At 49.3% G+C, this 57,671-nt stretch carries 49 protein-coding genes (1 of these 49 running past the window's edge); 22 read left to right on the top strand and 27 right to left on the bottom strand.

All coding sequences use genetic code 11. The annotated features are described in order from the left end of the window. From BUB30_RS29735 to BUB30_RS29745, 3 genes are all read left to right on the top strand, one after another. On the top strand, window positions 1–557 hold the 3' portion of the coding sequence (locus BUB30_RS29735) for an alpha/beta hydrolase (protein WP_073141917.1). It extends 280 nt beyond the left edge of the window; 557 of the gene's 837 nt are visible here — the last part of the coding sequence; the start codon falls outside the window, past its left edge; the stop codon is at window positions 555–557. A 106-nt stretch (window positions 558–663) separates the two neighbouring features. Beyond that, window positions 664–1,260 (top strand): Crp/Fnr family transcriptional regulator, encoded by a 597-nt coding sequence (locus tag BUB30_RS29740; protein ID WP_073141919.1) that lies wholly within the window; start codon window positions 664–666, stop codon window positions 1,258–1,260. A gap of 71 nt (window positions 1,261–1,331) precedes the next feature. Further along, the gene (locus BUB30_RS29745; protein ID WP_073141920.1) at window positions 1,332–1,829 is read left to right on the top strand and encodes a hypothetical protein; all 498 of its coding nucleotides are present in this window, start codon (window positions 1,332–1,334) and stop codon (window positions 1,827–1,829) included. On the opposite strand, the gene BUB30_RS29750 is transcribed toward BUB30_RS29745, so the two are convergent. Further along, window positions 1,830–2,171 carry a YciI family protein gene (locus tag BUB30_RS29750; RefSeq protein ID WP_073141922.1) on the bottom strand — a complete coding sequence of 114 codons (342 nt, stop codon included), beginning with the start codon at window positions 2,169–2,171 and terminating at the stop codon, window positions 1,830–1,832. Between the two features lie 72 nt (window positions 2,172–2,243). On the opposite strand from BUB30_RS29750, the gene BUB30_RS29755 reads away from it, so the two are divergent. Further along, on the top strand, window positions 2,244–2,873 hold the full coding sequence (locus BUB30_RS29755) for a MarR family winged helix-turn-helix transcriptional regulator (protein ID WP_073141924.1): 630 nt from the start codon (window positions 2,244–2,246) through the stop codon (window positions 2,871–2,873). A gap of 19 nt (window positions 2,874–2,892) precedes the next feature. On the opposite strand, the gene BUB30_RS29760 is transcribed toward BUB30_RS29755, so the two are convergent. The 5 genes from BUB30_RS29760 to BUB30_RS29775 form a co-directional block, all read right to left on the bottom strand. Then, window positions 2,893–5,277, bottom strand: a complete 2,385-nt coding sequence (locus BUB30_RS29760; RefSeq protein WP_073141926.1) for an ABC transporter permease — start codon at window positions 5,275–5,277, stop codon at window positions 2,893–2,895. Between the two features lie 194 nt (window positions 5,278–5,471). Beyond that, a complete protein-coding gene (locus BUB30_RS35340; protein WP_178377228.1) occupies window positions 5,472–5,633 on the bottom strand; it encodes a hypothetical protein in 162 nt (53 codons plus the stop codon). After that, entirely contained in the window at window positions 5,630–5,872 is a 243-nt protein-coding gene (locus BUB30_RS34960; RefSeq protein ID WP_143165139.1) for a hypothetical protein, read from the bottom strand. Before BUB30_RS34960 ends, BUB30_RS35340 begins: the two co-directional genes overlap by 4 nt. Window positions 5,873–5,966: 94 nt before the next feature. After that, on the bottom strand, window positions 5,967–6,416 hold the full coding sequence (locus BUB30_RS29770; RefSeq protein WP_073141929.1) for a DUF6934 family protein: 450 nt from the start codon (window positions 6,414–6,416) through the stop codon (window positions 5,967–5,969). Between the two features lie 141 nt (window positions 6,417–6,557). Then, window positions 6,558–7,850, bottom strand: a complete 1,293-nt coding sequence (locus tag BUB30_RS29775) for a hypothetical protein (protein WP_084138470.1) — start codon at window positions 7,848–7,850, stop codon at window positions 6,558–6,560. 127 nt (window positions 7,851–7,977) lie between these two features. Here BUB30_RS29775 and BUB30_RS29780 point away from each other — a divergent pair, with 127 nt between their 5' ends. Continuing rightward, window positions 7,978–8,820 carry a DoxX family protein gene (locus tag BUB30_RS29780; protein WP_073141931.1) on the top strand — a complete coding sequence of 281 codons (843 nt, stop codon included), beginning with the start codon at window positions 7,978–7,980 and terminating at the stop codon, window positions 8,818–8,820. Window positions 8,821–8,822: 2 nt separating this feature from the next. On the opposite strand, the gene BUB30_RS29785 is transcribed toward BUB30_RS29780, so the two are convergent. Next, complete coding sequence (locus BUB30_RS29785) at window positions 8,823–9,152, bottom strand: MoaF-related domain-containing protein (RefSeq protein ID WP_073141933.1); 330 nt, start codon at window positions 9,150–9,152, stop codon at window positions 8,823–8,825. Window positions 9,153–9,263: 111 nt separating this feature from the next. Between BUB30_RS29785 and BUB30_RS29790 the strand changes: the two genes are divergently transcribed. The 3 genes from BUB30_RS29790 (at window position 9,264) to BUB30_RS29800 (ending at window position 12,170) form a co-directional block, all read left to right on the top strand. Then, window positions 9,264–10,232 carry a GlxA family transcriptional regulator gene (locus BUB30_RS29790; RefSeq protein WP_073141934.1) on the top strand — a complete coding sequence of 323 codons (969 nt, stop codon included), beginning with the start codon at window positions 9,264–9,266 and terminating at the stop codon, window positions 10,230–10,232. A 91-nt stretch (window positions 10,233–10,323) separates the two neighbouring features. Continuing rightward, on the top strand, window positions 10,324–11,058 hold the full coding sequence (locus tag BUB30_RS29795; RefSeq protein WP_073141936.1) for a phosphodiester glycosidase family protein: 735 nt from the start codon (window positions 10,324–10,326) through the stop codon (window positions 11,056–11,058). 131 nt (window positions 11,059–11,189) lie between these two features. Beyond that, on the top strand, window positions 11,190–12,170 hold the full coding sequence (locus tag BUB30_RS29800; RefSeq protein ID WP_073142478.1) for an amidohydrolase family protein: 981 nt from the start codon (window positions 11,190–11,192) through the stop codon (window positions 12,168–12,170). 99 nt (window positions 12,171–12,269) lie between these two features. Here BUB30_RS29800 and BUB30_RS29805 read toward each other — a convergent pair whose 3' ends face one another. Both BUB30_RS29805 and BUB30_RS29810 read right to left on the bottom strand, forming a co-directional pair. Further along, window positions 12,270–13,670 (bottom strand): hypothetical protein, encoded by a 1,401-nt coding sequence (locus BUB30_RS29805; protein ID WP_073141938.1) that lies wholly within the window; start codon window positions 13,668–13,670, stop codon window positions 12,270–12,272. A 566-nt stretch (window positions 13,671–14,236) separates the two neighbouring features. Continuing rightward, window positions 14,237–14,623, bottom strand: coding sequence for a response regulator (locus BUB30_RS29810; RefSeq protein WP_073141939.1), 387 nt, complete (start codon window positions 14,621–14,623; stop codon window positions 14,237–14,239). Between the two features lie 142 nt (window positions 14,624–14,765). On the opposite strand from BUB30_RS29810, the gene BUB30_RS29815 reads away from it, so the two are divergent. Beyond that, window positions 14,766–15,008, top strand: coding sequence for a hypothetical protein (locus BUB30_RS29815; protein WP_143165141.1), 243 nt, complete (start codon window positions 14,766–14,768; stop codon window positions 15,006–15,008). On the opposite strand, the gene BUB30_RS29820 is transcribed toward BUB30_RS29815, so the two are convergent. The 7 genes from BUB30_RS29820 to BUB30_RS29845 all read right to left on the bottom strand — a co-directional run bounded on the left by BUB30_RS29820 (window position 14,965) and on the right by BUB30_RS29845 (window position 19,316). Continuing rightward, window positions 14,965–16,095, bottom strand: a complete 1,131-nt coding sequence (locus BUB30_RS29820; RefSeq protein ID WP_143165142.1) for a sensor histidine kinase — start codon at window positions 16,093–16,095, stop codon at window positions 14,965–14,967. The two genes, BUB30_RS29815 and BUB30_RS29820, sit on opposite strands and share 44 nt — an antisense overlap. Before the next feature lie 109 nt (window positions 16,096–16,204). Continuing rightward, a complete protein-coding gene (locus BUB30_RS29825; RefSeq protein ID WP_073141944.1) occupies window positions 16,205–16,393 on the bottom strand; it encodes a hypothetical protein in 189 nt (62 codons plus the stop codon). An 88-nt stretch (window positions 16,394–16,481) separates the two neighbouring features. Next, the gene (locus BUB30_RS29830) at window positions 16,482–16,679 is read right to left on the bottom strand and encodes a hypothetical protein (protein ID WP_073141946.1); all 198 of its coding nucleotides are present in this window, start codon (window positions 16,677–16,679) and stop codon (window positions 16,482–16,484) included. Window positions 16,680–16,808: 129 nt separating this feature from the next. Next, window positions 16,809–16,973 carry a hypothetical protein gene (locus tag BUB30_RS35345; RefSeq protein ID WP_178377229.1) on the bottom strand — a complete coding sequence of 55 codons (165 nt, stop codon included), beginning with the start codon at window positions 16,971–16,973 and terminating at the stop codon, window positions 16,809–16,811. A 437-nt stretch (window positions 16,974–17,410) separates the two neighbouring features. Further along, the gene (locus BUB30_RS29835) at window positions 17,411–18,319 is read right to left on the bottom strand and encodes a sterol desaturase family protein (protein ID WP_073141947.1); all 909 of its coding nucleotides are present in this window, start codon (window positions 18,317–18,319) and stop codon (window positions 17,411–17,413) included. Between the two features lie 113 nt (window positions 18,320–18,432). Next, window positions 18,433–18,873, bottom strand: a complete 441-nt coding sequence (locus BUB30_RS29840; protein WP_143165143.1) for a sll1863 family stress response protein — start codon at window positions 18,871–18,873, stop codon at window positions 18,433–18,435. A gap of 116 nt (window positions 18,874–18,989) precedes the next feature. Further along, the gene (locus BUB30_RS29845) at window positions 18,990–19,316 is read right to left on the bottom strand and encodes a hypothetical protein (protein WP_073141951.1); all 327 of its coding nucleotides are present in this window, start codon (window positions 19,314–19,316) and stop codon (window positions 18,990–18,992) included. Window positions 19,317–20,190: 874 nt separating this feature from the next. On the opposite strand from BUB30_RS29845, the gene BUB30_RS29850 reads away from it, so the two are divergent. The 4 genes from BUB30_RS29850 to BUB30_RS29865 all read left to right on the top strand — a co-directional run bounded on the left by BUB30_RS29850 (window position 20,191) and on the right by BUB30_RS29865 (window position 23,027). Next, the gene (locus tag BUB30_RS29850; RefSeq protein ID WP_073141953.1) at window positions 20,191–20,751 is read left to right on the top strand and encodes a helix-turn-helix domain-containing protein; all 561 of its coding nucleotides are present in this window, start codon (window positions 20,191–20,193) and stop codon (window positions 20,749–20,751) included. A gap of 335 nt (window positions 20,752–21,086) precedes the next feature. Continuing rightward, entirely contained in the window at window positions 21,087–21,869 is a 783-nt protein-coding gene (locus BUB30_RS29855; protein ID WP_073141955.1) for a porin family protein, read from the top strand. Window positions 21,870–21,990: 121 nt separating this feature from the next. Further along, entirely contained in the window at window positions 21,991–22,338 is a 348-nt protein-coding gene (locus tag BUB30_RS29860) for a cupin domain-containing protein (protein ID WP_073141957.1), read from the top strand. A gap of 92 nt (window positions 22,339–22,430) precedes the next feature. Beyond that, window positions 22,431–23,027, top strand: coding sequence for a cadmium resistance transporter (locus tag BUB30_RS29865; RefSeq protein WP_073141959.1), 597 nt, complete (start codon window positions 22,431–22,433; stop codon window positions 23,025–23,027). A gap of 9 nt (window positions 23,028–23,036) precedes the next feature. On the opposite strand, the gene BUB30_RS29870 is transcribed toward BUB30_RS29865, so the two are convergent. The 6 genes from BUB30_RS29870 to BUB30_RS29895 all read right to left on the bottom strand — a co-directional run bounded on the left by BUB30_RS29870 (window position 23,037) and on the right by BUB30_RS29895 (window position 34,962). Further along, complete coding sequence (locus BUB30_RS29870) at window positions 23,037–25,199, bottom strand: fibronectin type III domain-containing protein (RefSeq protein ID WP_073141960.1); 2,163 nt, start codon at window positions 25,197–25,199, stop codon at window positions 23,037–23,039. Between the two features lie 2 nt (window positions 25,200–25,201). Further along, entirely contained in the window at window positions 25,202–25,741 is a 540-nt protein-coding gene (locus BUB30_RS29875; protein ID WP_143165144.1) for a hypothetical protein, read from the bottom strand. A gap of 17 nt (window positions 25,742–25,758) precedes the next feature. Next, window positions 25,759–32,142, bottom strand: coding sequence for a hypothetical protein (locus tag BUB30_RS29880; RefSeq protein WP_073141964.1), 6,384 nt, complete (start codon window positions 32,140–32,142; stop codon window positions 25,759–25,761). 25 nt (window positions 32,143–32,167) lie between these two features. Continuing rightward, window positions 32,168–33,856: a hypothetical protein gene (locus BUB30_RS29885; protein WP_073141966.1), complete on the bottom strand. Its 1,689-nt coding sequence runs from the start codon at window positions 33,854–33,856 to the stop codon at window positions 32,168–32,170. A 69-nt stretch (window positions 33,857–33,925) separates the two neighbouring features. Then, on the bottom strand, window positions 33,926–34,414 hold the full coding sequence (locus tag BUB30_RS29890; protein WP_073141967.1) for a hypothetical protein: 489 nt from the start codon (window positions 34,412–34,414) through the stop codon (window positions 33,926–33,928). A 65-nt stretch (window positions 34,415–34,479) separates the two neighbouring features. Then, window positions 34,480–34,962 (bottom strand): DUF6252 family protein, encoded by a 483-nt coding sequence (locus BUB30_RS29895; RefSeq protein WP_073141969.1) that lies wholly within the window; start codon window positions 34,960–34,962, stop codon window positions 34,480–34,482. 360 nt (window positions 34,963–35,322) lie between these two features. On the opposite strand from BUB30_RS29895, the gene BUB30_RS29900 reads away from it, so the two are divergent. The 3 genes from BUB30_RS29900 to BUB30_RS29915 all read left to right on the top strand — a co-directional run bounded on the left by BUB30_RS29900 (window position 35,323) and on the right by BUB30_RS29915 (window position 40,145). Continuing rightward, complete coding sequence (locus BUB30_RS29900; protein ID WP_178377230.1) at window positions 35,323–37,398, top strand: tetratricopeptide repeat-containing sensor histidine kinase; 2,076 nt, start codon at window positions 35,323–35,325, stop codon at window positions 37,396–37,398. 4 nt (window positions 37,399–37,402) lie between these two features. Further along, complete coding sequence (locus BUB30_RS29905) at window positions 37,403–38,149, top strand: LytR/AlgR family response regulator transcription factor (RefSeq protein ID WP_073141972.1); 747 nt, start codon at window positions 37,403–37,405, stop codon at window positions 38,147–38,149. A gap of 697 nt (window positions 38,150–38,846) precedes the next feature. After that, on the top strand, window positions 38,847–40,145 hold the full coding sequence (locus BUB30_RS29915) for a reverse transcriptase domain-containing protein (protein ID WP_073141976.1): 1,299 nt from the start codon (window positions 38,847–38,849) through the stop codon (window positions 40,143–40,145). Here BUB30_RS29915 and BUB30_RS29920 read toward each other — a convergent pair whose 3' ends face one another. The 3 genes from BUB30_RS29920 to BUB30_RS29930 form a co-directional block, all read right to left on the bottom strand. Beyond that, the gene (locus BUB30_RS29920; protein WP_073141978.1) at window positions 40,146–42,710 is read right to left on the bottom strand and encodes a S8 family peptidase; all 2,565 of its coding nucleotides are present in this window, start codon (window positions 42,708–42,710) and stop codon (window positions 40,146–40,148) included. Beyond that, complete coding sequence (locus BUB30_RS29925) at window positions 42,710–43,702, bottom strand: AAA family ATPase (protein ID WP_073141980.1); 993 nt, start codon at window positions 43,700–43,702, stop codon at window positions 42,710–42,712. Before BUB30_RS29925 ends, BUB30_RS29920 begins: the two co-directional genes overlap by 1 nt. A gap of 185 nt (window positions 43,703–43,887) precedes the next feature. Next, the gene (locus BUB30_RS29930; RefSeq protein ID WP_073141981.1) at window positions 43,888–44,472 is read right to left on the bottom strand and encodes a hypothetical protein; all 585 of its coding nucleotides are present in this window, start codon (window positions 44,470–44,472) and stop codon (window positions 43,888–43,890) included. Between the two features lie 208 nt (window positions 44,473–44,680). Between BUB30_RS29930 and BUB30_RS29935 the strand changes: the two genes are divergently transcribed. From BUB30_RS29935 to BUB30_RS29965, 6 genes are all read left to right on the top strand, one after another. Further along, entirely contained in the window at window positions 44,681–46,120 is a 1,440-nt protein-coding gene (locus tag BUB30_RS29935; protein ID WP_073141983.1) for a tail fiber domain-containing protein, read from the top strand. Between the two features lie 487 nt (window positions 46,121–46,607). Beyond that, window positions 46,608–47,150, top strand: a complete 543-nt coding sequence (locus tag BUB30_RS29940) for a nuclear transport factor 2 family protein (RefSeq protein ID WP_073141984.1) — start codon at window positions 46,608–46,610, stop codon at window positions 47,148–47,150. A 219-nt stretch (window positions 47,151–47,369) separates the two neighbouring features. Beyond that, a complete protein-coding gene (locus tag BUB30_RS29945) occupies window positions 47,370–47,951 on the top strand; it encodes a TetR/AcrR family transcriptional regulator (protein WP_073141986.1) in 582 nt (193 codons plus the stop codon). A gap of 60 nt (window positions 47,952–48,011) precedes the next feature. Next, window positions 48,012–48,761: an SDR family oxidoreductase gene (locus tag BUB30_RS29950; protein ID WP_073141988.1), complete on the top strand. Its 750-nt coding sequence runs from the start codon at window positions 48,012–48,014 to the stop codon at window positions 48,759–48,761. Window positions 48,762–48,775: 14 nt separating this feature from the next. After that, a complete protein-coding gene (locus BUB30_RS29955; protein WP_073141989.1) occupies window positions 48,776–50,002 on the top strand; it encodes an MFS transporter in 1,227 nt (408 codons plus the stop codon). Between the two features lie 492 nt (window positions 50,003–50,494). Then, the gene (locus tag BUB30_RS29965) at window positions 50,495–53,011 is read left to right on the top strand and encodes a proprotein convertase P-domain-containing protein (RefSeq protein ID WP_073141993.1); all 2,517 of its coding nucleotides are present in this window, start codon (window positions 50,495–50,497) and stop codon (window positions 53,009–53,011) included. A gap of 158 nt (window positions 53,012–53,169) precedes the next feature. Here BUB30_RS29965 and BUB30_RS29970 read toward each other — a convergent pair whose 3' ends face one another. Continuing rightward, window positions 53,170–56,178: a sensor histidine kinase gene (locus tag BUB30_RS29970; RefSeq protein WP_178377231.1), complete on the bottom strand. Its 3,009-nt coding sequence runs from the start codon at window positions 56,176–56,178 to the stop codon at window positions 53,170–53,172. A 276-nt stretch (window positions 56,179–56,454) separates the two neighbouring features. Beyond that, window positions 56,455–56,973 carry a DinB family protein gene (locus BUB30_RS29975; RefSeq protein WP_073141996.1) on the bottom strand — a complete coding sequence of 173 codons (519 nt, stop codon included), beginning with the start codon at window positions 56,971–56,973 and terminating at the stop codon, window positions 56,455–56,457. Window positions 56,974–57,671 lie beyond the last annotated feature (698 nt).

The raw sequence follows: 57,671 nt of genomic DNA on the forward strand, positions 1-57,671 counted from the left end.
TCCCGGCGGCGTTGAATGAGACCGTCGCCGTTATACAGGAGCTGGTGCACACCCTTCCCGATTTTCAGTTCAGCATCATGGGCGATAGCGCCGGCGGAAACCTGGCCATGAGCACCACGCTGAAATTGAAATCCCTCAACGCCCAACCAGCGCTCTACCAGGTGCTGATCTCGCCATGGCTGAACATGGAAACGGTTTATCCCAGCTATGCGAAAAACGAAAAGCTCGATCCCATCATCACGAAGGATTTTGTGGAATATGCGGCGGGTTTATACGCCGCGGGTCACGACCTGAGAGACCCCTTGATCTCGCCTGTACACGGTGATTTCAAAGGCATTGGCCCCACATTGATTTTGGTTGGCGCACATGAAGTGCTGACAGACGATTCTGTTTTCCTGTATGAAGCCCTGGAGAAAGCAGGCGTGTCATCGGAATTGAAAATGTACGAGGGTGCCGACCACGTGTGGCCCCTGGTGGACATTGACTCCGAACGCAGCAAAGAAGCCCTTTACGAAATCAAAGATTTCATCGTGCTCCAGGAGAGCACAGTGAAGTAGACCGGATAAAATCGCGGCATCATTTGCGGACCGGGGCATTGAAAAGGCCTTTTGCATAATTCGCAAGATTTGAGGTAATTGTCAGCCCCAACAATTACCTCTTGCCGTGATACTGGACCCGCTTTTTTTATTTTTTGAGAACTATGTGGCCTTGAACGCGGAAGAAAAGGACGCGCTCTCTCAACGGGTGAAAGAACGGCTCGTCAAGCGCAAGGAATTTATTTTACAGGAAGGGCAGCTCTGTCAATACTACACCTTCGTAACAGAAGGCTGCTTCAGAATGTATGCCATCGACAAAGCGGGCAAAGAACACAACGTTCAATTTGCCGCCGAAAGCGACTGGATTGCCGACATCGGTAGTTTCTATTCGGGCAAGCCCAGCAAACTTTGCATCGAATCGATCGAACCTTCCCGCATCCTCCAGATCGACAAGCTGGACCTCATCCACATGTATCGAAACTATCCCAAGTTTGTCAGGAACTTCAAGGTGATCTTTGAAAATAAATTTGTCGAGTTGCAGAACCGCGTGTTGCAGAACATCAGCTCCACGGCCGAGGAGCGTTATCTTGCCTTCCTGGAACAGTATCCCAACCTGTCCAACCGGATCCCAAGCATTCAAATCGCTTCCTATTTGGGGATCACCCCCGAATTTCTCAGCAAAGTAAGAAAGGACGTGGCGAGCAACCGGACCTCTGCGGTTTAACCATCTCCGGAATAGGTTATCTTTGTTATGGCTATTTTACATTTCCGGCGCTACCTTTAAAGACACCGCTTATGACAAAGTACATTTTCATCCTGATACTTTCTTCATTTGGGTTTGAGGAAAGAAAGGCGGCACAAAAGAATAACTCCTTCGAATGTGTTTCGCAGACCGATGCCGAACGCATACTGGGATTGCCTGCGAAAGCGACCGATCATTCATCAAAAGAAAAAGACGGCGTTTCCCGCTTCGAATGCACCTTCACAGCAACAGAAAATGCCAATGCTGACAGGATCAGTCATCTCTACTACATCTACGAGCAATACAAAAGCGCAGCCTTGGCACACGAGGTTTACCAGGGAATTTTATCGGCCAACAACGGGATGTCTGGCCAGAAACAGCTCGACACTCTCGGCGATGAAGCCTGGCTACACACCGACAGCGAAAATTTCGAGTTGCTGATCTTCCGAAAAGACAATCACATGGTGCGGGTCAAGATCAACAAACTGACCGACAAGACGTCGCTTCCGGAACTGATGAATGTGATGCGCCGGATGGCGGCGACGTTGTAGTTATTGTTTCTGGAATTCTCTCACCTCCGCATATCCACCGAACTCATAGATGGGGCACGATGCTGCAATTTGCGTGGCTTCCTCCAGCGATTCAGCCTGCAACATTAAAAAGCCACCCACGATCTCTGTTCCCACGCGGTGAATTTGGTCCGAGATCGTTGAACCGTCTCCCGTGATCAAGCACCCCCTCAACGTCAGTGCACTGCCGGAGGATAGATTTTCGGTACCGCTCCATTTTCCCCACCATGCCGCCCAATGCTCGCGGTGCCGGGCGATTTCATCCGGCGTATGGGTGTCCGTCCGGCCGTCGGGTTCTCTGAAAATAACAATGTAGTTGTTCATATCGGTTTTATTAACGTTATAAAAATATAACGGGTTCGTTATAATTTATATTGTTTTCATTATTTTTACACCATGGACCCCGTCATTCAATTGATTTCTGCGTGGCAGGAATACGCCCAGCATGCCGACAAGGTCAGCGTGAAAGATTTTTGCCAGGCCTTTTTGTCGAAGAAGAGAAGAAGCGCCCCGGCGGAAAAAGGCAACGATCTGAATCTGGCAAAACAGCTCGGCAAGGCGAACAGCCTGGTGAAGGCTTATTTCAAAATAGCGTTGCGACAGATTTCGGATATGGAACTGGAATGGTATTATTTTTTAGACGCCATTGCTGCGACCGGCGAAATACGCAAAAATGATATCGTCAGTTTTCGTCTCCTGGGTGAACCTACCACGGGCATCGACATCATCAATCGGATGCTAAAAGCAGGTCTCATCGCAGAGCGGGTGGATCCGGATGATAAAAGGGCCCGCCTGATCAAACTCACGCCAAAGGGAAAGCATCGGCACCACCAACTCGGAGGTCTGTTCGATGAGATTGCTGCCGAAGTGTTCCGGGCCATGGACACGGAAGTCAAGATAAAAATGGAGACGGCATTGACAAAGCTGACCGATGAACATTCTGCCGCCATAAAAAACAAAAAGGGAAAGGCCCTGGATTCCATAGAAGAATCCGTGAAGAAATTCACCCGGGAGCTGAAGCGCTAATGCACGGATGGAGGACCGGTCATTCCGATCGCAGCGACCTCACCGGGTTCGACAACGCCGCTTTGATGGCTTGGAAACTTACCATCATCAACGTCAGCACGACCGCACCGGCGATCGTCGCCGCGAAGAGCCACCACGAGATCGTCGTGTGATACGGATAATTTTTCAGCCAGTCCTGCGTGAAGTAGTAGGAGAGCGGGATGGCAATCACGCAGGCGGCGAGCACCAGGATCACAAAGTCTTTCGATAGCATTTGCCACAGGCTGGCTACCGAGGCGCCCAGCACTTTGCGGATGCCGATCTCCTTTGTGCGCTGCTCGGCAACGAATGAGGCAAGACCTAACAATCCCAGACAGCTGATAAAGACTGCCAAGCCCGCAAAGATTCCAGACAATGTTCCGATGCGTTCTTCAGAAGCAAATTTCTGAGCGTGCTCTACATCGGCGAACATGTAGTCGAACGGAACGCCGGGAAGGTATTGTTTAAAGACCTGTTCGGCGCGGGACAACGCTTCGTGCGTGCTGAGCGCGGGATTCAATTTCAGGATCATCCAGCTGTTGTTTTCTTTCGCCTTGAAGTAGATCGTCTGCTTTACTTCGTGGAAGGGCGACCCCATGAGCAGGTCGCTCACTACGCCGATGATCTTATACCGGTATCCCTCGCCCCAATCCACGGTTTTTCCAACAGGATCTTCGATGCCCATGAATTTGATAGCCGCTTGGTTGATGATGATGGCGGTGGTGTCCGAAACCATGTCGGACGAAAAATCGCGACCGTCAACGACTTTCCAATCTACGGTCTTGCCATACTCGCTGGTGATCCAGACCGTGGCGAAGTCGGCTTGCAGCGCGGGGTCCTTTCCTTCCCAATCGAACCCGCCGTTGTTAGACCATACCCCCGTGAGCGGGCTGGATGATTCGGCAACTTCCTGTGCGGCCCCGGTGCGCTTCAACTCATTTCGAAGTACATCGAACTTGCCCTGAAACTGCGGTGATTTTTGCTGAAGCATAACTATGCCGTTGCGATCGTAGCCTACGGGCCGGTCTTTCGTGAACTGTATTTGCCGGTATACCACAAGTGTGCCGATGATCAGAGTAACGGAAACGGTAAATTGAACGACCACCAATATGCGCCGCGGCAACGCAGCATAGCGTCCGGCCTTCAGCACACCCTTCAAAACTTTTACGGGTTGAAACGACGACAGGTATAAAGCGGGATAACTTCCCGCCAGCACCCCCGTGATGATCATGAAGCTGACGCTGATCACCCAGAAACCGATCCGGTCAAACGGCAAGGTCATCTGCTTTCCTGACAAGGTGTTGAAGGTGGGCAGACTCAGCGAGACCAGGATGATGGTGACCATAAACGCCAGGCAAACGACCAGGAGCGATTCGCTCATGAATTGCGTGATCAACTGTTTTCGCAGCGAACCGATGGATTTGCGAATGCCCACTTCCTTGGCGCGTTGTTCCGAACGGGCCGTGCTCAGGTTCATGAAATTGATACAGGCCAGCAGCAACACAAATGCGCCGGTAATGCCAAACAGCCACACATATTCGATCAACCCGCCCGACGGCACGCCGTTTTCCCATTGAGAATGCAGGTGCCAGTCGCTCATCGGGTGAAGAAAGATCTCGGCGTTGAATTTCCTGTCGTCCGGATCCACGCGGTTGTATTTGGTGTGGATGATCTTCCGGCTTAGGCTGGTCATTTCGGCGTGATCGGCCATCTGCACGAAACACTGGAAGGAATTGGTGCCCCAGCTTTGGGCGACGTTTTTCACCCAGGGCTGGGAGACGGTATATAACTCCCACGGGACGATAAAGGTTAGCTCGTCGAAATTGGAAGGCGGTATGTCTTCATACACGCCGGTAACTTTTACGTCGAGGTTGGTGTCGAGCTTGAGCAAGGCATTGATGGGGTCTTTGTCGCCGAAGAGGGCGTGCGCCACCGACTGCGAGAGCAGGATCGAGTTGGGATCGCGCAGACCGTCGCGGGTGCCGGCAATCATTTTTAACGCCAGCAGCTTGCCGGCATCCACGTCCATAAAGTTGCCCATCTTCGTGATACTGGTGTCGCCGCGACTCAGAATATGGCTGTTCGTCCAGGAACTCATGACGATGTATTTGAAGTCGCTACCATACACCTTTTGCAGTTCGCCTCCCAGGGGATAAGGAACGGCGTCTTGTGTAACGATCCGGGCGTTAATGGTTTGGTGCTGGTACACCTGTGCCACACGTTGGTATTCGGGGAGATACGAATTGTAGGAAATCTCATCAAAGACCCAGAGCCCGATCAGCATCGCCACGGCCATGCCCACCCCCAGTCCGCCGATGTTGATAATGGAATAGCTGCTGTTCCGCAGGAGGTTGCGGAGGGCGATTTTCAGATAGTTTAGGAGCATGCTTCAGGTTTTTGACGAACAACCTAATCTACAATTGTGCCATCAAAAAACAGGCCTCGTCGGCCTTTGTGCTGGTTGCCGGAATCTGGGATGTTCACGTCCGGATGAATGTGTTCGGTGGTGGTCGGTAGGTTCAAACAAAAAAGAGACTGTAAAGCCTCTTCTCGTTCTGTTTTTCTAAAAAGAATAGATGACTATTTGATAAGACCTGCTTTTCTTAGATTCTCTCGGGCGCGCTCGGTTTGTTCCTTAAAGGGCTCGATTTCGCCAGCCTTCAATTGGCTAATAAATTTTTCCAATCGCTGACGCGTTTCTGGGTCCAACTGCTCTTTATCTTTTTTAGAAAGTGTTGTCATTTGATGAGCCCCGCTTTTTTTAGGGCCTCTCTGGCGCGATCGAGTTTTTCCTTGAAGAGCTCAACTTTACCAGCCTTCCATTGTTCAATAAAATGGTCAAGCTGCTGCAGCGTTTCAGCCTCCAATTCCTTTTTACTTTTTTTTGAAAGTATGGTCACTTGATGAGCCCAGCCTTCCTTAAATCCTCTCGGGCGCGTTCGGTTTGTTCCTTGAAAGGCTCGATTTTGCCAGCCTTCCATTGCTCAATGAAGTCGTCCAACTGTTGTAGCATTTTTGCCTCCAACTCTTTCTTATTTTTTTTTGAAAGTGTGGTCATTTCCGGCGGTTTTGAGATCATAAATTTACGTTTTTTTTTAGAATTAACAGGTGATCAAATTCTACCGCTTCCTGAAACGGCTCAATTTGGCCATTTACAAAGCCCCTCACAACATAAATGGGTTCGATTTCTGTCCAATGCCTGGCGATAATTTTTCCATAAATATTCGTCCTTTGCTGATTACTGCCTTTAATATGTACGGTTGCTCCGGGATTGATTTCATAAAAAGCTGACAGTGCTGATGCAACTGTGTAGAAAACGCGCTTAACATCCCCGTTGTTACTATCGGTTTTGTCATCGATGTCGAACCCGGTGGTTTCATGCTTCACGAGGTCCCCAAATCCCCAGTTATAGTATTTATTTCCATCCTTTTCGATGGGCGTAAATGCAATGACTTTTGTGATATTCTTTTTCCCGCGGCTAATGAAAGAATAGTATCTCTCATCAGTATCAGGAATATACCCCAAGCGTGTCAATGGATATGGATTACTTATCACTGGCCGACAACTTTATTAAATGGAGATTTGATAAACAACGTTATTAATATACGCAAAAAGAATTAAATATCAACTCTATGCCTATACGTTTTTAAGGCTAGCCTCATTGGCTCAAAATCCATCCTCAAATTTTACTTTTCCGTTCTCTAATTTTACATAATCAACACTCCCCGTCCCCTGGAACACAAAACCGATCCCAATGATCTTCGATCTCACGATGTCGCGATCTATTTTATACGCTAATGTATCATGGAGAAATATTTTAGCTTTTCCCTGGGTGGATTCAATCCGCACACGAACAAAATCGTCAAAGTCAACACCGAAGGCCGACAGGTCTACCTGTTTTCCCGGTGCGTCGAAGCCGGTAAAGAACAAGGACATATCCGAGACACAGCCCTTCGTGCACAACGGGATGCCAACGGCCATGCCCTCGCAGAGTAAATAAATGTTTGTCTTTTGGCATATCGCCGCGCCTTCTTTGTAGTCATTTTTCAAGGAAGCTTCAAAAACAAAATCGTCAGAATAGATTGCTCCAAAATCCTGCACATTCAAATAGCCCACCAACGGTGGCTGTGGAGCGAGGTGTATGTTCTGACCTTTGAGCTTTTCGACAGACAGCGCCATCTGCCCATGGACCATCACATCTTCTTTCTTAAAATACACCGGCATAGGCGAAGCGTCGATCGCCGCAAGCCATCCGTCGCTAGGGATCAAAATACCTTGTTCTTTTACGATCTTCTCGTCCACCACCAGCTTGGCCTCGAAGTAGCCGGGCAAATAATAGATCAGCGTGCGCTGATGTGCGTCTTTCGATACTTTCGTTCTTCGCTTTACGTCCCACGATTGTTGGAGAATGACCGAATCGACCGGAGCCTTGGTGGCGTCGTAATCGAAGATGACGGAATTGGGTACGCCTTTCTCGACGGTCTTCTTTACATGAAAGGAATAGTCGTTCGCATCGATTTCCTTTTTCGATCCCATACCAAACCAAATGAAATAGCCCAGCGCCAGTCCAATCGCCAGCGTCACCAGCGGGCGCATCGGCTTTTTGCCTTTGGGGCGGGCAACTTTGTCGGGCGTGGGTGAGTCGACTCCCCCCACGACAGCGACGCCTCCGTTTTTTACTTTGAAATCCCTCCAGTTCTCATAGCCGATAAACTGCACCAGCGTGTTGAGCGTAAACGTATTGGGCAGGCTCGTATACTTCACTTTTCCCCAGATCCGTTTCAGCGTGACATGACTCACCGCGATTTGCAGTTCGTCCTGGATCTTTTTGCTCAGCGCCAGGAAGTCCTGGTTTGTCCAGTCCTGGCTGTCGCCCCAACCCAGCTTTTTTTCAATCTGGCTTTTCGTTTCTGAAATCAATTCTTCCTCGGTGATCATAAGCAGCGCAAAAATCCTCATTAAAAATAAGGTCTGCCGGGTGATTTTCCATGCGCCTGGCCTTGTACGGATTTGTACCAACATGTACAACCGGGAAATAGCCTGATTTCCCAACGACAGCCCAACTTCGCAGCAAATCTTTTTAATTATGGAAGCACTGATCAAAATCGGACGAACCTGCTATGGCATTTTAATGACGACCATCGGCATCAATCAACTCATCTTTGCAGATTTCAGACCGGCCATCCTGCCACGCTGGCCTTCGTGGCGGACCAGCCCTGAAATCGAAGCCTACATCACCGGCGTGATCTTCATCGCGGCGGGTCTTGCCATTGTGTTCTCAAAAAAGGCCAGGCTGGTGGCGTTGGTTTTGGGTTGCATGTTCCTGGCCGTAATTCTTTTCTGGTTTCTGCCCTATATTCTGTTCATACAGCCACACGCGATCCGACACCTCGGGGTGTGGGGCAATGTAGGCAAAACACTGGCGTTCTGCGGTGGAGCGTTCGTGGTGGCGGGATCATTTCCTCATGAAGTGCAGGGACAAGAGACTTCAAGATTCCTGGCCCTTCCGGAAAAGTTGATCCCCTTTGGCCGGATTTTGTTTTCCACTACCATGATCCAGTTCGGCTTTTGTCATTTTATTTATGTCGACCCAATTTCGACGATGGTGCCCGGCTGGATCCCCGGGCATTACTTCTGGACCTACGCCACCGGCGTCGCGCTCATCGGTTCGGGTGTGGCCATCGTTCTAAAGATCAAGCTAAAACTGGTTTCGCTGTTGCTGAGCCTCATGATCTTTCTCTGGTTTATTTCGGTGCACATCCCGAGCGCCATCGCCGATCCGGTGGTTGATCATGGAAACCTGGTGGTCAGTTCAGCCGATGCGTTGGGGTTTAGTGGAACGGCATTGATGATTGCGCTCACCACGGCTCCAAGCCGCGCCAATCGTTTTCGCAGCGTGAAGCGTGAGCCCGAGTCTGCGTTGCCATAACCTCAGGTATGGACGGGCTTCAACGTGCCGGTCTTGTGAATAAACTCACCACTGGGTAAAGTCCAGTTCGAGTGGATGATCCCGTTTTCGTAGTCGTGAATTTGAGAAACGGTTTTGCCGTCGCTTTCCACCCACGTCACCATAGACAGCAGTGGCCTTAAAGCGGTTATCTCGATCTGCACAGCTTCCGATACGTTGACCGGTTCGCCATCCCGTTCCAGGATAGTGAAGGTGAGCATGTTGCTGCTCTGAATATCCAGTAGCGCTTTTGCCATTCCAAAGTCGACCAGGAATTGATTTCCGATAATCTTCATTTCTTTCTTCGTGGTCATGGGGGTTACACTGCAAAATAGGTCTTTAACAACGCTTTCAAGGGGTGTAATTTCGACACTTTGAGGGGCTGATCAGGACAATGGTGTTTCTTATCTTTATAAGAAAAAGCCATGCGCCACGTATCGATACTGATCCCGGAAGCTGCCGCCACCGTCAGCAGTGTGACACTGACCTATGAAGTATTCCAGAAAACGAATGCCATCGCTTCAAAGAAAGGGAGCAAGCCTCCGTTCAACGTTCAGTTGGTTGGTGTAAGGAAGTCTGTCACGCAAGTAGGGTGTTTTTCGGTCCGGCCCGAGATCACTACAAAGGAATTGTTGTCGACCGATCTCATTATTATTCCGGCCGTGAATGGATTGACCAGCCTGGCCTTGAAGGAAAACAAATCCATTTTGGATTGGGTAATGACGCAATACCACCGGGGGGCGGAAGTGGCGAGTCTTTGCACCGGCGCTTTTCTGCTGGCGTCGACGGGACTCCTGGCCGGAAAGCAATGTTCCACGCACTGGGAAATGGTGAATGAATTCCGGAATATGTTTCCGAAGGTGCACCTGGTGGAAGACCAGATCATCACGGACGAAAGCGGGCTATACACCAGCGGCGGTGCGCTTTCGTCTATGAATCTCCTGCTCTATCTTATTGAGAAGTATCACAACCGCGAGACGGCCATCCACGTGGCGAAATCTTTCGCGATCGATTTTGACCGGAATGCGCAGTCACCCTACATGATTTTCACCGGGCAGCGAAAACATCAGGATCATGAAATAAAGAAAGCGCAGGCGCTCATGGAAAACCACGTCGGCGAGAAGATGGTTGTCGATAAAATCGCCACGATGGTTTCCATCGACCGGAGAAATTTTGACAGGCGATTTAAAAAAGCTACTTCCTTAACACCGCACGCCTACTGGCAACGTGTGAAAATGGAGGCCGCCAAGAAAAGCTTTGAGGTCACCCGAAAGCATGTGAACGAAGTCATGTATGAAGTCGGCTACACGGACGTGAAGGCATTTCGCGCTGTGTTTAAAAAGACAACCGGGCTGTCGCCTTTGGAATATAAAAGCAAATACAATAAAAAATAAACCTGCCGGTCCCTAGGATACGCTGACAACTTGGTGTTGTGAGTCATTTTACTTAAACTCGTCCTGTGTCAGCACGCTGACCGTTGCAAACATGAATAAGTATAAGAAAGCTGGATTGTGGTGTGTATTAGTTGTGTCGCTGGTCACGGGAACCGGAGCCGTTATTTATCGCGATACGTCGACGGATAAAATCGTGAGTTGTATGATCGACCCGAAAGTGCAGGACATCCAGTTTTATTGGAAAGACGACAAGGGCGCGATCTTCAAAAGCATCCAACGCCTGAAAGATCACCTCGATAAAAAACACCATACGCTCATCTTTGCCATGAACGGCGGCATGTTCAAGGCCGACAACTCACCCCAGGGACTTTTCATTCAGCAGCAAACCACGGTGACGCCACTGGACACCGCATCGGGCAGTGGCAACTTTTATTTAAAGCCCAATGGCGTACTCTATATTACGGTCGATAAAAATGCAGTCGTTTGCCAGACGACGGATTTTGTGAACAATGGCCAGATTGCGTTTGCCACACAGTCAGGGCCGATGTTGTTGGTCGACGGAGCGGTTCACCCCGCGTTCAAAAAAGGCTCATCCAATCTCAACATCCGCAATGGCGTTGGTGTGCTTCCCGATCATAAACTTCTGTTTGCCATGTCGAAAGAGCCCATCAATTTCTACGACTTCGCCGACTTCTTCAAACAGGCGGGTTGTCAAAACGCGCTGTACCTGGACGGCTTTGTTTCCCGCACCTATCTCCCGGAAGAAAAATGGATTCAAACCGATGGCAATTTCGGCGTGATCATTGGCGCCACGATGTCGGAATGACGCTCTAAGTATAATTTTCCCCGTCAAAAAAATCTGAGGTTGATGGCATCTCATAATTGTGTATATTGGACACAATGACCCGAAAACACATCTCCGGGCCCAATAGACACCACCAAAAACTCTCATTCACGATGCGCTTGTTTCTAACACTCTCCTTTTTGCTCCTGACGCTGTCTTGTGTACTTGCTCAGGATGCCCCGAAGCACCTTCCCATCATCGACGTCCACGTTCACGCCATGAAAGTGAACCCGGCGTTTGGTGGTGACATGTGCCCTTGGTTTCTGAAGAATATGCCGGGAGGCGATCCCGGTCAACCGCCGCCGGCGTTCATCAACACCGATTGTGCGGAGCCACTCAAGGCAGCGAAGACCGACCAGGAAATGCAAGACGCCGTCATCGCCACCATGAAGCGACTCAACATGACCATCGTGGCCTATGGCGACCCCGCGATCCTGCGCAAATGGCAAAAGGCCGCACCGGGCCGGGTGATTCCCGGCATCGGCATCAGCTCTCCCAAGGACATGACGCCGAAAGCTTTTAAGGACTCGCTGTCGTCAGGATTTTATGAAGTGATGGGAGAGGTGGCCCCGCAATACCAGGGGATCTCGCCCAGCGATATGTCGTTGGATGAATATTTTGCGGCGGCAGAACAATTGAATATTCCTGTGGGCATTCACATGGGAACCGGTGGCAACGGCATGGCTAATCTCACATCACCCAAATACAGGGCGTCGCTGGGAAATCCCTTTTTGCTGGAGGACATGCTGGCACGCCATCCTAAACTGAAGGTGTGGGTGATGCATGCGGGCTATCCCATGATCGATGAAATGATCGCGCTCATGGGCGCCAATGCCTATGTGTATGTGGATCTTGCCGGTTTTATCTGGAGCTATCCCCAGGAAGAAATTCACGACTACATCCGCAGGCTGGTACAGGCAGGGTTTGGCAAACGCATTCTGTATGGAACGGACTTGCTGGTGTGGCCAAAGTTGACGGAGGTTTCGATTGGAATGATCGAGAATGCTAATTATTTGTCGTTTGAGCAGAAGCGGGATATTCTTTTTAATAATGCGGTACGGTTTTTTAGATTGGATGAGAGTAAGTTCAAATAATGTGCGGTAGTTGTTCCGACGGAACGCAACAAGTTTTCTGACTTGTGTTCCGTTGGAATCGCTATTCACTTTTGCCAGTGTCGTGAAAAAGCTGTTAGATCAAAACTGCAAGCCAAACGAATATCCTGGCCAAACTTCGGCCTTGTGACCGAACAAGTTTCCCGCGTCGAATTTTTTGCTTCCGATCTTGTAGGTATCCTCCGAGTCTTCGACGTCGTGCAAGAAATAGTTCACCGATACGCCGGCGAACACATACAACCAACGCCAGCGTTTCCCATAGTCAAAATTGAGTCGGGTCAAAACATTGAAAGCTTTGTCGAATGACAGGTCGCGGTTGAGGTGTAGGAATTTCAATCCGTAGTGAATCACTCGCTTCTTGTTGTTCGTATCCGTGGGCAACATGCTGTTTTTATTATACAGTACTTTCTGAAATCCATACCCGAAGCCCCACGTTTTCCGTGCCGCATCGTAGCCGGCGATCAATGCATTTTGATTGTAGATTTGATTGCGGCCGGCAAAAGGCATGGTGCTCTGCGTCCAGGTGCAGTTCAGGCAGTTGCCGGTAGTGTACTCGACATTGGCTGAGAAGAGCTCGTTGTAGGACACGCTGAGATACGAACCAGACGAACCAAAGTTCAGCAACCCAATCGGTGTACCCATGCGGCTGTATTCTTTTAGAGGATAGTTGTGAAAAAAATTGATGAGTGCGATCTGCTTCCCCCGCATGTCGCCACCAAAGTTGACAAGGCCGATCTGCCAGCCGTCCATGGCCTTGCTGAAATTGACAAGCCCGATCTGCAGGCTCCGCGCGCGTGTGGGTGGTGTCGATTTCTTTCCCATCATAGTCCGGGCTTTGTTGATGGCGCCCAGTTGAAAGCCGGCAAAGTTGCCGTCGGTGTAGTTGAAGAGACTGCTGATTTGAAAACCGCCCATACCTTCTTTGGCAATGTTATAAAACCCCGCGATCTGGATTCCCGAAGACGTGCCACCCGTGTTGTTGCCCGCGCTGTTGCCGATGCCTGCGAATTGAAACCCCTTTATATCACCACCCACCACGTTCAGCATCCCGGCAAATTGAATGCCCTGCGTGTTGTTGCGTACAAAATTCAATAAACCGGCGAATTGGATTCCCTTCGTGTTGGCCTGGAAGTCTTCCGCGTTGATCAGTGCCCGTTCTTCCGACTGCGAAAGATTCACGTACGCATTGGCGCCCACGATGTTTGCTAGCCCCGCGATCTGGATCCCGGTCGATTCCTTTAAGTTCACATTCACAAGCGACCCCAGTTCCAGGATCCTGTTGCCGGCCGACAAGCCGCCGAAAAGATTGAATGAGAACTTATTGTAATAGGATCCGCTCTCAATGCCGTTGGTGCTGATGCCGGGGAAGAGCGAGAATTGGAGGATCTTTTCGTAGGAGCGGATTTTCTTTTTTACCTGGCTGTAAGCAGGCGTGATGACCATCAACAACAGGCAGAGCGCATAACGGCGACGAGGGATCATGGAGGATTTTGATTTTATAGAGAATACTGATCAAATACGGTTCAAACCGAACTCCCTCCAGTAACAACTCCCCTCATGCTCTAAAGCTTTGCGATTCGTCAGACGGAACTTCAATCTATTCGCACACATCCACAAGTAGCAGTTCCCACATACCTTGTCCGCCACCAAAACGCCCCGGGACGCGATTTATTGTTACCCTCGGGCCGTCCATCCTAAGTCCAAAGGCAATGAACCCATTGTCTGTACACGCGAACCAAGGAATGGTTCATATGATTTTGGACTTGCCCATGCCACCGATAAAATCACTCAAACGAAAACGAAAGCTGGGAGATTCGGGCGAAGGGCGACGGATTGTTAATGTACGGATTAAAATAGTTTAATCTTGTTTTTAGCGGTATCTTCATTGGGCCGTTTTCCGGATCCCTTGATTCAACGCCACCGCTTTTCCAACGCCTGAAGCAACGTCCTTTTCTTTGGGGTGCGGTTTGGCAATAGTCATTTGTCTGCATGCTCATAGGGGATAGTCCATGAGTGACGCTGCGAAACATCAAGGTAACTGACCTGTTTTAATGATGATCCGACAGGGATAAAATCTTCTTTATCTTATCGGTTCGAATGCTGAGGTTGCTTGTTTTGGATATGATGTCGAAGGCGCCAAGTTTTAGGGCCAACTTTTTCTCCATCTCGTTTTTAGATGCGGTGTACAGGACCACGGGGATTTTTTTCGTGTTCCGGTTTATTTTCAGTTTTGTAAGGCATTCGATCCCATCCATGCCCGGAATGATCAGTTCGAGAAAGATAACGTCTGTTCTGGTTTTTGAAAGTAAGGCAAACGCCTGGGACCCGCTGCTGGCAAAATCGATCGCAATGGAAGAAAACGATTCCTGGATGATTTGTTGAAAGATCCTGCCGTCTTCGGCGTTGTCATCGATGAATAAGATTCTTTTGATCATTTTGAGTTGCGGTTAATCCTGGATCAAGAAGGATCAAAGGCGGAAGGCAATGGGATAACAAGTATTGGATAAGAAAGTATTAATGTAACACATTTTTGACCGGATATTGGATATGTCTCAACGAATTATAGACCGGAGCTATGTGGGAGAAGTACTCCAGCATATTTACAACAGCGAGCTTAAAATTAAGATGACGCTATTTTGCGAAGGTGGATATTTTTATATCGCCGATGAAGAAAGAAAAACTCCTTTACAGGGTACAACGATAGAAGAAGCCGTGACGCACCTTGCTTTTCGGTTGAGCAAAGAGTTCCCTGCATCCGATTTTGCGGCGTGGTGGGCTAAGAATTTCCGGGAACAGGATTTGCGATCGGAAAAGCTTTGAGTTTGCAGGGAAAGAATAGTGTGAAGATTGCTCCTACGTTTTTCTTTCCGTCGGCGTAGATGAAGCCACCGTGACTTTCAATGATTTGCTTGCACATGGAGAGCCCGGTGCCGCTTCCCTTGGCATCTGTCTTCTCCCGCAGGCATTGGAATAGGTTGAATATTTTTGACGCGTATTTCTGATCGAACCCAATGCCATTGTCGGTTACGCGAATGCAAACGTAGTCTGTTCCGGGCTTCAACTCCGCGTAGTTCGGGAATGTATAGGCAGTCGCTTTTGAGGCGGATATTTCAATGATGACGTTCCCGCGATTGAATTTGATGGCATTGCCGATAAGGTTGTGAAAAATTTGTTTGATTTGCGTGCGGTCACCTTGAATGACAGGGAGCGGAGAACAATGGACGGTGACATTCTTTTCTTGTGTGGCCGCTTCCAAATCTCCGGTTGCTTCCTTCACCAGGGCATTCAAGTCCACTGCCACAAAACTTTCTACGTCTATCTTCCTGGCCGATGAGAAACTCAAGAGATCTTTTAGCAACAATGACATCCGGGCCGCAGCGGCGTTGATCTTTTCCGAATATCTGCGGGCATAATCATTTAGGTGGGCTTGCGGACCTGACAGCAGATCGGCGAACATCTGAAGTTTGCGCAACGGTTCCTGTAAATCATGATTCGACAGAAAATTGTATTGCTCCAACAAAGCCTTCGTGCGCTGCAGCTCTTTTTCGGATTCGAGCCACGCCTCGTTTCGCTCGCGCAACTCGTTCAATACGTTCGACAGCTCCTGGCGTGTGCGGAGGAGCTCTTCCTCAGATAGTTCCTTTATTTTTTGTATTTCCTGGAGATAGGCGGATCCGTTGTGATGAACGCGATGCTCATCGCCAACATGTTCGAACGCCTTGGATGCCGGTGTGAGTTTTCTGAACCTACCGGGCACGCTGCGCTTCAGGTCGGGACCTCCAAAACCTTTTTCTTTTTTTTCACCGGTCTTTGTCCATTCATATGGAGAGGTTAGCGGTCCAAGACCATTGGAGAACCAAGGCTCGTCAGGCGTAAAGGAGGCCTTGTCCGGCAGGTTTGTTTTCATGGTGATGAGGTTTTGGGTGATTTTTTTACGTTTTTCAGTCGTGTACAAATACAGGTCCCCATGGACGTCTTCACAATTGATTGGCGACCTTCAGCGACCGCGCTGCCGGCTAGAGGGTAGGAGGAATCAGCTCCCTTTCGAAATAGGCAAATTGTTTCCGCTCGGGGGCATCCACCACTGCGCAGTAATAAATGCGTTGATAGTATCGCATGATTTTCAGCTTCAGCCCGGGATCTGCTTTCGCCGTGATCAGGGTGCCCTCCGGATAGAGGTTATCGGTGTTGGTTTTATAGCTCATTGTCAGAAACGTATTTTGAAGTTTGTATGGAGTAAATAAAAAAAGCACCATTAACCAATCGCTAACGGTGCCTTTTCTGTCAAGTCAATTACAGTGTTCCTATAATGGCTTGAAGTTCTTTCGTGGTCTTTCCCAATTTAACTTGAAGTTTATCGAGCATTCGCATCTTCTTGTCTTCTTCAAAATTCAAATCCGCATCGGTCAAGGTGGGATACTTTAGTTTGAACTTTGCTTTTTTTCCAGCCCAATCCAGGGCAGGAGCGGGTATATTTTTTTTCGCTATCATGACGTATTCAATTTATTCCTTTTCGTTGACAAAGATCATTATAAAAGTCCGCCCACCCGTTACAAAGAAAACCAATAGATTTGCATTTTTCACAGGTGGGTTAATTGGACCTGTTTGCCTCAAATACGACTAGAAGCCGTCGCGAATTTTGTAGTTCTGCACCACATCGAATTTCTCCGTCACGCGGGTGAAATGCGGTATGACATTGAATTCAAAGGCGAATTGTTTTCGCAGGCTCTCCACTATTCTGTTTAGGGAATTTATGATCCCCTTGGTTACGCTTTCTGCTTTCATATATTGTTTTAGTTAATTCGAAGGATGTAAGGTGATCAGGCGCGTGAAACTAACATGGCAAGTAACGGAGTCGTTCGGAGGGGACATAGCGCCAAAACTCAGAGGAACCGGTTAATTACTCAAACCAAACAGTAAAGATGACGAATGCATACTGGGAAATACTATAAAGAGAAGTAAAAGAGTTGCATTAATCACACATTGTGGGATGGGCTTGTCTTCGACAACAAGTAGGGCAAAGCGTAAATAGGTTGTTTGGGTTGTTGAAACGCGGTTTTGTTATGGATGTGGAGTGAGTGTGGGTGAGAAAAAATACATTGAACCGCCTCACCTTCGCGGAAGCTTCGGCGGGCCCTCCTTCGCTAAAGCTTCGGCGGGCAAGCAAGCAAGCAGGCAAGCAAGGAAATGCAACGACCTTCGTACGTTTGTCTCCTATTGGTTCAAACTGGTTTTTTCTCCTTCCGGCGTTGCGCCATGCGCGACGGATTTCCGAAGATGTAGAATAGTTTGTCTTTCCAGCCCCGCGCCTGTCGGACATCTCTTACGATAGCGACAAATTCGTGGAAATTCAGATGAAGTGGGTTGCCTTTGTGCTCGACAGTTTCGGTAATGCCGTAGATCACTTGTTCTTCTTCCTTCTGATAGGTACCAAACAGCCGATCCCACACAATGAATGTGGCGCCATAGTTCTTGTTGATATACTTTTCCTGTGAGCCATGATGAACGCGATGGTTTGAAGGGGTGGCAAACAGGTATTCAATGATGGGGGGAAGCTTTCGGATATATTCCGTGTGCACCCAAAACTGGAACAGGATAGCCACCTGGTTGGTGACAAAGAAGATGATGGGATGGAATCCCAATAGAGGAATGGGCAAAAGGAAGATGATCTTCAGGTATTGCATCCAGCTCAGCCGGAAGGAGACACTCAGGTTGTAGTGTTCCCCGGAATGATGCGCCACGTGTGTGGCCCACCAGAAGCGCTGCCGGTGCGAAATGTTGTGCGTCCAATAGCTGCAGAAGTCGAACAGGATATAGCAGGGAATGAATGTCCACCAATTCAGTTCCATCCGCCAGGGCACCAGGTTGTAGATCCAGACGGCCATGTAGAACAACAGGATCTTGATCCAGGTGCTGATCACCACGTTGCCGAGGCCCAGGCCCAGCGAGCCCAGCGTTTCTATTTTGTTGTAGTATTTTTTGTTCTGCCGGTAGGAAATGAATACTTCCAGGCACACGAAGACGAACATTGCGGGTGCGGCCCAGAGAATGATTTCGGGAGCGCTGTCCTTCAGAGATTCGATGCGGTGCCAGGGAATTTTATCGGCACCAAAAATAAAAAGCAGCGACATGTCTACGACTCTTCAATTTTTCGACGGAATGAACCGGCGCATTCATTTTCTTCATAGCAATAAGGGCGGAGTATGCTCCGCCCTTTTTCTCAAAATAGTTTTCTTTACTTATCCTATTTCGCGTTGTCGACACCAATGTCTTTTATGGCATGACCCAATTCATTCATATCGTGATTGAATTCACGTTTAAACTTGGGCCAGGCGCTGGTTTTGACAGTACCGGCACCATTGATCTTCTTCTTCAGATCGTGGTTCTTTTGCTCCAGGGCGATGACCCGCTTGTCGTAGCGGTCCTTTACCTCCTTTGTATCCGTTGATTTTTTTGCTTTCAGCGAAGCGATTTCCATTTGATTCTCCCGGATCTTTGTTTCGGCGGCCGTTTTGAATTTTTGATAGTCGGCTGCTGAATCCGTTTTTGCTTCGCGCAGGTCCTTCTTCGCTTCAGTGAGATCTTTTCTGGCTTCTTTCGCTTTTTTATCTTCCTGCGCAAACGTTGTTAAACTGGCAGCTATCATGACACCGGTCAGGGTAAATGCTAAAATTTTTGTTTTCATTTTTTTGTTGTGGATTTTTTCCCATTGGAAAGACACAAAGATCCTGGTCTACACGCCGGAAAGCATTACACAACCTTTGCGATTTGTTATATCGATCACTGATTGATGACCAGGCGTCAGGGTGACAATAAAATTTTACGGATATAGTTCTCCAGACCAAAAAGGAATGGAATATTTTTCTGGCTGCTGGCAAACAGCCGTTCAAGATTTTTTGTGCCCGCCTGGCTCGAGGTGATGAGGGCGACGAGTTCCGGATCGGCAAGCACCCATTCGGATTTTATCATGTGGTCCTTTAGAAAGGAAATGATGATGTCTGCTTTATAGGGACTAGGCATGCGCGAGGTTTTCTCCCGGATCCTTATTATTTCCTGTTCAACTTCGGGAAAGTCCTGAATACCGAAAGTGTGTGTTTCGGTTACGATGTATTGCCCGGTGTCAATCATATTACAGTTGTGTTATGTTACTTTGTTGGATTTACTTTGAGTAAATCACTTTACGGCGTCTGTTCAATGGTTTTGAAAATCCAGACAACGCTTATAAAGCTTCACAAGATGGGCATCCGGTATTTCCAATGTGTTACAAGCGAAGGGTAAAGACTTGTATTATTCGCAGATTTAAAAAGCGAAAGCGTCAAACACAAACGTTTGGATGACAGAACATCTTCGTTAACATCTTCCGTGAGCTTTGTAACCATGCTGTTCCTGTGAAGGGTCAATATGTAACATTTATAACAATGCGTGTTTTAAGTATAACGCACGCTGTTGGTAATTTCTTCATCTTTACGTGTTGCTTCCTTAAAGTGACAAAATTATAGGAAGCGAAACCGATTGTGCCGGGGCATTGCATCTCGCCCGTCAAATACAGCTCACCAAAAACTTTATGAAACTGAACCCTCTCTAAGTATATGCTGTAGTTGGCAATGGGCGGAACTCAAAATTCCGCCCTTATTTTTGATCGTGCCCGGACAGGCGGATCAAGACGGGTACAACACAAAACACGCTTCACTCATTCCGGCGATTTTTTAGTGTATTCATCTCCAAGGAAATCGGAGAATGGCACCGTTCTCAAGCGAGAAAGCGGTATATTGTGTAAATTTTTGAAGATAGCCCCCGCTTACCTGGTTTAGGAGCCCGTGCTTGGACATGTTGACCGGACCGGCGCTGTTGACCAGCCAAAACCAATTTCATGCACCTTTTGGCTCTGAAAAACCTAAACCCATCCTATTGACGGGGAATATCCAATGATCCAGAACGTGCGAAACGGGAACCACCGCTCACATAAAACGGTTCCCCTGCGGGTGATAAATACAATGATGCTATGAAACTTTACATCAAATACATGGTCAGTCTTCGATGTAAAATGATCGTGAAGGAGGCACTGGAAAAACTCGGACTCCACGATACGGCCCTGGACTTGGGCTTGGTCGAAATCCTGGAGGAGATCACCCCCGAGCAGCGCCAGCGGCTAAAGGAGACGTTGGGACGGTCGGGTCTTGAATTGCTCGACGATAAAAAAAGTATTCTGATCGACAAGATCAAGACCGTTATCATCGAAATGATCCACTATTCCGAAGAATTGCCGACGGTAAATTATTCCGACTATATCAGCGAGAAACTGGATTATGATTACACCTACTTGTCCAATATTTTTTCGGAGGTCAAGGGGATCACGATTCAGCATTTTATCATCATGCACAAAATTGAAAAAGTGAAGGAGCTCTTGTTGTATGATGAAATGAACCTTTCCGAAATATCCTACAAGCTTCACTACAGCAGCGTTTCTCACTTGTCCAACCAATTCAAAAAAATAACGGGACTCTCACCCTCCTTCTTTAAAAAACTCCGGCAGAAGCGCACGGCCAACCTGGAGGACTTGTGATCGAAAACATGGCCGTATCCTTCCCGTGACGGAGATGATTTGAGGAAGTCCACCTCCTTGTATTTTCCATTGGCTACGAACACTGCATTTAGAAAAGTGTAAAAAATGCAAATCATTGCCTTTTAGGTGCAACGCTTGCCTGCTCCTGCGTTGCCATATTTGCTAAAACACACCACCAAAGAAAGAATGCCGTGGGCGAAGAACCGCCACTGACCGTTGCGGATAGCCCAACATACAGAGTGAAAACCTCTCCGGTAGCACCGGCTCCTGTCGGGACGACAACGTCCCGCGACGCTCGAAAACGTAAATACCATGGTTATTAAAATTCTGAGCTTATGAAAAATCATAATCTCTTTCTTCTTCCGTCATTTCTATTTCTGGGTCTGCTTCCATGCTCGGCACAATACTCGGTGGACCTGGGATTTAAAGGCGGTCTTAGCATACCGAGCCTGTCTTCGGGTAGTGATTCAAACCCGATCAATAGCGGCTACACGTCGCGGTTGGGAGCCGACGTCGCGCTATTTGCCGAATTTCATTTCACAAAAAATTTCTCCATTCAGCCCCAAGTGGAATACTCCTCGCAAGGCGGAAAGAAAAATGGGAATCAGGCATTTGCAGTACCCGCCGGGTTGCGGCCTTTTTTTGCCGAGGGACAGGTGCCGCCCTATCTCTATGCCGACTACAACAGCACTGCAAAAATTAACTATCTGATGTTTCCGCTTCTCGGCAAATACCGCGTCAGCATGGGACCGCATTGGAATTTCTATGTGGCCATGGGACCGTTTGTGAGCGTGCTCGTGTCGGCCGAGAACAAGACCAGCGGCACCAGCGAGATCTACCTGGACGAGCAACACACGCAGGCGCTTCCCATCGGGGCGCAGTCTTTTGATAACACGGAGAAGATCAAGGACGAATTGCACCGCTGCAACGCTGGGGTCACGGGGCACATTGGATTTAGCTACGCCCTGATCAATAACAACAGCATCTTTATTGAAGGCGGCGGCAACTATGGTTTTATCCCCATTCAGAAAGATGAAGCAAACGGAAAGAACAGGACCGGCGCCGGTGTAGTGGTTGTTGGATATCAATTCCGGATATGCCCCAACATGACCAGGTGAATGTGTGATTGATATAACTTCTTTCACGGAATTTGCAATGAAACCGGGCAGCAAGCGGCTTAATTTTACAGTCTCGCAGTGTATTATTTAAGCGAACTGTTCACGCATAACTCATTTTTCCGTGGAAACCTTAGACCTTGAAAAATCAAAAATTTTTATTGTTGTGGAAATACTCGAATATGTCCCCAATTCAGTGGTGATCAAGACCATCATTCGGAAAACAACAGGCAATGTCAGCGCCGTCTCGTTTGATTCGGGAGAAGCGCTCACAGAGAAGATCTCTCCGTTCGACACGTTTATTCAAGTCATCGAAGGAACCGCTGAGATCCTGATCGACGCCAAGTCGTACGCGCTCGGAACAGGGCAGTCCATCATCATCCCGGCGCACAGCCGCAACGCGATCATGGCGAAGGAGCGATTTAAAATGATTTCCACCGTCATTAAGAGTGGCTACGAAGACGTGAGTTGAAATCCTTGCCGGTTGCCCCTGACATAATTTCGCTGGGTTGCCTATCATTTTAGTTTTCATTTCTATCGTTACCTTTGTGTTCATATTTTTTTATGGAGGTAATCGCCACAGGCATTCTTGCCTTTGTTTCTTCTAACATCGACGACATTTTTCTGCTCATGCTTTTCTTTGGCGACAGGAATTTCAAACCACGTGAGATCATCCTGGGCCAATTCGTCGGCATCGCGGCGTTGATCGGGATCAGTCTTGTTTTCTCGCTGATCGGCCTGGTGATCGGGAAAGCGTATATCGGCTTGCTGGGCCTGCTGCCCATTTACCTTGGGATAAAAGGAGTTGTACGCCTTTTCAGCAAAGAGCAGCCGGAGGATGAAAATCAGCTAACCGATAGGGTGGGAAACCGCAGCAATCCCTGGATCGTTTCGGGAGTCACGATAGCCAATGGAGGAGACAACATCGGCATTTACGTGCCGCTCTTTGCCACGTTGGCGTGGCCGCAAAAGATCACGGTGGTCTCTATCTTTTTTGTGATGACGGCGGTGTGGTGTCTATTGGCCCGTTATCTCTCGCGACATCCGCTCATGGCAAAGGCCATCGATAAGTATGGACACGTCGTCACACCGTTTGTGCTGATCGCGTTAGGAATTTATATTTTGAACGAGAGCGATGTGGTGAGTTTGATCTCCATGTAGCACTCGTCATCAGTCACTAATTACCACTTTCACAGCTTTGGAGAGAAACGATTCGCCGCCGTCGGGGTAAACGGCTTTCACAAAATATTCGTACGAGCCTCCTTTCAATCCCGGGTCGGTGAACGTGCGATTACTTCCAGGCAGATTTTTGTAGGTCATTTTGTCCTTGCCGTTGACCGACCGGAAGAGGATAAAATGATAGTTCCCCTTCTCCGCATACTTCCACGACACCACGGCGGATTTTCCATCCTTACTTTTTGTAGCGGTGAGCCCCTGCACATCGGGCCGATTGCCGGTGTCATACACCCGCACGTTCAAGGGGAACGACCGCTCGGAGCGCAACCCTGCATCGTCGACGGCTTGGAGGGTGTACTCATACCAACTTTGTTTCTTCACCTTTCGGTCGACATAGGATGACGCCCTGGCATCGAGTTTGGCGAGCAGGACCCATTCTTTTCCCTTTTCCCGCTGATACAATTCCTGCGTCAACACATCCGTGCTGGTGCTCGCCGCCCAAAGCAACACCACGCTGGTATCCGACACGTTGAAGCTGGTGAAAACCGGCGATACGGGAGCAACCTTATCCGGGCGCTTCAGGGCAAGCGGGTCCGAGTAGAGGCTTGGGTTCCGGTTCTTGTCGAAGGCCACCACTTTGTAGAAGATCTTTTTGGTGAGCGTTCGCAAGGTCACACTGTCGGTGAAGGTAGTGTCGGCGACAAAATCTTTTGACACCACCGTGAACGTGTGGCTAAGATCATTCGCGGCGTAGACAAGGTAGCCCATGAGGTCGCGCTCTTTGCCGGGCTTCCAGTGGAGGTGAACGAGGCCTGTTGTATCGATCTTGCCCATGAGGCCAAGCGGTTTGGCGGGAGGGATGGAGTCTTTCATGATCACGTAGGCGGGAATGGAGACACCCGCATTGCCGGCGGTGTCGATCGCGGAGACCACATAATAATTCATCCCATAGACATCGGCCGTGGTGTCGGTGAATTGGAGGGTTTGTGTGAGGAGTGGTTTGGTGATGAGCGGGATGAAGGGGCCGGTGGCCGCTGTGCTGCGTCCCACGAGATAGCCGGCGAGATCGGGTTCTTTGATCCGTTTCTTCCAGGTGAGCAATACTTGTTTTCCTTTGCTATGGGTTGCTGCGATTTGTTCCGGCGCTTGGGGCGGTCGCTTGTCTCTTCCCATCACCCGCAGGTTGGGCGAGAATTTTCCGGCGTCGCCAAATGGGGTGATGCCTGCGATGCGATATTGATATAGCCTGTAATTCTGCGGAAGCGAATCCGTGAGCGTGATCAGGGAAGCTTGGGTGACTTCATTTTCCTTGGTGAGTTGCGTATAAGGTTTCTTGTTGAGACGCTTAAAGGTATTGCCGCCATCTTCCGATCGTTCATAATAGTAGCCAGTAAAATAAGCGCTCCCCATCAGCCGGCTCCACGAAAATTTCACGACCCGGTCACGCGCTTCCACAGCGATGTGAGGCATCTCCGGTGTTGAGAATGCTTCGGCGGTGTTGATCATCACACCACCGGTGTCAGACTTGATGAGCGTTGGCGTGGTCAGGGCATGCACCGTGTAGACATAGCGTTTTCCCTTGCTAAAGTCTTTGTCGGTAAAGCGAAGACCCAGCCCCATGGCGATGAAGGCGGATTGATCGGCAAGGAAGAGCGCCATGCTGTGTTCGTTCTCCAATTCATATTTTCGGTTCAGCGATTCGTTGAGGCTGGTGCCGGTGTTCTTTTTCTTTTTGGTTTCCTCGGCTTTGGACTTGCTATACAAAAGCTGCGCGGCGGCGGCGGCCAACGTATCGCTTCGCTGTGCCCTTCGTTTCCATTCTTCGAGACTCCAGGGCTTGATGGGAGTGGCCTGGAGAACTTTCTTGGTGGAAAGGTCAATTTTTTTCTGATCCACTTCATAACGGGTCACCACATAGCCACTCTTATTCGCGAAGTACCACAGCGTCGCCAAACCCGGCGCCCAGCGCAGCACCACCGAATCGCCATAGCTTCGCGCGATCACCTGCAGGTTGTGGAACGGCGGAACGCTGTCTTTTGGAGCTTTGACATAGGTTGGTCCGTTGCGTTTAGGCGTTTGCGGCGTGTTGTTCTTTGTCTGTGCCAGGACAGGTGACAAGGCGGCGAAAAGCACAAGAAGAATGATGAACGTTCTCATGGTTATTTCTTAATGACGATGGTCTTTGTTCCACTCACGGCCGTTTTGGGCGCTTTGTAAACCAACGGATCGTTTGGGGATGAGCTGCCGTTGTCGATGAAGTCCGATTGAATGCTGCCGTACACATACAACTGCGCCGGGTTGTATCGAAATTCCAGTTTCACATTCACGGGCGTATTGGAGATTTTTACAAACTCACCATACGCCAACGTCCACAAAGCAGCTTGAACATCTTCGGAAAGATTGTTGAACTGATCCGGGTCGTTGGCGATAGCTGAGCTGAGGTTGGTCCTCACTATACTTTGTTCCATGCCGATCTGAAAAGGAATGCCATATCCGATCGTTGCTTTTTTGGTATAGGTTGAGCCCAAGACGGACACCGGCATATAGCCGCCGCCACTGGAACTGCTTCCCGAATTCAACAGGCTAAACGCCGACGAGAACGACATTTTCGACATCTGCGCGAAGGCGCCGGTGCTCATGGTTAGGGCTAGCCAAATTCGGATGATGGCGGGGAGGACATGGATTGATTTACGTTTCATAAGGCTATGGCTTTTTGTTATTTGAATTTCAGGGCATACTGATGGGCTACCTTGCTGGTTGCGGTAGTGATCTCCAGTTCCGACAACGGTGACTCGGCGGTCATCGGCAGGAATCCAACGGGGTTGAGCGACGGTTCAAACGTCAGACATTGCGCGCCGGTGGCGTACTTCCGGATGTTGATCGGACGGATGTCCACCGAATAGTCGCCACTATTGAGCGAGGCATTTTTCCAGTTCGCGTAGAAAGAATTCTTCACATAATTCTGTATCCAACTATTTCCCGGCGCCGCTTCCGAAATATGCACCAACGGGTAGATCACATACTTGTCGCCAAACGCTTCGAACTGCGTTTCCGTCACGTCGTAGACATCAAAGCCTTCTTCAAAATTAAAGTCGGCAGCATAGCCTTCCAGGTTGCCGATGCCATCGCGCCGGGCCACCACGCTTTGATCGCCATGGCTGAGTTTTTCCGCCAGCGTATTGTACTTGCTGGTCCGGAAATAATAACTGTAGAGCTCCAGGTCTTTCGCCTTGTCGGCCGACTCGGAATTGCCGCTGATGACGTTGCTCGTGACGTCGAGCGAATTGGACTGTTCACCTTGTCCGCTCACGTAAAGGTTTTTGCTGTCGGCAGTGAGTGATACTTTTTGTGCCATCATCTGTTTATTTACTTTTCTGCGCTTGATGATCCGCAATGCTGTGATGGTTTCATTCGGCAACGTGGGGATCGTAAACGTCAGCCGGTCGCCGGCCTGTTGCACGGGCACTTCTTGCTGGCTCGTCTGGCTGGGGGTTTTGTAGGACACAAATTGGGCGATGAGGTCGTAGCCCGGATCGTTTATGAGACAGGGATAATTTTTGTCGAGTTGAATAAATCCGGTGGGTTGTTCTTTTTGCAGGAGGTAGCGTTGATTTTTGAAAGGGTAACTTCCCAGCATCATTTGAGCATTCTCGTCGAGGCGATGGAGGCAGTCGCCGGTCTTGAAGGTGGTGGCTTGTGTTTCGATAATGGGGTTTCCCTTGAACAGCAACGGTTGATTTGTTTTGGCGTCGAAGGCTTTCACGGTTGCGGTGATCGTATATTCGGTTTGAGGATCAAAAGCTTCCGCCGTGTATAGCGTCGCGAGCTTCATCTCTTCCGTCATGGACATATTCTTATTGTTGTTCAGGTCGGCGACCATTACATTGTCCGACGTTCTTCTCACCGTAAAATCCGTCAGGTCGATGCGGATGGAGCGCAGCACCTCGTCGCCTTTGTCGCTGTGGCTGGTCACATCAAAGGCATTGTTCACAGGATAGTTGAACGCGGCTTGCGGATTGCGGGCGATGGAGATGTCCGATTCCGCATTCGAAGGCTTCAGTGCCGAGATGATGGGAAGATCACTTCCCAACGGATTGCTGGCTGGAACACATTTCTCGCCCACCATCGCGTGGAAGTGCATCGTGCCCGAGATCAACCCGCCCAGCACATCGACGTGTCCATAAAGCCATCCTTCAAACCACGTCGGATTCATGAGACCTGCATTGAACAGTGCTGCCGCTTCAACATCCGCGATATTGAATTTGCCGGAATAGAACCACACGTCGAGATTGATCCCGAACAGAAATTTCGCCAAGGCATAGAACTGTCCGTTTGCATACCAACCGTTCACCCCCGGCAAGTCGTTGTCGCCGTTGCAACCGACACTATATTGACGCATGTTCACATCGAAGCCGATGATCGCCGAGAAGTGCATATAGAACATCAGGAAGGTCAGGTCCACGGGTCCGTACGCCAGGCCGGCACCGAAGCCAAAGCCGGGATTAAGACTGTTGGCATAGACGGATTGGTCGCGCGAGCTTTTGTAGTCGGGAAAGTCTTTGAGGATCGCTGCCGGCGGATCGGGAATGCCCGGTATGCTCGAGCCCATCATGAAGTAGGCGTTGATGGTGGCGAGGTTCGCCAGGTTCACGTTCACGCGTTTGTCGGGTTCTCCCAGCAGGAAATACCATTCGCCATTTTGCCCGTTGATGTTCACGGCCAGGAAGCCGCTGCCCGTGATGGCCTTGTAATTCACATTGAGGCCGACGCCGGCGTCGAATATTTTTTGAACGAAATCGTAACCGATGTGACCATGTCCGTTGATGGGTGCCGCATTGATGTCGGACGTGAGTTCCGCCATCATGGCGGCATCGATGTCGAGCCCTACTTGCAGCACGCCGAACTTGTCGGTGAACTCCATGCTCAATTCCCCCTTGGCATGAAATGGTGTTCCGTTGCCCACGCCCACTACCACGCTCGCTTTAAACCCGATAACGTTGCTTTGCGGCTTGTAACGGTTCAAGTCGTTAGTGACACCGTTCAGCAAGGCAGCGGGGGAAATGTCCTGCGCTTTCGACATGTTGTAGTATACACCGCCCCCTAATCCAAATAACGATACTGGTGGCACGATGGGCGTGCCGATACTTTGCAGATAGGAGAGATCGACATACCAATAGTTGAAAGACGTCTGACCAAACATGACATGGCTGTCAATTTTGATCTTGGTCACGCCAAGCGACAATTTCACTTCTATGCCACCGCGCAGCCCGTTGCCATACGTCGCATCCTTGTCAAAGAAATCTATCTCGCCGTTCAGATCGAGCGGCCCCAGCGGACCCTTCACTTCAATCTTATTTACTTCCAAGTGAGGATTGCCCCACGACGGTCGGCCATCCTTGAATGCTATATCGCCAATCACCCCCAGGTTGAAGGTGCCCTTTGGCAAGGCAGCGATGTCGGTCAACGAAATGCTCAGATCAAACGTCACCCCCGCCGACGAGCCCTTCAGCTCGGGCTTGATCGCGCTGATGGTCACGGGAAATCCGCTCGCCGTTTTTTGAGGACTGGCGAAACCAAAGTTCACCTTGCCCGCGATATAGGGCGCCTTCGTCATCAGCTTCAGGTCCTGAAATTGCATTGCCTTAAAGCTCAGTTTGGGTATGGGACTCAAGTCGGCCTCGATGCTGATGTCGCCATTCAGGGTAGCCACGGCGTTGAATTTATTTTTGGCATTGGACACGGTGATGTTCGACGTCTTGTCGAGATTGATCGTTGCCGCCCACAGCTTCACATGAAGATTGTCTTTTGGCTTGATCACAAACTGAAACACCATACTGCTGTCCTTTTGTGGCGGCTGGCTCAACGTGCAGGTATAATCCAATTCATCCTGGTGTGTCTTCTCGGGATCACCCGATGTGGGCAACAACAGTTTTCCATTCAGCCCACCCTTGATGAACGACGAATTCACAAACCTGACGTTGATGTTGTCCAGCGAGTAGTACCAGCCGTCGAGATCGCCGTCACTGATGGCCAGCACGTCGTCGGCACTGATGTCGCCGGTGAGGCCCTGTTTGTCGATCATGAAATTTTTTACGCTGAGGCTGATCGGCTTGTCGTCGGCGCGTTTGATCAACGCGGGCAGTGAAGCCTCGAGGTCAGAGAAGAAAAACCCTTTCCAGGTTTTGTCCAAATGATTGGCTTTGCCTTCGATCTTGTCTTTGGGGATGTCATCGGGGTTAAAGGTGTCGGAGTGATCGAACACGGCGGGCTTTTTCAAATTGAATCCCCACTCTTCATAGCCGGCCACATAGAACGAATCGATGCTCACCGACGCATACCAATTGTTCCAGCTTTTAATGTCGGTCTCGAAGGTGGCCTTCACGGGACCTTTGTCTTTTTGGTTTACGATCACGCTCTGCGAAAATTCATACTCCGCTATCACGTGCAATTGCTTGAAGCCGTCGGGGTCGATGATGGCATAGGTGCCGGCCTGCGAATCGTTGTTGCCGGTGGCTTTCACAAACGTGAAATTGAGTTCGTTGATCTTCAGGTCTTCCACCAGGAACAACACGGCGTCGCCGCAGAGACCGGTGTTGTCTTTCAGGCAAACATTCTTGGCGCCCAGGGCCAAGGTGTGCGTGTCGTTGCCTTCGGGGATATCGAACGCCAGACAGGCATTGAACCCGGCCTGCTCGGGTGTGAAGACCACATCCGTGATCGCCACCGTAACGGCTTCCCCTTCAATTTCGGTTTGCATACCAAAGGGCATTTCCCATCCTGCCGAGTTGATGGAGTTGTTCACACTCGCAATGGCGTTGTTGGCGGTGTTCTTCACAAAGTCACCAACCTTCGTAATGTCGTTAATGGAAAATGGTGCGGGCTTCACATCCGGTTTGTCTGCCGTCGGTAGCACGGAGACGGCGTTGCCATTGCGTTTCGCTTTCACCGTTCCTTTCACGGCCTGGTTCGATGCATTCACTTCCAGGTCGGCAAACACCACGCGCAGCTTCAAGAGCTTGTTGTTGAGAAAGGGCACCGGGATAGTTCCCGATCCCGAGAGCTTCCCACTCTTCTCCACCACGTCGTTGCCCAGCGTCAGCTTGAACGCACCGAGCTGCACTTCGCTGCCCGGTTTGGCGTTGGCGTTGTTCACGGTTTTGTCGGAGACGGTTTTCTTGCAGGAGCAATCCAACTCCGGGGCATCCATGAGTGCGATGGGATTTTCGGGCTCGTCGTCTTTTTTATCTTCCGGAGGGTTGGATTGGGGTGGAATAGGTGCAGGTATTTTTTTCGAAGGCCGGTAGGTGAAGTAACCCACCTCGCTGCGACCGCCGTTGCGAAATACTTGCGTGTTGTTTGGATCGAGCGCCGTTACGGTGTAAGCATAACGATTGCCCGGCGTGAGCGTCGGTTCACCCGGCCCAAACAAAAGCACGTTGGACTGGGTGGTGCGTTCAAAGAAAGCCGGATCCGTTGCTGATTGCATGGCGTCGTTCACATTGCGCATCGAGTCCAGAATTTCCACCACCTTGAAATCGTATTGTAAACCAGGCTTGGCGCCTGCCGGAATGGACCATGTGAACACAATGTTCTGCGGAAGATGAGCCTCCACATCACTCCCCGAAAACGGGTTGATGATGACCGGCGGCTCAAGGTCGGTCACCACCATGGGATTGCTACAACGTTCCGGCGAAAGCGCCTCCCCCTTCTGCTGGCCAAGCTGCGGGTTGGCTTCCGCAGCGACCGCCGTGATGCAAAGTTCATAGACCCCTTCCGGCAACCCGCCGCCATTCACCAACGCCTCGTAGCTGATGTTTTGCAAGCTCACATACTCGGCATTGAACAAATTGCTCACAGCCGTAGCATTCAACACCTGCGTTTGAGGCCCGGCATTGAGCGTGATCGTTTCAAGATTGTCGATGGCCGTCGCGTTGGTGGCGATCACCGTGTTGTTGTCGCCCTTCAAGGTCGCGATCAGTTTCACTTTATAGCCGCTCATCGAAACATTGCTGTTGACGGTGATCATCACTTTTGAAGGCGTGTTCAAAAAATCAGACAGCCGATTCGAATACGGCGGAATGATCTGCACATTCACCACCGAAACACTCGCCGATGACGCCGTGACCGCAAAAGGATTGCTGCAAGTAGAGTTCGATGCCGACACAATGGTCTGTCCCCCAGCGGGGTCGGTTTGCACGCGATAGGCTTCCACGCAAAGTTCATAGTTGCCCGGTGGCAGCCCGGTCTCTTGCAGTTGTGTGGCCGTGATGCCCTGGAAGTCGACAAAATTGGGCTCGAAAAGATTTTGAATAAACAAACCGTTCACCACACGCGTGGGACTGGCGGGTGTCAGCACCACGTCATCCAGCGTGTTGAAGGCGCTCGTGTTGGTTTTCAGTTGCACGCCATTGTCGCCTTTCAGCGTGGCGAACAAACGGATCTTGTATTCGCCCGTCGTCACGTTGCTGTTGATGGTGATGATGGATTTCGAAGGGTTGTTTAGGAAGTCGGACAAGTTTGCCGAATACGGCGGCACGGTCTGCACGTTGGCGATGGTGACCGTGACCGGTGGCGGGCTGATCACAAACGTGGCACTGCATTTCTCATCCGAGGCCTGCACGATGGTCTGCTGGCCGCTGGCCGGATCGATGAACAACGTGTAGGCCTGCACGCATAACTGGTAGTTCCCATTGGGAAGGCCATTGGCCGAGAGGTTGGCTGCGCTCGTGCCCGTCACATCCACGCCGGTCAAGTCGAACACGTTGCGGATAGCCATGGCGTTCACCACCTTCACCGGCGTGGCCGCATTGAGCGTGATCTCATCGAGTGAGTTGAACGCGCTCAGGTTTGTTTTTATTTCCACCCCGTTGTCGCCCTTCAGCGTGGCAAATAGCCTCACTTTTATTTCCCCTGCACCCAACAGTTGTGTGGTGATCACGATCTTCGATGGGTTGTTGGCATAGTCCGCCAGCATGGGGGAGTAGGGAGCCACGACCTGCACGGAGGAGATGTTCACGCTTTGCGCCATCAGCGAAAGCGGCACGACCAGCAGAAAGATGGCGAGGATAGATTTTTCGTTCGGGAGAGGGATGCTTTTCATTTCGTGATCATTTTGAATGGTGACATCAGAATATGTAGCGATAGTTCACGTCGCCTTTCCACTCGGAATAGGAGGGAGCATAGGTGAGCTGTTGTGACCGGTTGTTGATATAACTTAGGTTGACACCAAAAGTATGATGCTTCGTCACCTTGTAGCTCAGCAGCAGGCTTTGGTTGAGGATGAGTCCATCGTTTTGTGTGTTCAGTCCTTTGAGAAAGGAGCCATTCCAACCTGCCGTCAGCTTGTTGTCGAAGATCTTGTTCACGCCCAGGGTGAGCCCATAGTTGCCTTGCTCGAAGCTGGCCGATTTCACGTCGGTGTAGTTTAGGCTGCCACTCAGCGTGAGGTTGGTGGGCACCAGCGTGATTTGATAGTTCACAAAAGCATTGTAGGCCTTGGTATCGCTGTTGGTGTCCACGCTTTTGTCGACGCTGGAGAAAAGATTGTAGTTGGCCGATACCACGAGCGCATGCACACGTTTTTCGGTAGCCACGATATAGCGCGGTGTGAGTGAAAAATTCTGCGACACCTGCACAATGCGAAATGAATCCTGCAACAACACCGTGCGCCGCTGCTGCGTGTTAGAATAATTCGAGTAACTGAAGTCCACCCCAAGCCGCTCCGTGATGTCGGCCGACACATTGGCCGAGCTGATCACCCGGTGACTGGTCGTCTGCTTTTGCTTATTCAGGTTGTCGTGCTGAAACCCGATGCTGCCCGAGACCCTGAGCTTTCCCTTGAGCAGCGCCGTGCCCGGGGCGACGGTGACATTCTCCAGGTCGTTATTAAAGAAGTAGGCGCCCATGCTTTTATAATCCGGATCCACACGACGGTATTGAACCCGCACCGACGTTTTGTTTTGTTGAAAGGCGATCGAGGTTTGCCAGGCGTTGTAGCGTTCCGTAGTGGCATTCGTCACCATATATTTTCCCGCAGCCTTAATCATGCCGTCGTTCGCGGGTGGCACGTTCGACTCGGCTGTCCTATCGCGCGTGTAGATGCTGGTGGCGACCTCGAGCGAATACGTAAACATTTTTAAAAAACGGACCTGGCCATTCAAACCCACCACCAGGTTCTCACCCGCTGTGACGGCGCCTTTTAAATTCGCCGGCAACGTCACGCTGTTGGCCACGTCGTGCGCCTTCACCACACTGGCGTCGATGAAATTGCTGCCCTTGCCCACGCCGATCTTGGCGGCAAAACCAAAGTTGGCATACGTGTAAGGTTGATAAGTTTTCGATAACGTATCCACCGGTGTGGCACGATTGAATCGCCCATAAATAAATCCCGCGCGAAGCATGCCCGGGTTGGCTTCAAAGCCACCACCCAAAAATGTATGGCCGGCCAATGTGAACTGCGAAAAGGTGATGTTTCGATACCCCGCATGCACCTTGAGCCATTTGTAGTAAGGGCTCATCCCAAACTGATTGAAAGGCTGCCGAAACGCACGATCCTGTTCGCTATACGTGAACGACAGCGGGACCACCAGCGTGTTGTAAAAGCTGAGCACCGGATTGCCCGTCAAAATATAAGAGAACGGTTCGCGCCGGTTGGCGATGCCGTTGGCGCCATAGAAGATGGCGCGCGCCGAAAGACTCCCCGAAACGGTCATGGGCTTTTGTTGCCCGAGACCTTCCAGGTTTTGCGCGACAGTTGCCGGCAAAAATCCAACCCACATCACCATCACAAAAACACCCGCACGGATTTTAGCCACACACCTGTCATCTTGCTTCCGGTAAAGAAGGGATGAAGCCATCATGATGAACCAGATGAATAGTGTGATTTAGTACTTCACTAGAAATTTGCCTTCTGAAACGATGAGCTCGTCAGTGTCGTGTTGCAAGGTGCCCTGGAAGGTGCCTTCTAGTACCCGGTTCTTTTGGTCATTCCGTGTGAGCACGATCTGGGCTACTCCGGCGTCGTTGGGACCGGCGCCATAGATATCATGAAAACTGTCGGTGGTGTAATAGATGAATCCTTTGAAGTCGGCCCCCTTGATGAGCTCATAGGTTTGGCCTTCCTTCATGTCTTTGTAAGGTAAACCGAGGGCGAGGGCCTTGGTAGTGGTGCCATCGATAAAACCCAGAATGTCCAGGATGTCTTTGTTGTCCGAGTCTACCATGGTGTGTGCCTCCGTAATGTTCAGCTTGGTGTTGTCGAGGGAGGCGCTCATGGTGTTTTTTTCCGGGATGTTGGGCGCGGCATCATCGCTTTTGTTGCAGCCGAGCAGGATCATCGCCGGCACCAACAAGGTTACTACATACTTTTTCATGGGTCTTTTGAGTTTGTCTTTTTTGATAGGAGATAACTGTGAGAGCCTACAAGGTTTCCGACTCGTTAGTAGACGACGGAGAATTTTCCATTCGAGCAGGGCAATGCTTCGGTGGCGCTTCTTAAGCTGCCGTTAAAATTGCCTTCTATCTTCCGGCCTTTCAGATCATTTTTTGTAACGGTGATTTGCCCGTGCCCATTTTGAGAGGAACCGGCGGCGTAGGTGTCGGCCCAATTGTTGGGGGTGTACATGATGTAGGCGCTGTTGGAGGAAGCATACTCCAATTCAACGCTTTCGCCTTCTTTCATAGTCTTGTATGGCATGCCGACGACCAGGAGCTTTTCGTGATTGCCGTCAAGCGAGGCGACAATGCTCAACATCTCGGTGTTGACGGGATCGATGGTGGCTTGCATCTCGGTAATATTGGCCGTCTTGCCATCGAGCGTTGCACTCATGGTGTTTTTCGGCGCAACCGCTTCATCGTCGTTGTGGTGGCAGGCGATCAATAACACGATCGGTGCCAGCAGGGTGAGGGGATTTCTTTTCATGGGTCTTTTACCTTTATGTGATCAGTCTTTACAGGGATGAACCTGTTCACATCCGCCAGAAGAGAGCGCTGGCCGATATTGCTTGTGAAACTAGCGTGAAGGGAAGTGCGCCGAAACTGCGGGTGCGTGCCCGGCGGCGCTCATTGCATAGTCGGCGGCAAACGTGCAACGGTCGCGTGCCCGGCCGATTCTGCCGGTTATGCGGCAACGGCCGCCGAATGCGCAGCGATGCCCGCAGGTTATTGAATATGGATTTGGCTGGCCATTGTTTGCTGTAATTTTATGGACGTCAAAGATTTAATTGCTATTTTCAGAAACCGAAACCCGTATGCTTCAACCTGGCAACCTTTGCCTTCCTTCATGAAAAGACCACTCACGCTATACGGAGCAGCGTTGCTCATCTTCCTGAACACAGCGATGTGGGCACAAGAAGGCGTGGTTCGCCTTCCCGGTCACACCGGGCTTCCCGAAAACTATTTCAACCTGAAAGACGATGCTGCCCGGATGAAGTTCCTGGTCGGGGCCATTCGGGACTCGATCTATTCAGACCGGTTCACGAACGTTTACGAGTGGTCGAGGTTGGGCTATCAAATGGCCGTGAAGAATAAGGTCGACACGCTGAAAGGGATATTTCTTTTCGACATCGCTAAAGCCTTTACCTATAAACTTGTCGCGTTCGACAGCGCCATAGTTTATTACAAGCGAGTGTTGCCCTATTTCCCCGACAAGTTGAATCCATACAATCTCCAGGCTACGCGCGAGATCATGGAAGTCTATTCCGAAAACGGCAACAAAGACTCCACCTTCCGCTACCTGGACATCCTCACGTCTACCATGGACGCCATGCCCGACACGCTTTCACAAAAAAATTCGCTCTCCCAAAACATCGCCACCGTGTATCAATATTTTGGGATGTACCGGACCGCGATCCGCTATTTTCAGATCGCGATCATGGGCCACCGGGCCAATAAAAATTTTCCAGACCTGGGCATTGCGCTGGCCAACCTCGGCACGCTCTACAATGAAATGGACGACATTGAAAGAGGCATTCAATATTCAAAAGATGCGTTGCCCTACCTGGTTGGATTGAACCGGGCCTATCATCAAACCGCCTCGAACGTCGCGGAGTTTTACGGCGAGTTGAATCAGTTCGATTCCGCCCTGCACTACCTCACGCTTTCCAACGCACGGATCAGTCAAGTCAAGAATCAGGAAGCTGGCATTGTCAATCAAAATATCATGGCGCTGATCCTGATGTCGAAAAAGAAATACCCGGAGGCGGAACGGATCCTGAAAAAAAACCTGGAGCTGCTGGCGCCTACCGACGACTTGTGGAACCTTTGCAAGACACACCTCAACTATGCCGCGCTCGACACATGCCTGAAACGTTACGATCGCGCACGCGACCACCTGAACTTCATACTCACCACGGCGCGCGAAAATCAAATTCCCATATTTTCCCTGCTCGCGCTCGACAACCTGGTGCGCATCGCCAACCGCACGGGCGATTACAAGACCGGCTTGCGCGACCAAATCCTGTTCAACCACCTCGAGGATTCGCTGAACACCGAAAAGTCGCGGAGTGATCTCAACGACCTGGAGATAAGCTATAACCTTTTGCAAAAGGAGCAGCAGATCCAGCTGCTGAGATCGGAGAACACCGTGAAAAATCTGGAGCTCGAAAGCAACCGGCGCTCGTTGCTGTTGTATCTGCTGGGCTCGGCGTTTATTATCGGCTCGCTCGGCGTCGTGCTCTATCAACGCAACCTCCGCACCAAAATGCAGACCCAAAAACTGCGGGCTGAAATGCAGACCCAAATTCTTCGTTCGCAGATGAACCCGCATTTCATCTTCAACAGCCTCAACAGCATCGAGAACTTCATCATGCAAAACGACAAGCGGCAGGCGTCCGACTACCTCAGCAAGTTCTCCATCCTCATCCGCGGCATCCTCGACAGCAGCATGAACGAGATCGTGCCCTTCATGAAAGACATCGAGGCGCTAAAGCTTTACATCGAGTTGGAGCAACTGCGCTTCAACGACAAATTCAAACTCGCCCTCCACATCGACCCCGTGCTGGCGGGCGGCGACTATCGCGTGCCGTCATTGTTGATCCAACCGTATGTAGAGAACGCCATCCTGCACGGCCTCGCACCCAGCGAAGAGCCGGACTTGTACCTCACCATCATCGCCGTGCTCCAGGACGACCAGATCCGCTACACCATCCAGGACAACGGCGTGGGCATCGCCCAGTCGAAGGAATACAACACCCAGAACAAACCGCACCACAAGAGCGTGGGACTGAAGATCACCGCCGAACGCATCCGCATGTTCAACGGCCAACCCCACGACGGCGCCGTCACCCTCACCAGCCTCGGCGGCGACGGAAGCACGACAACCGGAACAAAAGTAGAGATCATCCTAAACGTAGTCTAACCCCATGGCACAACTCCAAGCCATTATCGTTGACGACGAGCTGAGCAGCGTTCAGAACCTGCAACAAAAACTCGCCGAATTCTGCCCCGACGTAAACGTGGTCGCCACCGCCCAACGCCCCGAAGATGCCATCCTCCTCATCCGCCAACACAAACCCGACGTCATCTTCCTCGACATCGAAATGCCCCGCATGAGCGGCTTCAGGATGATCGAAGAACTCGGCGACTGCGACTTCAACATCGTCTTCACCACCGCCTACAACCACTATGCCATCGACGCCATTCGCATTAGCGCGTTCGACTATCTCACTAAACCCATCGTCATTAAAGACCTTCAACATACTATCGAGCGTCTGCTTAAATACCAAAAGACCTATACGCGCGACAAAATGGATGTGTTGCGCACTTCGCTGGCGACTCCAAAAAGCCAGGAGGAAAAAATTGCCATTCCTACCAGTGATGGGTTGGAGTTCATTCCTATTAAAACCATCATCCACATCGAGTCGAGCTCGAACTATTCCACACTCTCGCTTACCGATGGCAAAAATGTGTTAGTCACGCGCTTGCTGGGAGACTTTGAGGAGTTGTTGCAACCCTATAATTTCTTTCGGGTGCATAATTCGCATCTTATTAATATGGCGCATATCAAGAAGTACATCAGAGGGGAAGGAGGGCAGGTGGTGATGCAGAATGGGAATGTGATCGATGTGGCGAGGAGGAAGAAGGAGGAGTTTTTGAAGCATATTTCGTAGGCGGTTGAGCGGAAAGGGCCTTTTTTACCCTATAGCAAGTTTGGGACGCCAATTAATGTGTCGAAATGAGGCGTTATACCTATGTAAAAAAGGTTTAAACATTTTTTTTGTTATTTGCCCAAAGAGTTCAACTTTGCAACTCAGAGTTTTGGCGAGAGATCAGTAATTGATTCTTTCGTCACGATTGCCCTGGACATGGTGAGATTAGTAAAGTTCATCTTGACGATAGTCATTTGGATTAATCTCTTGTGTCGTGAGCGCAACCTTCTTGAACCCATTGTGCGTAGTAGCATAAACCTGGAAGAAGCAATGGAACCAAGGTCTTTAAAAGGTCAGCGACACAGGCAATTGGTCAATTTGGCAAAAAACAGAAAAAACTTTGTTTTCTGAAAAAATCGCGTAATTTGTATCAACATGGCTAAAACCCTTTTCAAATCGACGCAGGAGCCTCGGCAAATTCAAAAAACGCAATCGAGCGCGCCCTGGATTTAGTGAGTTCGGGTCCCCCGGCTCCGGTGTTTGGCGAGAGATCAGTAATTGATTCTTGAGTCACGATTGCCCTGGACATGGTGAGATTAGTAAAGTTCATCGTGACGATAGTCATTTGGATTAATCTCTTGTGTCGTGAGCTTCAACTGTAAAGTGCTATTATGCTGGTTAACGCCATTCACGGGTCTTTGCAACTCAAAATAGTTTGATGATTGAAGAAAAAAATCTTCATGATGAAAACAATGCATTCTTACGTAGAGTTGGCAGTGAAGAAGCGCTACGTGATGCATGGAGACAATTGAATAAGTCCAATCCCGACTCTTTCGGACTTTCTGGAGAAACAATCTCGGACTTCAGAATTAATCTCGAATCAAAAATCCCTAAGATCAGTCAATCAATATTGTCGGGCAAATATAGATTTTCAAAAAATAGAGCCTCGTTAATCCCCAAAGACAACGGAAAATTTCGCCCGCTCCAAATTCCTGAAATTCAGGACAGACTAGTGCTTAAATCTCTAGCTATTCAGATTGAAAAAGAATTTGCTTTTAAGCTAAGCAAAAGCAAAGACGTAAGCTTCGCATATCAAAAAGGCGTAGGGATTCAAGATGCCATGAAAAAAATAGTTGAATACTATCAAGATGGGTATCAATGGGTTTTAGAGGCAGACATTGTTAACTTTTTTGATAAGGTAGAGAAAAGAAGACTGCTAGCACAATTTGTTAATCCGCAGTTGCCCAACAGTCAAGTGGTGCACAAATTGATCGAAAAAGGCTTAAGCATGAAGCTAGATCTATCAGATATAGGCGATAGTGATCAACATTATTTTCAGGGCTTGGAAGGAGGAATACCTCAAGGAAATCCCCTGTCTCCACTTTTCTCAAACATCTACCTTCAGGCGTTCGATTCGTATATGATCTCGCAGCAATACAAATTGATTCGTTATGCAGACGATTTTATAGTAATGCTAAAATCTGAAGAAGAGGCAAGGAAATGTTTTGATAAAGTTTCAAAATTCCTGACGGAAGATCTCGATCTTGAACTACATCCACTAGGGATGAAATCAAAGATTATCAAACCTGATAAAGAAGCTCTTTCGTTTCTATCAATTACTTTCGATGGCGTTAAAATGTATCCCAGTGAAAAGAATGTGACCAGATTCAAAGACAGTATTGACAAACTTTGTTACGCGGAACAAAACAATCGAACGGTATTGGAAATTTTGCAAAGAGTTAAGAATGCACTCGATGGTTGGTTGTCATGTTATTTTTTTACCGATGTTGATAGATATTTTGATGAAGTGGATAGTCATATAAATCGACAAATCTACCTTACATTAAGTAAAAAGGATTGGAAGTTTTTGGGTCGCGTAACCGGAAAACTAAAAAAGAAATTTCGAACTCCGGGAACTAGTGCGGATTGTTTTTCCGATGTGCAAAGAAGGTATTCAGGTGTCCCTTTTTGCAAAGCTATAATTGATGAAAGAAGGGCTTCTGGACTAAAATTTTGATCAAGGTGTTATGACGACCGGCTGCTGAATTCTTAATCGGATTTCATTATAAATGTCAATGGCCACTGTTTCATTTATTTCCAGGGTTACCGAAAGAGCGTATTTTATACGCTCTTGAAATGTTGATGCGTCTTCTTTGCAACTAACGCGAATGCCTAAATCAGAATTTGCATTGAAGACTGTCGCACGACTTCCTTCGAAAATCTCATGCTGTATCGTTCCCCGTTTGACTGTGTTATCGTCATAGTGAGTTCGTGAAACCTCTAATAACTGAGTTAAATTTTGATCGGGAAAATCAAAAAATAAAGCTGCGCTTCTATATTTTTGGTTAAAAGGATTGATCGGTGTGATCCATGCAAGTGTGATAGTTAGTTTTCGCCAAAAAACTTGACCACTTATGCCAAAGGGCATGGGTAGTCTAAAAAGATGGCCTTCTTCTGGACTTAAAGAGCCATATCCAACGAGTGTGACCTTTTGTTCAGTACAGTTCACAACAGTATTTGGATTGACAATCCCGAATCCTAAAAGTCGAGCCAGCAAATCTCTTTTATTCCCTTCGTGGAAACTCAAAGCTCTCAATATAAGTTGCCTCGAGGTTGTATCCCAGGATGCGCTATGTGTTAGTAGGCTCTTGGCAATTACCGGGAAATATTCATTTAGATCAATCGTACCATTCAGTTCTTCAGTATCGATAAAATTCTCATAGACTTTTCCAGCGGTTCTAGTTAAAAGTGCTGCTGAATTGCTAGTGCCGTGAGTAAACCTATAACCATTTAAATTGCCCTGTGCTGAAGGTGAGGCCACTTTTATGCCGGGAGCTAGACTTTGAAAATTAGCTGCTGCAAAATCGATACTCTGGCCGGGCGCCTGCCTGTACAAAAACCTACCTCCAGGCATTAACACATCTGGTTTAATGCTCCGTCTGAACCCAAGGCCAAATCGGCTTATAGGGCTAAATATTCGAGCATCTGTAAAAAGATTAATTCTGTTTTGCAAAGTAAATGGACCATGATTATCGGAATGAGATGCGCCGACCGTTAGTCCATTAACAGACTCCCCGGGCGAAATAATCCTTTTATGGCGAATATTGTCATAGATATAACGAACTATCAGCTCACTCAGGCGTTCGGGATGACCAATTAATTCATCGATTTGAGCAACTGGGATCTGAGCGGCAATGTTTTCAGAGGAATTGCCCGCGCTTATTATAAATAAAACATTGTATTTGAATGATAACCAATCGACCAATTTTGCCAGGGAACTTAGGGCACCGTTAAATACTCGTGCTGGATCACCGATTGATAAATTAATCACCTTCACGTTGGGCGCTGCAGCCAAAAAAGCGCCGTCGTTTTCATATAGCCTTTTTACCGCCTTGTGGATCAGGTCAACCAGCAAGAGATTTTGAGGAATGTATTCAACAGGTGTACCGCCAAAAGAGATATCAGGCTGCATAATTGGCCTTACATAAAGAGGAAATTTTAATGGAGATTCTTCAAAGTTCAAATCACCATGCAAAATAAGAGAAGCCATGGCCGTGCCATGCTGTCTGGCAATTGCAGTATAATTCAATTGAAAATTATCTGGGTCATCGATAGTTAATCTGTTGTTGAGCAGCTGATGATTTTGCATTGGTAACCCATCAAACAAAGCAATTTTAGGATCATTTAAAATTGGCGCATCGCGTTCTAAGTCCTCTTGTATCGTTTCTGCGGCCGGATCATAATTTACCGCGCATTGACCGACTGGCCTCATAAACATTATATCAGACGCAGCCAGAAGCCTAATAGTATTGTTGTTGTACAGATCATTAAAAACTCCTATTGGTACCTTCACTAAAAGAGCATGATAGCCAATACCTCCTATTACTGACTCCTGAAGTATTTCGCCATCTATTTCCGCGATGTGATTTTCAATATTTCCTTTGGTGGTCGCTCTTTGATTGGGTGTCTCCCGATACCAAAGTTCGATTTCAAGGTGTATGGTCTCCTGGTTCGCTATTATTCGTTGGTTCCAGTCTTCCAAAAGTCCGGTTTCCTCAATTCGATCTCTTAGTCCCCAAGGTCTTACATCATTCAACATTCCAAACAAATCTCTCCATTTAGTAAAACCAAAAGGAAACCTTTCGCCAGTGACATAGTAATTATCCCATAAAGATTTTAGCTGTACTAGTGCTGTCTGATTGGACATTATAAAATAAAGTCTTCCTGTGATAGGTTTTGCCTCATCCTCATAATGAAAGAATTCATTCGCTGGAAAATCCTGATCCACTTCACCCATCCACTCCATACCTGGCATTCTTCTCAGAGCTTTTATAAACTCATCAATAGTCCCCCTGGTCTCAAAAACCAATACCATTTCGGGATCAACGCCTGCTACATCCGTCTGCAGTCTGACGGTTTGAGCCTCCAAAGTTCGGGCTAACTGTTCAAATTTAGGTTGAAGTCTTGCTCTTTGCTCTTCATTCGTCGGCTTCACAAGTTCTTTAGGAGCTCCTCCACCCTTTCTTTTCCAGCGCCCCGTTGGTGTTGGGGTTGGAAAAATCAAGAGAGGTTTTTCAGGCATTACTTTATGTTTGGCTTATACGATTTATTAAATTCATCCAACTTGTCTCTAATTATTTTCTTAAGATTCGCGTGTGGGATTTTAAGAACATACGTTCTTAAAACTAATTTACAGAAATCTTCAGCTTCAGAAAAATTCACACCTTTCAATCTCTGAGCTATATAGGAGGGGGTATACCCAAAGGACACATTAGATTGTATTTCAAACTTCCGAATCACTTGTTCAATTTGCTTAATTGTCGGTTTAGCTAGCATTAACTTTGCCTGAAATCTCCTCCAAACTGCTTTATCTAGCAATTCCGGATGATTCGTGGCGGCAACAACAATTACGTAACTTGGTAGGCGATCAATTTGCAACAGCAAAGAGCTAACAAGTCTTTTAATCTCACCGGTTTCGTGAATATCGCCTCGTTCCTTTCCTATTGAATCGAATTCATCAAAAAAAAGAATGCATCGTTGTGTTCTTACATATTCAAAAAGTGTATTCAATCGAGTGGAAGTCTCCCCCAAATAGCTTGCAATAATTCCTTCATACCTAACTGAGAAAAAAGGAAGCATTAATTCTGTGGCCAACGCCTCGGCCAATGAAGTCTTTCCATTACCTGGAGGGCCGATTAAGAGCACGCGATTTCTTGGCTCAAGACCATACGATCGAAGTATTTCGGCTCTGTTAAATTCTTCAGCAAAATCCTGGACAAAACGAATAATACTTTCAGACAAGACAAGATCTTTTAAACTTATCTTAGGATAAGATTCAAACAAATAATTCTCCGCTTTCGCCTCCCCAACTTTTCCATTGTTATAAAAGGCAACAGTATTGTTATTGGTCATGTTATTTAATGTTGAAAGATTCTCTTGAAGTCGGTCTGCAAGTACATGATGTTGCTTTACGCGTTCTTCTGCAATTATTGCCTCGACTACCCGGCGAAATAAGGTTCGATCACCTTGTAAACCTGATTGGACCAATTGTAAAAGTAAATCTGAACGAGCCATTTGCTATTTTTGACGAGCAACAAAGGTATGAAACAAAAGCTACCAATTAAATAGCAAAAACATCTATAATGTCCTGACTTTTAATGCCTTAGTTCTGGTCCATAACCACCCAGCGGCGACGTTCGCCCCAGCGAGGTAGACAAAGACATTACCGACCGGCTGATTTGACAACCGCCATTCCTGGCTCATAACTCATTCGACAATACCTCTTGCAAATTTGAGATCCCGATAGCGTACAGTATCAAGTTGCCTGAGTTTTCAATCCTGGTTTCATTTTCCTGTAAATCTTGCTGTCGTCCAGGACCCCAGTGAAAACCAGAGTCTTTAGTTGAAATTGGCTCTGTGTCCGTAAAGTCTAAGTACACACCGCTTTCGAGTTTTAACAAGGGTTCGTAGTCTTTATCCTGGAACGAGAAGGGCACTTTTTCACGCTTCAACCAAGTTATAACTTCCTTCAACCTGACATGAGCGAAAGGTTTGATGAAATCCAGATCAATCTTAAATGTGCTATTTTGAAATTGAAGCATTTCATCGTGATTGATGCAGTCGTATAAAAGATGATCGTTGTGAATGAGGAAGGCTTTACCGGAATTCTTTGTCAAAAAATGAATTTCCCATTGTCCATAAGAAAACATGAAGGCTTCGCCTTTGGAATCTGATCTCCAGTCAGGAGTCCCAAGACATCCGATCACCTCTGCCTCGGTCATGCCTAATCGAACGCCTCCAAAGGTTCCGCTTTTTATGAAGTGTGCTATGTTGGCTGTTGTCATGTTAAATTATCGGGAACGTGCTTGGTTATTTTTCGGCTTACGGGTCGCAAATTATTAATATGGCGCACATCAAGAAATAGATCTATGACGAGGGCAGGTGGTGATGCTTGCTCGTCGGCTACCCAAAGGACGGTATTTATCATCCTCCCTTTTTTTTGTATTTTAAATGCTGTCAATCAATTCTCTTCCAACTTTAAAACCCTCTACTATGAAAATGAAGTTCAAACTTCTTTTGGTTGCGCTTTTGTGCGCGATCATCAGCCGCGCGCAGACCAACACCAACCTGGGAACCAATGCCGGAAATGCCGGCAGCGAAAACACATCGATCGGCTACAACGCGAACGACGTCGTAACCGGCGTCTACAACGTAGGTGTGGGTTCTTATGCCGGCTCAGCCCTGACGACCGGGAACCAAAATACGTACATCGGCGTCTCCGCGGGAAGGTCCACCACGACGGCCAGCTACAACACTTTCCTGGGCATTAACGCCGGCTATGACAACACGACGGGCGGCTCGAACACATTTCTCGGCGGTTATGCGGGATTCAAGGTCACTACAGGTACGAACAACGTTTTTGTTGGAACAAACAGTGGGAGGAGTCTGACCACGTCGTCTGCCAATACCGCCATCGGCTATCAAGCCCTGTATTCTTCCCCTACTGGATACTACAACACGGCCACCGGCACGGAGGCTTTGTATAACACGATCAACGGGGGGAACACCGGATTTGGATACCGCACACTCTATTCTAACACGACAGGCTACAACAATACAGCCGTGGGAAACAACGCGCTTGCTTTCAACGGGACGGGCACTTACAACACAGCGGTCGGTTATTTTTCGAATGTTCCGGGAGGAGGCGTCTACGTTGAGAATTCCACAGCCCTGGGATCCGAGGCGCAAATCACGGCTTCGAACCAGGTACGCATCGGCAACAGTAACGTCACCAGCATTGGCGGCGTGGTGGGCTGGTCGGTGGTTTCGGATGGTCGGTTTAAAAGCGATATCAAAGAAGATGTCTCCGGACTGGATTTTGTGAATGGACTACGGCCCGTCAGCTACACGCTCGATCGCGCGGCGTTGGACAAATTTTACGGCTTGCCCGATAGTGTAACGCAACGAAGCAGCGCTTCACGGAAAATTTCTATGCGCACTACCGGCTTTGTTGCCCAGGAGGTCGAGGCCCTGGTGAAAAAGACCGGGTATGTCTTCGGTGGCATCGATGCTCCTCAAAACGAAAAGGATCACTATAGCATCCGCTACGATCAGTTTGTGGTGCCGCTGGTGAAGGCCGTGCAGGAGCTGTCGGCAAAGGTAGGAGAGCAACAACGCCAGATCGAAGCCTTGCTCGCCCAGGGGGGCCATCTCGAACAGAGCCTTCTTCATCAGTCGATACTCTACCAAAACAACGCCAACCCTTTCTCGTCCGACACCGAGATCAGGATGGTCGTTGCGCAAGACGTGATCAGTGCGCGCATCATCGTCTACAACCTCGAGGGCGCCCAGCTCAAAGCGATCGACGTCAAGGGCCGCGGCGACCAACGCGTCGTGCTTTCGGGCAACGAACTAAAAGCAGGGATCTACCTCTACGCACTCATCGCTGATGGAAAGATCATCGATACGAAACGGATGGTGTTGATGAAGTGATAAGAGTTTGAATTTGCAGACAACTCTCCATTGGATGTTTCAATGGAGAGTTACTTTGTCTTCTCTTCTTTGCGCACAAATATTGAAAGGTCGCAGTCATTTAAAAGCCTTTACCGCCGCCTCCATCTTTACAACACCGATATTACACATCGAACTCCGTAGGAGTTCCCCATCATAACCCCGGGTGAAACCCGGGCTCAAGTAACAAAAAATCAATGCGCCACCTGCGCAAGAAGATTAAAGCTCCATCGCCATCATGGCGCATCCCTCGCAGCACTAACCTACAGCGTACCCGTCGCACACCAACCCATGTTACAACGCATTCACATATCTGAAGTTTAAACTCTCTTTTTTAATTTTCTACGACATTGAAGTAAGATTGATTTACGAACGCCATAGACAAGTGAAAAAATTTTGTACATTAATATACCTTCCTCCGGAGCACACCCTTTCTTAAACTATATTCATTACCATAAACCCAACCTCTATGAAAGCACCCTTCATCGCTCTGTTGTGCGCAACAACTTTGCTGTCCTGTACCAAGCCGGCAGAAAAACCTGCCGAACCCGTCGCCGAAGTCAAGCCGACTCCGGATATTGAATTTGCTGATGCCAAGTATACCGAGATCGGTAAAAAGGGAATGAATGCCCTGGGATCCGGCGACATCGATGCGTGGATGTCGACGTTTTCTGACAACGCCCGCTATCTTTGGTCTTCCGGCGACAGTCTCGTTGGAAAACAAGCCATTCACGACTACTGGAAAAACCGCCGCGCCAATGTGATCGACTCCATCAGTTTTGTCAACGACATCTGGTTGCCCGTCGAGGTCAACAAACCCCAACGCGGTCCCGACAGAGCGGGCGTCTGGCTTTTCAGCTGGTACATGGTAAAGGTTAAATACAAAAACAACCAAAAACTCGCCATGTGGATCCACAACGACATGCACTTCGACGCCAACGACAAGATCGACATCATGGTCCAATACCTCGACCGCGCCCCCATCAACGCCGCCCTCGCCAAGAAGAAATAACTCTCCCAGGCAAAATCTTCCCTCTCTGGGACCGTAGTCACAGCAAAGTCTCCCGCCTCGGGGACTTTGCTGTTTTCAAGCTTCCCGCAATTTTATCCCCCCACTAAAAATATTTCTCCGATCCGGGAACCAAACCCCCCGCTTCCGCGTATTTAGACCGATCGGTTTATTTTATCAGACCCTGAAATAATCGACCGACCGGTTTAAATCCACACCGCCATGACAAAATCCGAAAAAACGCGCCAATTCATCATCGAGCAATCGGCGACCATCATCAACCGGAAAGGGGTTGCGGGAACTTCGATATCCGACCTCATGGAAGCCACCAAGCTCGCCAAAGGCGGTATTTACGGCAATTTCGAAAGCAAAGAAGAGATCTGTGTGGAAGCCTTCGACTACCTGACCGGCAAGGTCTCCAGCGGTCTCAACAACGTCATCTCCCAGCAGACCACGGCCCGCGAAAAGCTGTTCGCGTTGCTGGACTTCTACCGCGATCGCCTGGCCACCAGCGACACCGGCGGCTGTCCGCTGCTGAACTTCGGCACGGAAGCCGACGATACAAACCCCGACCTAAAGCAACGCGTGGCGAAGGCGATCAAAGCGAGCCAGCAACGCATGGCCCGGTTAGTGGAAGAGGGCCAGGCCCATGGCGAATTCAACAAGAACATCGATGCCGGCCTTTTTGCCGTCAAGATGTTCACCATGATCGAAGGCGCCATCTTCACTTCCCGCGTCACCAACAACAGAGCACCCATGAAAACCATTGTCGATGTCCTCAAAAAGGAAATCGAGTCCTTTTGAATTTTTTTTGAATAAAAAAAGACCGATCGGTCTAAAATATAAAACTTAAATAAACCCAAAATGAAAACCTCAAAGAACACAATCCTCATCACCGGCGGTGGCTCCGGCATCGGTTTTGAAACCGCGAAACTGCTCTCACAACAAGGCAACACGGTCATCATCACCGGCCGCAACGAAGAAAAGCTGAAAGCCGCCACACAACAGCTGAAGGATGTACACTACATCGTAGCGGATGTTACAAAAGAAGACGATGTCAATGCTTTGATCGAAAAGATCAATCAAGACTTTCCGGATTTGAATGTACTGATGAACAACGCCGGGCTTGTTTTCCTTCACAATGTTGGCACGTCGGCAAACGCAGCGGCCCTTGCCCGCGAAGAAATGGACACCAACTATTTCGCCGTCGTTAACCTGACCACAAAACTTCTCCCGCAATTGAAAAAGCAACCTGAAGCTGCTGTGATTAATGTTTCGTCCATCGTGGCCTTTGCTCCCGGACTCTCGTTGCCGACCTATAGCGCGAGCAAGGCCGCGCTCCATTCGTATACACAAGCGCTGAGACTCAGCGTCGCATCCGACACCAACGTGAAAGTATTTGAATTGATGCCTCCGCTGGTAGACACGGAGTTTGCTAAAGACATTCCGTCCGACAGTAAGATCTCGCCACAAGAAGTAGCGGAAGACCTGGTACGGAGCCTGGAGACCAACCACTACGAGATCCGCGTGGCTTCAACTGAACAACTTTACAGCAATTTCCTGAGCCAGGCCGACAAAGCTGTGTTTGCGCTAAACAGACTTGAACAAAACTAATACCACACCCGAACATGAAGAACTTGAAAGAAAATCACGTGGCGATCAGCACCCTTTTAGCATTCGCGCTCATTCCCTTATCCGGATTTGCGACCGATATTTATCTCCCTTCATTCCCCACCATGGCGACATTCTTTGGCACCAGCCAGGGCGACATCCAATTATCACTGGTCGTGTTTGTGGTGAGCAGTGGCGTGGGGCAACTTTTTGTTGGAAGTCTGCTCGACAGTTTTGGTCGTTACCGGCTCAGTCTCGCCGCGCTGATCATATTCGCCGTGTCCTGTTTTGTGATCGCGAATTCCCACAGTTTACCTTTAGTGCTGGCGATGCGTGTGATCCAAGGCCTGGCCGTGGCCCTGATCGTGGTGGGCAAGCGGGCGTTTTTCATGGACATGTATTCGGGTGAAAAATTAAAACACTACACCAGCCTCTTCTCCATCATTTGGGCGACGGCGCCGATCACCGCACCTTTCATCGGTGGTTTCCTGCACCACTATTTCGGATGGGAGTCAAATTTTTATTTCCTTGGAACGGCCACGCTGATCATTTTGGCGCTCGAGCTGCGGTATGGCGGTGAGACCCTCAAAGCCTCTCACCCTTTCAAATTGCGTCACCTGTTAAAGATCTACGTTTCCAAACTGGAGACAGCCGATTTCAGTCTGAGTCTCGTTATCCTGGGCCTATGTTTTTCGATGGTCATTTTGTATAGCATGGCGAGCCCGTTTATCATTGAGCAGGTCTTTCATCAATCGGCCGTGACCACCGGCAACTGTTCGCTGTTGTCGGGTCTCGCGGTCATGATGGGCGGTCTGCTCAGTAAATCTTCGATGCGGCTCAGCTTGTACAAAAAGATGTCCGTTGCCGGTCCATTGCTTTTTGCACTCTCGATCCTGATGATCATCACCATGCACTATTTTCCTAGTCTGTTAGCGATGATGATCATTGTCATGGCCCTGCACACGGTTTCCGGTTTCACCTTCAACACCTTCTATTCGCATGCCCTTGGACGGTTCACCACCAACGCCGGCATCGTCAGCGGCATCACCGGCGGAGGAACCTATATCATCACTTCGCTACTGAGCTATGCCCTCGTCAGCGTATTGAACGTTCAAGACCTTGTCGTCCTGGGCATGGCCTATTTTCTTGTGGCCTCCCTGATTGCCGGATCACTCATCCTCTTCATTCAAGCACAAAGACGCACGATGGTGAGAGAACAGAGCGCCTCAGCTGCTATCTCCTAAGTGCCACCAGTAAGTTCCCCTGCCCACGCAAAGTCTCCCGCCTCGGGGACTTTGCGTTCTTTCCCGGCTACCTGAATTCTGGCCATTAATTCAACCCAAATGAATTGAAATAAAAACCGCGCTTCGCTATATTCACTTGTCAGAAGCGCGGCGTTCTGCGCAATAGTTTGTCATATTTTCAACCCCACCTCAGCGTTTTCTAGTTTTTTGACAATGGTATTGGGACATGTGATGATCGTCACAAAGACTACCAAACCCTCTGGTGCTTCTTCGCATTGGCTATGGAGAAAAAGACCCCCTCGTCTCCAACCATCCATTCGATCCGGTCTGTACACGACCCGGAGCGGAAGAGTAGCGATCGACATCAGACGGTCCTTCTGAGCACCGACACGCTCACCAAAACAACTCCTCCCTTCTATTTTGAAAACAAAACAATCCAATGTCAACACATGGATCGTCGTTATATACCATATGAACTAAAACTTAACTATTATGGCAACGAAAAAAAGTAAACCCGCCTCGAAGTTGTACACCTATCAGAATGGGAAAAAAGTTTTCTTGCGCAAAAAGCCGGATCAGTTTGTTGTGCGTGAAGCCCCGGAAGATCTTATCGGAACCGACAAGATGAAGGCGTTGGAAAGAACCTCTCCCTCTTCAACCCGCGTCACCGTGAGCAGCGCTGCACTGGACTCGGAAATGAAGAAAATGCGGAAGGAAGCTGTGACCCATCATGCCTATACACGGGAAGATAGCGATGCTGAATTTTTGATCACAGACCGGATCATCGTCACATTCAAAAAACCGGCCACGCATGAAAAGCTTTCCGAGTTTATGGCCAAATACGCCTTGATCCTGATGAAGAAATATTCGGACACCGAGTTCTTGTTCCAGCTTACCGACCAAACGGGCATAAATCCCGTGAAGCTTGTGGTGGCCATCACGGAAACGGAATCCAGTGTTGCCACCTGTGAGCATGATTTGAACAGGAGAATGAAGCGCACGCTCAATTTGCCCACCGACGCAAAGTACAATCAGCAATGGCATTTGCACAAAAGGCTGGTGAACCCCGAGTTCGATCAACGGTCGTCATCCAACTGTGAGGACGCCTGGAATCTTTTGGGTCATTTTGGTAGTGCCGATGTGGTTGTCGGTATAACGGACGATGGATGCAAGATTGACCACCCCGACTTTGATTCGCCGGGAAAATTTGCCACGTGGGGATATATGGCGAGTCTCACGCTGGTGCATCGCGACGCCATCAGTGCCAATCCGCAAAACATGTATGAGCCGGGATCGGATCACGGCACTGCTTGTTGTGGGGTGATCGGAGCGGAGGTGGACGCTTCGTTGGTGGTGGGGGCGGCACCGGGCTGCAAGCTGTTGCCCATCAAATGGGAAAGCGATGGCGCGAGCTTGTTTATAAGTGATGATAAGTTTATGACGGTCCTCAATTTCATCAGCGACAAAGTGGATGTATTGTCCAATTCCTGGGGAGCGTCGCCCGATGAAACCTGGTCATCGAACGTGGTGAACAAAGTAAAATCGCTCGCACTCACGGGTGGTCGCCGGGGAAAGGGTATTGTTTTTGCGTGGGCGTCGGGCAATGAAAATTGTCCCATCAGTTTTTCATCCAACCTGAACATACCCTATACCAGTGGTGTTGAAGTTCGCCCCGATGGTTCCGGCGTTTGGGTTGGGGTGGAGACATCCAAAACATTTTCGCATAACCTCGTCGGTATCCCGGGCGTGTTGCAGATCGCCGCGCTGGCCAGCAATGCGCAGCGCAGTCACTACTCAAATTACGGCACAGGCATATCGTTGTGCGCCCCGACAAACAACGTTCACGAATATTATCGTCTCTCAGTTCCAGGACTTGGCATCACTACCACCTCGGGCGAAGGCCCGCTTTTTGAGGATGATTTTGGAGGAACTTCAAGTGCAACGCCATTGGTCGCTGGCATTGTTGGGTTGGTGATCTCCGCGAATCCAACGCTTACCGCCCTGGAGGTTGTTTCCGTTTTACAACGCTCCGCCAGCAAGGATCTCAGCATGACCGGCTATCCGAAAACGCCACCCGCCAGCTTTGACACGAACACCTCGTGGGATATTTCTCCCGTCGCGCCGTTTGATAAAGGTGACTTCAAAAATATAAATCATGCCGACGGAACATGGAGTCCCTGGTTTGGTTTTGGAAAAGTAGATGCGGCGCGCGCCGTGGCAGAAGCGCTTCGATCGGTGCCCGGTCCGGTCGCAGGCAACACGATCGTAAAATCCTCGACCCCGGGCAAGACGATCCCCGACAACAACCCGACTGGAATCACCGACAAGATCGCGGTGACTGAGCAAGGTGTGATCGCATCGATAAAGATCGAGTTGGACATCACCCATACCTACATCGGCGACCTCGTCGTTTCGTTAACGTCGCCACAGGGAACCGTGATCTTACTCCACAACCGAAATGGAGGAAGCGCCGACAACATCAAAAAGACCTACGACCTCCAAAGCCTTGCATCGCTCGCCTCATTAGCAGGCAAAACGATCACGGGAGACTGGACATTGAAAGTAACGGACCTGGCGCAGGTGGACACGGGCGTTCTGAACAGTTGGAAACTTCAATTTGATTTGTCCACGGAGCAGTTCGTGTTGCTCGAAGACGCACCGGGCATAGTGATCCCGGATAATAATCCGACTGGCATCGAGCGGAGTCTTCAAACATCCAGTGGAGGGACGATCAAGGCTGTTGAGGTGGGCATTGACATTACGCATACCTATATCGGTGACCTGGTGGTGAACCTGGTGTCGCCGAAAGGTTCCGTCATATCGTTGCACAGTAAAATGGGAGGATCGGCAGATAACCTCATCAAGACCTACACCTTTAACAATACGATCGCGTTGAAAGCGCTTCTGGGCGAGCCGCTGGCGGGTACATGGAAGTTGAAAGTTTCGGATACGGTTGGCCAGGATGTTGGGAAGCTTAACAAGTGGTCGTTGAAATTGATCAAGTCATAGATCGGTACAGGTTTTCAGCGCGTGATACCTTTGAATAAATTGCAACACAAAACTCAAGCCCTGATCGACTTGAGTTTTGTGTTTAGACCATTCTTCATCTCTGGGATCACCGTAGAAGCAAAGTCTCCCGCCTCGGGGACTTTGCTGTCTCACCTATCTCATATCCACCTCATAAACGAAAGCGAAAAACTCGCCCCCTTCCCCGGCTCACTCTCACACGAAATATCGGCATTCATGGCCACAACAAATTTTTTAACAATCGAAAGTCCTAACCCTGTCGAAGGCTCATGGTCGGTGGGGCGTGCACTTAGTTTCTGATATTTGCCAAAAAGCTTTCGCTTGTCTTCTTCGCTTAGGCCCGGACCCTGGTCCCGGATCTCGCACATGACGCGGTCATCCCAGGCCTGCAAGCTGACAAATACCTGGCGTTCGAAGGGCGAGAATTTTATGGCATTGGACAACAGGTTTTCAATCACTTGTTCCAGGTAATCTTTGTCGGCCTTGACATAAATTTCGGGATCGATCTTTCGGACGATGGAAATGCGTTTCCGCATGGCGTCAACACTGAAGCGATCGGCCACGGCGGTGCACATGGACGAGAGGTCTACGGCTTCGAGCTTCACGTTGAGTTGTTGGGCATCGATGGCGTCGACGTCCAGGATTTTCACGATCATGTCGTCGAGGCGCAGGGCGCTTTTTGCGACCATGTCCAGGTAGGCGTTTGAGGTCTCGTCCACTTTCACGTTCATTTTCACCAGTGTCAGCAAACCCATCATTTGCCGGAGCGGGCTTCTCAGGTCGTGTGCCACCACGCCGATGAGGTTATTTTTTTCCTGGTTGAGCAGGACGAGTTCTTCATTGCTGATGCGCAGTTCGTTTGTCCGCTCGTCGATGAGGGCTTGCAGCGCGATGTGCTTCTTTCTGTTGCGCGCGTTCACGGCCAGGAACGTAAGCACGACCAGGGTGGCGGCGCCGATCAGGCAAACGGCATAGAACCACCACCGTTGCCAATACGGTTTTGCAATGGTGAAATGAATTTGAGCCGGGTCGCTCCAGGCGAATGGCCCATTCTTTTTGGCCCTTACCTCGAGTGTGTGATCGCCCGCGGCCAATCCTGAAAACCGGAGTTCCGGTTCCGACGTGGTCATCCATTCATCGGCGGGTAGAAAGTGATATTGATACGTCACTTCATTTTCCGGGAACGTGATGCACGACACCACGATGGCCAGGAAGCGACCGTAGTCGATGGGATCGCTTGTGCGCGCAGCGGTGATTTTTCCGTCCACAAGCACCTGGGTGAACCGGGGCTCCGGTGTTTTGCTCAGCACGGTCAACGGACGCGTGCTATAGCAAAGACCCTTCGCGGTGCACACCCAAACATTTTCGCGGCTATCGACAAAAAGACCTCGCGGCGTGATGGTGTTCGACAGTAAACCGGAACTCTCATTGAACAGATCGACCGCTCCCGTTTGTGGATCATAGAGCGTCATCCCCAGGGCGTTGGCGACCAGGAGTTTGTTGCCGGCATAAGCGTGAATGGAGCTCACCGGCAAGCCCGTGAAGCGCTCCCCCATGTTGGCCCGCTCCAACCGGCCATCATGCAATTTTAACAGTCCCTCGGTAGTAGCCAACCAGATCGCGTCACCGGAAACAACGAGGTCGACGACATTGAAATCGCCATGCACGGCAAGGTTCATCGGAACACTGATGTTGTGAAAGATGGTGTCGTTGTTGGGCTTAAAATACAGGTAATTGTTTTTTCCAGACGAGGCAATGTACATGCCTTCCTTGCCTTCGCGAAGGATGTGGATCACGCCTTCCTGTCCCAACGAGACGTCGTACGAGTGAAGGTTCAGGTTCTTGTCGATATAATGGACTTGTGCGCTGCCCGGGATCGCCAGCCAGATGTTTCCATTCGAGTCGCGGGTGATTTCGGTCACAAACCGGCTGTTGGCGCTGAAGTCAAATTGCCTTTTTATTTTTCCATGGCTAAGCAGGAATACTTTGAAAGCATTGGCCACCCAGACGCCGTCTTTGACCGTGATGAGCGACTGTGAATAGCCGGCTGGAATGTCAAGCAACACTTTATTCTTTTTTGAAATGCGATCGAAAGCATAGAGCGTGCTGCGCGTGGCAAAGTACATGATGGCCGAGGTGGAGTCTTCCGCAATGGCTTCAATGAAGTCGGCAACATTGGTGTCGATTCCGCGAAACAGGTTTTCCTTCATCATCACCAATCCTTCGTTTCCGGAGATCCAGATGTCGTTGTCCGGGCTGGTGTAGACGTGATTGATGTTGTTGATGGGATAGGAGAGTGGCGTGAAGGTGCCCTTGTCAAAATCGGCGATAAAGTGTTTGGTGCCACGCGTGGCAACAAAATAGTGGTGGTTGTGCAGCGCCTGAACAAAGGAGACAAAAGGGACTTTCAGGACGAGCGCCGGCACGGTGAATCCTCCGTCGTTCGGGAGTGTAGCTTGCGACATGCCGGCCGTAGAGCCGATGATCAGTTTGTTGTCTTCAGCGGAGACAAACTCTACGCCATATGGAAATTTTTTGTCGATGGCTTCAAAGGCGTCGCGGCTGGCGTTGTATCGAAACACGTTGCCTTGAAAGGAGGAAACAAAGAGGTCATGCTTTTTGTCCTCGAAAAAAGAAAACGACCGCAAAAACTGGGGCGACCGGTTGGCGGCATCGAAGGTGTATCGTTTCAGGGCACGGTTGCGCAACCGCACGATCGACTGCGACTCGCTGATCCAGATGTCGCCGTTCACATCTTCATAGAGTACCTTGGGATAGGAGAGTGTCGTGTCGTTTTCAACTCTCGCCACCGGGCAGAGGGTTTTGAAGATCACGGTGTCGCCCAGGTTATGAATCTCGATGAGGTCGCGATCGCCATAGGCCAGCAGCCGTCCGCTTCGCGTGGTCAGAAATCCTTTTGCGTAGTTGCTATGCATGGCGGCGCGATAGCTGGTGAATTTAACGCCGTCGTATTTGACGATGCCTTCGTCGGTGGCAATCCAAAAATAGCCAAGGGAGTCTTGCGTGCAGCTTTTCACGATGTCGCTGGGCAACCCGTCGTTCACGCGGTACGGTCTATAAAAATACTCCTGTGCTATCGCAGCAACAGCGAGCTGCAAAAGCAACAAAACGATCGTGCATTTTTTCACGTACAAGACAATAGGATGGGCTAACCTAAGATAAGAAAACTCGATTGTTCTTATAAGCAAAAGCCCATCTTTTTTTAAGGAAGTGCTGTGGGTGTGAGAATGAGGGCTGACGACGTTCATAGGCAACGGTTTTTTAATTGCCGCATAGTCCCGGCGGGAGACTATGCGGGGACGGTCTCCCGCTTCGGGGATTTTGCGGTATAACTTCAAAAATCAATCACAATAACCACACCGGATCGACGTCTCCCCGTCCCGGGAATTTCGCGTTCCCATCATTCACAGTTCATCCTTAGCCCGCGATACCCAGCGCGGCGCGTCATTGGTGCGCTGGCGTAAAAGAAAATTCAATTGTGCGGCATGATGTTGAACATGCCTCATATTGTAGATCAGTAATTCCAGGACCGAATAATTCCGGTTGCCATCTTCCTCGATCCAGCGGTCCCCCAATTTTTCTTCTGTCAAGCCCGCGATCAACGCGTGGCATTTTTCACGGGACGATTGCAGGTAGGCCAGCAATTCGTTTTTGCTGTAAACCCGGTCCGGTATCATATCATCTATCGCATCTGCGGGGAGATTTTCAGGATCGGCGGTGGTGAAGGAAAGGGATGGAGAAAAATTCTTTTTCCAGGGAATGGTCAGATAGTATTCCAGGAACACCAGGCAATGATAAGCATTATAAAAAAACTTCTTCTCTGTATTCCACTTCTCTTCGGGCCACATCGCGATCGCGTTTTTAAGCATATCGATACTGGCGCCGAATTGTTTCCACAGACTTTCTTTTATGCCCTTGATCATATCATTGCCTGTTCGCGTTGGAATTATTCAAAATGAATCCGACGCCCTGGCTACCTAAAGATAAGTTTAAATTTGCGACCGAACTCACGGCCATCACGGAAATGTCCATTACCAAAAAAACGAAAAAAACGGTATATTAAAACCACGTCTTGCCTGTTTGAATCAACTACCCGGCTGCACGATGATTCAAATGACAGCGGTATGCATTTGAATCGGTTTAATAGCGGTTCGCCAGCATATAGCAACTTACAGGGATATCTGTAATTGTCATTTCTAAAAAAACGAAATGACATCACAATCATAAAACAGTCCTTCCGAAACTGTATCAAAGGCATTTGAAATGCATCTGTAAACTAAGGCAAAGCAAACATAACGAACACACACCGTACCAATTCCGGATTTCAACCTTGACAACCCTCGATACATTAAGATGTTCTGCAGAAATTAAGAATGGTCTTCCAAACCCCGTAGGGGTTTCCGATCATAACCCCGGGTGAAACCCGGAATAATGCACACAAAACCGAGCGCCACAGAAAAGCTTCATCGATATTCACAACCGTTTGGCGCGCATCTACGTGCTGCATGCTGGCGCAATTGGAGGGAGCCCCACGAAAGCGACGGTATCTGTCATGGCAACCAACGTAACGCAGAACACTTCTCGTCATCCCAATCCCTATGTCGCATTCCTCCCTCCAAAT

Source organism: Chryseolinea serpens (assembly GCF_900129725.1).
GTDB classification, from domain to species: Bacteria; Bacteroidota; Bacteroidia; order Cytophagales; family Cyclobacteriaceae; genus Chryseolinea; species Chryseolinea serpens.

Excerpts from the sequence above, each read along its gene's own strand:
- BUB30_RS29915 (WP_073141976.1), top strand. The coding sequence starts at position 38,847 with ATGATTGAAGAAAAAAATCTTCATGATGAAAACAATGCATTCTTACGT.
- BUB30_RS29905 (WP_073141972.1), top strand. The coding sequence starts at position 37,403 with ATGGCACAACTCCAAGCCATTATCGTTGACGACGAGCTGAGCAGCGTT.
- BUB30_RS29790 (WP_073141934.1), top strand. The coding sequence starts at position 9,264 with ATGCGCCACGTATCGATACTGATCCCGGAAGCTGCCGCCACCGTCAGC.
- BUB30_RS29755 (WP_073141924.1), top strand. The coding sequence starts at position 2,244 with ATGGACCCCGTCATTCAATTGATTTCTGCGTGGCAGGAATACGCCCAG.
- BUB30_RS29880 (WP_073141964.1), bottom strand. The coding sequence starts at position 32,142 with ATGAAAAGCATCCCTCTCCCGAACGAAAAATCTATCCTCGCCATCTTT.
- BUB30_RS29825 (WP_073141944.1), bottom strand. The coding sequence starts at position 16,393 with ATGAGCTATAAAACCAACACCGATAACCTCTATCCGGAGGGCACCCTG.
- BUB30_RS29925 (WP_073141980.1), bottom strand. The coding sequence starts at position 43,702 with ATGGCTCGTTCAGATTTACTTTTACAATTGGTCCAATCAGGTTTACAA.
- BUB30_RS29835 (WP_073141947.1), bottom strand. The coding sequence starts at position 18,319 with ATGTCGCTGCTTTTTATTTTTGGTGCCGATAAAATTCCCTGGCACCGC.
- BUB30_RS29875 (WP_143165144.1), bottom strand. The coding sequence starts at position 25,741 with ATGAAACGTAAATCAATCCATGTCCTCCCCGCCATCATCCGAATTTGG.
- BUB30_RS35340 (WP_178377228.1), bottom strand. The coding sequence starts at position 5,633 with ATGACAACACTTTCTAAAAAAGATAAAGAGCAGTTGGACCCAGAAACG.
- BUB30_RS29935 (WP_073141983.1), top strand. The coding sequence starts at position 44,681 with ATGAAAATGAAGTTCAAACTTCTTTTGGTTGCGCTTTTGTGCGCGATC.
- BUB30_RS29785 (WP_073141933.1), bottom strand. The coding sequence starts at position 9,152 with ATGACCACGAAGAAAGAAATGAAGATTATCGGAAATCAATTCCTGGTC.
- BUB30_RS29940 (WP_073141984.1), top strand. The coding sequence starts at position 46,608 with ATGAAAGCACCCTTCATCGCTCTGTTGTGCGCAACAACTTTGCTGTCC.
- BUB30_RS29760 (WP_073141926.1), bottom strand. The coding sequence starts at position 5,277 with ATGCTCCTAAACTATCTGAAAATCGCCCTCCGCAACCTCCTGCGGAAC.
- BUB30_RS29830 (WP_073141946.1), bottom strand. The coding sequence starts at position 16,679 with ATGATAGCGAAAAAAAATATACCCGCTCCTGCCCTGGATTGGGCTGGA.
- BUB30_RS29865 (WP_073141959.1), top strand. The coding sequence starts at position 22,431 with ATGGAGGTAATCGCCACAGGCATTCTTGCCTTTGTTTCTTCTAACATC.
- BUB30_RS29780 (WP_073141931.1), top strand. The coding sequence starts at position 7,978 with ATGGAAGCACTGATCAAAATCGGACGAACCTGCTATGGCATTTTAATG.
- BUB30_RS29930 (WP_073141981.1), bottom strand. The coding sequence starts at position 44,472 with ATGACAACAGCCAACATAGCACACTTCATAAAAAGCGGAACCTTTGGA.
- BUB30_RS29850 (WP_073141953.1), top strand. The coding sequence starts at position 20,191 with ATGAAACTTTACATCAAATACATGGTCAGTCTTCGATGTAAAATGATC.
- BUB30_RS29810 (WP_073141939.1), bottom strand. The coding sequence starts at position 14,623 with ATGATCAAAAGAATCTTATTCATCGATGACAACGCCGAAGACGGCAGG.
- BUB30_RS29820 (WP_143165142.1), bottom strand. The coding sequence starts at position 16,095 with ATGAAAACAAACCTGCCGGACAAGGCCTCCTTTACGCCTGACGAGCCT.
- BUB30_RS35345 (WP_178377229.1), bottom strand. The coding sequence starts at position 16,973 with ATGAAAGCAGAAAGCGTAACCAAGGGGATCATAAATTCCCTAAACAGA.
- BUB30_RS29840 (WP_143165143.1), bottom strand. The coding sequence starts at position 18,873 with ATGAAAACAAAAATTTTAGCATTTACCCTGACCGGTGTCATGATAGCT.
- BUB30_RS29800 (WP_073142478.1), top strand. The coding sequence starts at position 11,190 with ATGCGCTTGTTTCTAACACTCTCCTTTTTGCTCCTGACGCTGTCTTGT.
- BUB30_RS29945 (WP_073141986.1), top strand. The coding sequence starts at position 47,370 with ATGACAAAATCCGAAAAAACGCGCCAATTCATCATCGAGCAATCGGCG.
- BUB30_RS29920 (WP_073141978.1), bottom strand. The coding sequence starts at position 42,710 with ATGCCTGAAAAACCTCTCTTGATTTTTCCAACCCCAACACCAACGGGG.
- BUB30_RS29890 (WP_073141967.1), bottom strand. The coding sequence starts at position 34,414 with ATGAAAAAGTATGTAGTAACCTTGTTGGTGCCGGCGATGATCCTGCTC.
- BUB30_RS29870 (WP_073141960.1), bottom strand. The coding sequence starts at position 25,199 with ATGAGAACGTTCATCATTCTTCTTGTGCTTTTCGCCGCCTTGTCACCT.
- BUB30_RS29895 (WP_073141969.1), bottom strand. The coding sequence starts at position 34,962 with ATGAAAAGAAATCCCCTCACCCTGCTGGCACCGATCGTGTTATTGATC.
- BUB30_RS29805 (WP_073141938.1), bottom strand. The coding sequence starts at position 13,670 with ATGATCCCTCGTCGCCGTTATGCGCTCTGCCTGTTGTTGATGGTCATC.
- BUB30_RS29775 (WP_084138470.1), bottom strand. The coding sequence starts at position 7,850 with ATGAGGATTTTTGCGCTGCTTATGATCACCGAGGAAGAATTGATTTCA.
- BUB30_RS29975 (WP_073141996.1), bottom strand. The coding sequence starts at position 56,973 with ATGATCAAGGGCATAAAAGAAAGTCTGTGGAAACAATTCGGCGCCAGT.
- BUB30_RS29750 (WP_073141922.1), bottom strand. The coding sequence starts at position 2,171 with ATGAACAACTACATTGTTATTTTCAGAGAACCCGACGGCCGGACGGAC.
- BUB30_RS29965 (WP_073141993.1), top strand. The coding sequence starts at position 50,495 with ATGGCAACGAAAAAAAGTAAACCCGCCTCGAAGTTGTACACCTATCAG.
- BUB30_RS29955 (WP_073141989.1), top strand. The coding sequence starts at position 48,776 with ATGAAGAACTTGAAAGAAAATCACGTGGCGATCAGCACCCTTTTAGCA.
- BUB30_RS29795 (WP_073141936.1), top strand. The coding sequence starts at position 10,324 with ATGAATAAGTATAAGAAAGCTGGATTGTGGTGTGTATTAGTTGTGTCG.
- BUB30_RS29950 (WP_073141988.1), top strand. The coding sequence starts at position 48,012 with ATGAAAACCTCAAAGAACACAATCCTCATCACCGGCGGTGGCTCCGGC.
- BUB30_RS29745 (WP_073141920.1), top strand. The coding sequence starts at position 1,332 with ATGACAAAGTACATTTTCATCCTGATACTTTCTTCATTTGGGTTTGAG.
- BUB30_RS29845 (WP_073141951.1), bottom strand. The coding sequence starts at position 19,316 with ATGATTGACACCGGGCAATACATCGTAACCGAAACACACACTTTCGGT.
- BUB30_RS34960 (WP_143165139.1), bottom strand. The coding sequence starts at position 5,872 with ATGGAAGGCTGGCAAAATCGAGCCTTTCAAGGAACAAACCGAACGCGC.
- BUB30_RS29855 (WP_073141955.1), top strand. The coding sequence starts at position 21,087 with ATGAAAAATCATAATCTCTTTCTTCTTCCGTCATTTCTATTTCTGGGT.
- BUB30_RS29900 (WP_178377230.1), top strand. The coding sequence starts at position 35,323 with ATGAAAAGACCACTCACGCTATACGGAGCAGCGTTGCTCATCTTCCTG.